Raw genomic sequence first — 56938 nt, forward strand, 5'->3', positions numbered from 1 at the left:
AGGTGAAGGTCGGCGGCCTCGTCGCCGTACGGCACGAGATGCAGACGATCATCAAGGAGGACCTGACCCGCGCCGAGATGATCGCCCTGCCGGTGACGCTCGTGCTGCTGGTGATGGTCTTCGGGTCGGCGATCGCCGCCCTGCTGCCTTTGGGTATCGGCATCGTCGCGATCCTCGGCACGAACGCGGTGCTGCGCGGGCTGACGGAGTTCACCGACGTCTCGGTCTTCGCGATGAACCTCACCACGGCCCTCGGCCTGGGCCTGGCCATCGACTACGCGCTGTTCATCGTCCGCCGCTTCCGTGAGGAACTGTCCACGGGCGCCGACCCGTTGACGGCGGTGGGCACCACCCTGCGCACGGCCGGCCGTACAGTCCTCTTCTCCTCCCTCACGGTCGCGGTCTCCCTTGCGGCGATGCTGCTGTTCCCGCAGTACTTCCTGCGGTCCTTCGCCTACGCCGGCATAGCCGTGGTCCTGCTGGCCGCCGCGGCCGCGCTGATCCTGCTCCCGGCCGCCCTGGTGCTGCTCGGCCACCGGGTCAACTCCCTGGATCTGCGCCGCCTGTTCCGGCGCGGACGGGCGCCGAAGGCCTCCGGCGAGGAGGGCACGGCATGGGCGCGGATGGCGACCCTCGTGATGCGCCGGGCCCCGCTCTTCGCCGTGGCGACCACCGCTGTCCTGATCGTCCTCGGACTGCCCTTCCTGGGCGTGAAGTTCGGCACCGCGGACGACCGTCAGCTTCCCTCGACCGCAGAGTCCCACGTGGTCCAGCAGCACATCCGCGACGGCTTCCCGGGCAGCCCCGGCGGCGGCCTGGAGGTACTCGCCGAGGGCAGCTCGACCCCCGCCCAGTACACCGCGTACAAGGACCGGATAGCTGATCTGCCCGGCGTGCTGAGGGTCGACGGCCCGCTGGTGAAGGGAGAGTCGGCGTACTTCACCGTGCTGCCGAAGGGGGAGGCCGTGGACGACGCGGCCCAACGCCTGGTGGGTGAACTGCGCGCCACCCACGCCCCCTTCGCCACGAAGGTGACCGGCACGGCGGCCGTCCTGGTCGACTCCAAGCACGCGATAGCCGAGCACCTGCCCTGGGCGGCCGCCTTCATCGCGATCGTGACCCTGCTCCTGGTCTTCCTGCTGACCGGCAGCGTGCTGATACCGATCCAGGCGGTGGTGCTCAACGCGCTCAGTCTGACCGCCATGTTCGGCGCGGTGGTCTGGGTCTTCCAGGACGGCCACCTGTCCGGCCTGCTCGGCTTCACCAGCCCCGGCTCCATAGAGACCACCCTGCCGGTCCTGATGTTCTGCGTGGCCTTCGGCCTCTCCATGGACTACGGCGTCTTCCTGCTCTCCCGCATCAAGGAGGAGTACGACAGAACGGGCGACCACAATGAGGCGGTCCGCCACGGCCTGCAGCGCACGGGCGGCCTGATCACGGCGGCGGCGGTGATCCTGGCGGTGGTGATGGTCGCCATCGGGACCTCCCGTGTCACCAACACCAAGATGCTGGGCCTGGGCATCGCCCTGGCGGTGCTGATGGACGCGATGATCGTCCGGAGCCTGCTGGTACCGGCGGTCATGCGGCTGACGGGGCGGGCGACGTGGTGGGCGCCGGGGCCGTTGCGGAGGTTCCACGAGCGGTTCGGATTGAGCGAAGGGGGCGGGGAGCGCCCCGAAGGGGGCGCGGGGAACGGCGCGACCAGCCACGATGTACCCGCAGACACAAACGGCGATGGGAGCGCAGATGCGGGCAGTGGTGATCGAGAAATACGGGAGCCGGCCCGACGTACGTGACGTACCCGACCCTCGTCCCGCCGACCACGGAGTGGTCGTACGGGTGGAGGCCACCGGCCTCTGCCGAAGCGACTGGCACGGCTGGCAGGGCCACGACCCGGACATCACCCTGCCGCACGTACCGGGTCATGAACTCGCGGGCGTCATCGAGACAGTGGGCGCCCGAGTGACCGCCTGGCACCCCGGTGACCGCGTCACCGTCCCCTTCGTCTGTGCCTGCGGCAGCTGTGCGGCCTGCGCCGCCGGCGACCAGCAGGTCTGCGAGCGCCAGACCCAGCCCGGCTTCACACACTGGGGCTCCTTCGCCCAGTACGTGGCGCTGGACCACGCGGACGTGAACCTGGTGGCCATCCCGGAGGGCCTGTCGTTCGCCACCGCGGCAGCGCTGGGCTGCCGGTTCGCCACGGCGTTCCGTGCGGTCGTGCAGCAGGGCCGGGTGGCGGCGGGGGAGTGGGTCGCGGTGCACGGCTGCGGGGGTGTGGGCCTGTCCGCGGTGATGATCGCGGCGGCATCGGGGGCGCGGGTGATCGCGGTGGACGTATCGCCTCAGGCCCTGGACCTGGCGCGGAAGTTCGGCGCGGCGGAGTGCGTGGACGCGACACGGACACCGGACACGGCAGCGGCGATCCGCGAGCTGACCGGCGGCGGCGCGCAGTTGTCCCTCGACGCCCTCGGCTCGCCGGCCACCTGCGCCGCCTCGGTGAACGGCCTGCGCCGCCGCGGACGCCACATCCAGGTGGGCCTGCTCCCGTCAGCCACCGGCACGACCCCCGTCCCGATGGCCCGAGTGATCGCCCTGGAGCTCGAACTCCTCGGCAGCCACGGCATGGCGGCGCACACCTACCCGCCGATGCTGGAGCTGGTCAGGGCGGGCGTGCTGCGCCCCGACCTGCTGGTCACCTCCACCATCAGCCTGGACGCGACCCCCGGCGCGCTGGCGGCGATGGGGACGGCTCCGGGAGCGGGGGTGACGGTCATCGAGCCGTGGCTCGTGGACGCCCAGGGCGCGTTGCGTCGCTCATGAGACGACCGCGCCCCACTGGTCAGGTGGGGCACAGGTCCCTTTGCAGGAGGTCAGAAAGCCGGCAGGCCGCGAGGCCAGGTGGTCAGACGGTCAGGAAGCCGGGTGGTCACGGGGTTCGTCGTCTCTGCGGCCGCGGTTTCCGGGCCGGGAGGCGACCCAGGCCCGGACCGTGTCCGCGTACCAGAAGGGCTTGCCGCCCTCGACATGGTCGGGCGGCGGCAGCAGCCCGTGCTTGCGGTAGGACCGCACGGTGTCCGGCTGCACCCGGATGTGCGCCGCGATCTCCTTGTACGACCAGAGCTTTCGGTCGGGCATGGGTAGCACCTCCCCGCGCGCACCGCGGAGGCGGCCGGGGGCGGCCGTCGGGGGAGCCGGGCGCTGCGCTGGCGATCACAGATCTGTACCTGGTCAACGACGGAGCGTGAGGTGAGGGCAGGGTCTGTGGGACGGGTGTGACGCAAGCCTCGCGCACATGGGACACCCGTGACAGGGAAGTGATGGTTGTGACACGAGCGCCGCAAACGCGCGGGCGGGCTCAGAAGCGTGGTGGGTTGACATCGCCGAGGTGGGCCGGACCCGCTGCGCCGGGCCCGGCCCACCGGGCTCCCCCGCTTCCCCGTGGAGGTGCCGTCGGAGACCTCCCCCCGGGATCTCCCGCCGGACGATCAGGGTGCATTCAGCGCACCCTGCCGGTCTTGGAAAAAAGCGAACTTCGCGTGGACGTGAGCAACAGACTCGTCGCCTCGCCGGTCATCCGGTCCGCCGCAGGCGCACCCGGCTGGGACACCGGCGGAACCGCCCGGGCCATGGTGAATTCCCGCGGGGTGCACCCCGTCATGGCCTTGAACTCGCCGCTCAGATGCGCCTGGTCGTAGAAGCCGCAGATCGCCGCCGTCTCCGCCTGCCCGCGCCCCTGAGCCAGCAACCGCCGCGCCCGCTGCAGCCGCAGTACCCGTGCCGCGACCTTCGGCCCGAGCCCGATCTGCTCCCGGAACCGGTTCTCCAGCTGCCGTACGCTCCAGCCGACCTCGTCGGCGAGCGACCGCACCGGCACCGCACCCCACGTCCGTACCAGCTCCGACCAGGCCCGCACGACCCGTGCCGAACTCGCCGTCCCGGCCTGCGACCAGCGCACCAGTACTTCGTCGAGCAGCCCGAACCGCTGATCCCACCTCGGCAACGCGGCCAGCGCGGCGGAGAGTTCGCCGATGGTGCCCCGACGGTCGCCCGCTCGCCGCGTGCCCAGGGCGTGCGGGAGGTCGTCGGGGGCGAGGGTGCGGTCGACGAGTTCGTACAGCGGGGTGCCGAAGAGGGTGAACGCCGTCCACGGCATCATCAGCACCTCGATGCCCGACAGCCGCCCGCCGTGCTCACCGAGGGCGGGCGTGGTCGTCGGCCCGGCGAACACGGACACCAGCTCCACCGGCGCCCGCCCCGCCCGCGTCACCCTGACCGCCTGCTCGAAGCCGAGCATCAGCGTCGCCGCCCCGATCGGAGCCTCCAGCCGTCGTCGCGGCCGGTCCAGGGCAAGCCTGATCCCGCGGTAACTGATGACAGCGGGCCGCAACCGAGGATCGGGCCGAGCAAGTACGGTTTCCCACGATCCCCAGGGCCCTTGCCCGGACCGGGCATGCACGGCACTTGTCATCCACCTATGCTGCAACCCCCTTGGGGGCGCGGGACAGTGTCAATGTGCGACTCCGCCGCGTGGGCGCGACAAGCCACAAACAAGCAGCAGTCGCACAACCACAGAACCCGGCAGATCAGTGGGCGCCCACCCCTCCCTGGAGGGCTACGCTCCGCACGACCTCAAAAACGCCCGCGTCCGCCGAGCGATCGGCAACGGCTTGTCCGGCTCACAGGGATACATGTCCTGCTCCACGATCGCGAACAGATCGACGTCCAGCCGCTGAGCCGCCTCCAGCACGGGTCCAAGCGCAGGCACCCCAGCCGGCGGTTCACACATCACACCCCGCGCCACCGCAGGCCCGAACGGCACCTGGTTGGCCCGGACGTCGGCAAGAATCTCCGGGTCCACCTGCTTGAGGTGCAGATACCCGATCCGCTCCCCATACGTCTCGATCAGCTTGACGCTGTCCCCACCGCAGTACGCGTAGTGCCCCGTGTCCAGGCACAGCGACACCAGAGACGAGTCCGTACCGTCCAGGAAGCGGACGACGTTCTCCTCGCTGTCGATATGCGTGTCGGCATGCGGGTGGACCACGATCTGCAGCCCGTACCGCTCCCGCACCTCGTGCCCGAGCCGTTCGGTCAGCGAGGTCAGATTCCGCCACTGTTCGGCCGTGAGCGTGTCCGGCTCCAGCACCTCACCGGTCTTGTCGTCCCGCCAGAAGGACGGGATGACCACCAGGTGGGACGCGCCCATGGCCTGCGCGAGCACCGCGTTGTCCGCGACGTGCGCCCAGGTCTTCTCCCAGACCGCCTCGCCGTGGTGCAGGCCCGTGAACACGGTCCCCGCCGACACCTTCAGGCCACGCCTTGAGGTCTCCTCGGTGAGAACGGCCGGGTCGGTCGGCAGGTACCCGTACGGGCCCAGTTCGATCCACTCGTAGCCGGACTGCGCGACCTCGTCGAGGAAGCGCTGCCAGGGGACCTGCTGCGGGTCGTCGGGGAACCACACACCCCAGGAGTCGGGAGCCGACCCGATCCGGATGCGGGACAGTGAGGAAGAGGAGGGCGACAACGACGTCATGCCGGTCAGCTTCCGTGGACGTAGTAAGCGCTGTCAAGGTCTCGTCCGAATGTCTGGACAAAACATTGACAGGGCTCCGTATGCGGGGCTAGAAACGCGGGGAGAGCCGTAACGAAGGGAAGCCGATGGCGTACGACCTGATCACCATGGGGCGGATCGGGGTGGACCTGTATCCGCTCCAGACCGGTGTCCCGCTGCCGCAGGTGACGAGCTTCGGCAAGTTCCTCGGCGGCTCGGCGACCAACGTCGCGGTCGCCGCGGCCCGCCTCGGACGCCGTACGGCGGTGATCACGCGCACCGGCGACGACCCCTTCGGCGCCTATCTGCACGAGGCCCTGCGGGACTTCGGCGTCGACGACCGCTGGGTCACCCCGGTCCCCGGCCTGCCCACCCCGGTCACCTTCTGCGAGATCTTCCCGCCGGACGACTTCGGGCTGTACTTCTACCGGCAGCCCAAGGCCCCCGACCTGGAGATGGACGCCCACGAGCTCGATCTCGACGCCATCCGCGAGGCCCGTGTCTTCTGGGTCACCGGCACCGGTCTGAGTGAGGAGCCCAGCCGTACGGCGACGCTGGCGGCCCTCGCGCATCGGGCCAAGGCCGGTACGACGGTCTTCGACCTCGACTGGCGCCCCATGTTCTGGCGTGACCCGGCCGCCGCCCGCCCCTTCTACCAGGAGGCCCTGCGGCACACCACCGTCGCGGTCGGCAACCTCGACGAGGTGGAGGTCGCCACCGGAGTGCGGGAACCGCAGGCCGCCGCGCAGGCGTTGCTGGACGCGGGTGTCGAACTCGCCGTCGTCAAGCAGGGCCCCAAGGGCGTCCTCGCCGTCAACAGCAAGGGCGAGTCCGCCGAGGTCCCGCCGCTCCCGGTGAACGTCCTCAACGGTCTCGGTGCCGGCGACGCCTTCGGCGGCTCCCTCTGCCACGGTCTGCTGGAGGGCCGGGACCTGGAGACGATCATGCGGCACGCCAACGCGGCCGGCGCGATCGTCGCCTCCCGACTGGAGTGCTCCTCCGCCATGCCGACGCCGGACGAGATCGAAGCCGCCCTCAAGGCCGGAGCCGTGCTGTGAGTACCCGCAAGCGCCGTCAGGGCGTGGACGAGACGGACGACACCGGCTGCCTGGGCATGACCGTGGTCCCGAGCAGGCAGACCCCAGCCGCGCCCCCGAGCGTCGACGTCGCCGAACTCGTCCGCATCCGTGCCCACCGCCCCGAGGCGATAGCCGAGGCCGCCGCCCGCCGCACCCGCAGGCCGCTCCTCGGCGACACCGGCCGTCTGATGATCGTCGCCGCCGACCACCCGGCCCGCGGCGCGCTCGGGGTCGGCGACCGCAGGTTCGCCATGGCCAACCGCGCCGACCTGCTGGAACGCCTCTGTCTCGCGCTCTCCCGGCCCGGCGTCGACGGCGTCCTCGCCACCGCCGACATCCTCGACGACCTGCTGCTCCTCGGCGCCCTCGACGGCAAGGTCGTCATGGGCTCGATGAACCGCGGCGGCCTCCAGGGCGCCAGCTTCGAGCTCGACGACCGCTTCACCGGCCACCGCGCCGAGGACATCGAGCGCCTCGGCTTCGACGCGGGCAAGCTGCTCCTGCGCATCGACTACGACGACCCGGGCTCCCTCACCACGCTGGAGTCCACGGCCCGCGCCATCGACGACATGGCCGCGCGCAGGCTGCCCGTCTTCGTCGAGCCGTTCATCAGCCGCCGTACGGACGAGGGCCGGCTCAAGAACGACCTTTCGGCGGAGGCGGTCACCAAGTCCATCGCCATCGCGTCCGGGCTGGGCGGCACCTCGGCCTACACCTGGCTGAAGCTGCCGGTCACCGAGAATCCCGACGACATGGCCGAGGTCATGGAGACCTCCACGCTGCCTGCCGTGCTGCTCGGCGGCGAGGTCGGCGACGACCAGGACGGGGCGTACGAGAAGTGGCGCGGCGCCCTCCAACTCCCCACCGTGCGCGGCCTGGTGGTCGGCCGTTCGCTGCTGTACCCGGCGGACGGCGATGTGACCGCCGCCGTGGACACCGCCGTAGGACTGCTGTGAGGACCGCATGACCGGCAACGACCTGTACGTCGCGCAGGGCACCACCGCGGATGCCGACTACACGCTCGACATCGACCCCAAGCGGGCCGGCTGGGCGTACTGCAGTCTGCGGATCGTCGAGCTGGAGCCGGGTGGCACGCACACCTTCACCACCGGCGACAGTGAGTGGATCGTGCTTCCGCTGCAGGGCGGATGTACCGTGCGCACAGCCGACGGCACAACGGACGAAGAGTTCCAACTCCTGGGCAGGGACAGCGTGTTCGCGTCGGTCTCCGACTTCGCGTACGCACCCCGTGACGCCCGGGTCCAGATCGCCTCCGGCGCGGGAGGCCGCTTCGCCCTGGCAGGAGCGAAGTGCGAGCGACGACTCCCCGCCCGCTACGGCCCCGCGCCGGAGGTCCCCGTCGAAGAACGAGGCAGCGGCAACCGGCTGCGGCACGTCCGCAACTTCGCCTCTGCCGACGCCTTCGACTGCGACAAGCTCATCGCCGTCGAAGTGATCACCCCCGGTGGCAACTGGTCCTCGTATCCGCCGCACAAGCACGACGAGCACCGGCCGGGCGTGGAGGCGGAGCTGGAGGAGATCTACTACTTCGAGATCGACGGCCCGAACGGTTTCGGCTATCAGCGCGTATCTCCCTCCCGTGAGGGCGGATCCGACGTCCTCACGGAGGTCCGATCCGGCGATGCCGTCCTCGTCCCCGACGGATGGCACGGCCCGTCCATCGCCCAGCCCGGCCACGACATGTACTACCTGAACGTCATGGCGGGCCCGGGCGAGACTCGGGAGTGGCGGATCTGCTTCCATCCGGAACATACGGAGGGTTACCGATGACGTCCTCAACGACGAGGCTCACGGTCGCGCAGGCACTCGTCCGCTTCCTGTCGGTCCAGTACACCGAGCGCGACGGCGTCCGGCAGCGGCTGATCGGCGCCACCTGGGGCATCTTCGGCCACGGCAACGTGGCGGGGATCGGCCAGGCACTCGTCGAGTACGCCGACGACATGCCGTACCACCAGGGCCGCAACGAACAGGCCATGGTGCACGCGGCGGTCGGTTACGCGAGGCAGTCGGGCCGCCTGTCCACCCACGCGGTGACGACCTCCATCGGTCCGGGCGCCACCAACCTCGTCACGGGCGCCGCCCTCGCGACCGTCAACCACCTCCCGGTCCTGCTCCTGCCGGGTGACGTCTTCGCCACCCGCCCCGCCGACCCGGTGCTCCAGCAGCTCGAAGTCCCCTACGCCGGCGATGTCTCGGTCAACGACAGCCTGCGGCCGGTCTCGAAGTACTTCGACCGCATCACCCGGCCGGAAGCCCTGATCCCGTCCGCCCTGAACGCCATGCGCGTGCTGACCGACCCCGTCGAGACCGGCGCCGTGACCCTGGCCCTCCCTCAGGACGTCCAGGCCGAGGCCCACGACTGGCCGGACGAGTTCTTCGCCGAGCGCACCTGGGTCGTACGGCGTCCGGGCGCCGACCCGGCCGAACTCGCCGAGGCGGTAGGGGTGATCAGGTCCGCCCGCAGGCCACTCGTCATAGCCGGCGGCGGCGTCCACCACAGCCGCGCCGAGGAGGCCCTCGCCGAGTTCGCCCAGGCCACCGGCATCCCGGTCGCCTCCACCCAGGCCGGCAAGGGCTCCCTGCGCCACGACCACCCGCAGGACGTCGGCGGCATCGGCCACACCGGCACGGCGACCGCGAACGAACTCGCCCGCACCGCCGACCTGGTCATCGGCGTGGGGACCAGGTACACCGACTTCACCACGGCCTCCGGCACCCTCTTCAGCGGCGAGGGCGTGCGCTTCCTCAACCTCAACATCGCGCCCTTCGACGGCCACAAGCTGGCCGGCCGGCCCCTGATCGCGGACGCCCGCAGCGGCCTCCAGGAGCTGACCGCGGCTCTGGACATGCATGCGTACGAGGTCCCGGCCTCCTACGTCACCGAGTACACCGAGGACAAGGAGCGCTGGGAACAGCGTGTCGACGCCTGCTACGAGGCCGACGAGCCGGACGTACGCCCGACGCAGCCGCAGGTCCTCGGCGCGCTGGACGCGCTCGTGGACGAGTCCGACGTGATCATCAACGCGGCCGGCTCCCTCCCCGGCGACCTGCACAAACTGTGGCGGGCGCGGTCGCGGGACCAGTACCACCTGGAGTACGGCTACTCCTGCATGGGCTACGAGATCCCCGCCGCGATCGGCGTGAAGCTGGCCGCACCGGACCGGCCCGTGTGGGCGCTGGTCGGCGACGGCACGTATCTGATGATGCCGACGGAGATCGTGACCGCCGTACAGGAGGGCATCGCGATCAAGATCCTCCTGATCCAGAACCACGGATACGCGTCCATCGGCGGTCTGTCCGAGTCGGTGGGCGGCGAGCGGTTCGGCACGGCGTACCGCTTCCGGTCCGACGACGGTACGTACACGGGGGCGCCGCTGCCCGTGGATCTCGCCGCCAACGCCGCCAGCCTCGGCATGCGCGTGCTGCGCGCGAAGACCGTGGCGGACCTGCGGACGGCGCTCGCGGAGGCGCGCGCCGCCGACACACCCACATGTGTCTACGTCGAGACCGAAACGGCCGACACTGTGTCGGGCCCGCCGCCCGCGCAGGCCTGGTGGGATGTACCTGTGGCCGAGACCGCGACCCGACCGTCGGCGGTGAAGGCCCGCGAGCTGTACGAACGGCACGTCTCGACCCGACGCCGCCATCTGTGAAGGAGTAACTGGGCATGACGAAGATCGTCAACCACTGGATCGGCGGCAAGTCCGTCGAAGGCGCGTCGGGCACGTACGGGCCGGTCACCGACCCTGCGACCGGCGCGGTCACCACGAAGGTCGCCTTCGCCTCGGTCGACGAGGTCGACGCGGCGGTCGCCGCCGCGAAGGACGCCTTCGCCACCTGGGGCACCTCCTCGCTCGCGAAGCGGACCTCGATCCTGTTCAAGTTCCGGGCGCTGCTGGAGGCCAACCGGGACGCGCTCGCCGAGCTGATCACCGCCGAGCACGGCAAGGTGCACAGTGACGCGCTGGGCGAGGTCGCGCGCGGCCTGGAGATCGTCGACCTGGCATGCGGGATCACCGTGCAGCTGAAGGGCGAGCTGTCGACCGAGGTGGCCAGCCGCGTGGACGTCTCGTCCATCCGCCAGCCGCTCGGCGTCGTCGCGGGCATCACGCCGTTCAACTTCCCGGCGATGGTCCCGATGTGGATGTTCCCGATCGCCATCGCGACCGGCAACACCTTCGTTCTCAAGCCCTCCGAGAAGGACCCGTCGGCGTCCATCAAGCTCGCCGAGCTGCTCGCGGAGGCCGGTCTGCCGGACGGCGTCTTCAACGTCGTGCACGGCGACAAGGTGGCCGTGGACCGCCTCCTGGAGCACCCCGACGTCAAGGCCGTCTCCTTCGTCGGCTCGACCCCCATCGCCCGCTACATCCACACCACCGCCTCCGCCAACCACAAGCGCGTGCAGGCGCTGGGCGGTGCCAAGAACCACATGCTGGTCCTGCCGGACGCCGACCTGGACGCGGCCGCCGACGCCGCCGTGTCGGCCGCCTACGGCTCCGCGGGCGAGCGCTGCATGGCCATCTCCGCGGTCGTCGCGGTCGGCTCCATCGGCGACGAGCTCGTCGACAAGATCCGCGAGCGCGCCGAGAAGATCAAGATCGGCCCCGGCAACGACCCGACGTCCGAGATGGGCCCGCTGATCACGAAGGTCCACCGCGACAAGGTGGCCTCCTACGTCACCGGCGCGGCGGCCGAGGGCGCCGAGGTGGTGCTGGACGGCACCGGGTACACCGTCGAGGGCTTCGAGGACGGCCACTGGATCGGCATCTCGCTCCTGGACAAGGTGCCCACATCCGCGAAGGCGTACCAGGACGAGATCTTCGGCCCGGTCCTCTGTGTCCTCCGCGTGGACACATACGAGGAGGGCGTGGCGCTGATCAACGCCTCGCCGTTCGGCAACGGCACCGCGATCTTCACCCGGGACGGCGGCGCCGCCCGCCGCTTCCAGCTGGAGATCGAGGCCGGCATGGTCGGCGTGAACGTCCCGATCCCGGTGCCCGTCGGCTACCACAGCTTCGGCGGCTGGAAGGACTCCCTCTTCGGGGACCACCACATCTACGGCAACGACGGCACGCACTTCTACACCCGCGGCAAGGTCGTCACCACCCGCTGGCCGGACCCGGCCGACGCCCCGGCGGGCGTGGACCTGGGCTTCCCGCGCAACCACTGACGCAGGAGTCAGGGGCCGTCCGTATAGCGGACGGCCCCATTTTTTTACGCCTCGGGACTACGGTTCCCGTACGAGCGAAAGGCTGCGAATTCCCGCATGGTGTGCCGTATCCGCGATCAAAGGCCGTTTTGATCTACGGATTTCGTAGGTAAACGGCTATTGACGCGCTGGTTTTCGTTGGGATTCCATCAGCGCAATCTGCTGCCCCTGGCGATCGGAACCGCGCATGACCGACACGCTCCGCCCCGTCGACACGGTCGTCGACGCGCCCCACGGCCCTCAGAAGCTCAAGCGCTCCATCGGTGTGGTGGGTGGAACACTGCTGACCCTCTCCTGCGTGACCCCGGCCTCCACGCTCTTCGTGGTCGTCCCGGACCTGTTCGGCTCGCTCGGCACCGCCACCGCCCTGACGATCGCCATCGGCTCCCTCCTCTGTATCGCCGTGGCGTTCTGCTACTCGGAGCTGGGCACCCTGATCCCCAGCGCGGGCGGCGAGTACGCGATGGTCTCGACGATGGCCGGACGGCTCGCGGGCTGGCTCGTCTTCGTGCTCTCCCTCCTGGTCGTCATGATCGTCCCGCCGGTGATCGCGATGGGCACGGCGGACTACCTGGCACCGGTCGTGCACCTCGACCCGGCGATCGCCGGCGCCGGCGTCATGCTGCTGGCGACGCTCGCCGGCCTGCTCGACCTGCGGGCCAACGCCTGGATCACCGGCATCTTCCTGGTCCTGGAGGTCATCGCGGCGGCCGTGGTGGCGGTCCTGGGCTTCGCACACAGCGAGCGGGGCGCCGGGAGCCTGGTCTCGATGAAGGTGGCGGGCTCCGGCGGCCACCCGGACACGGTGACGGCGATGCTGGTGGTCTCGGGCCTCGCGATCGCCCTGTTCGTCACCCAGGGCTTCTCGACCGCCGTCTACCTCTCCGAGGAACTGGAGCACCCGCGCCGCAACGTCGCCCGCACGGTCCTGGCCACCCTCGCCATCTCGACGGTGATCATCCTGGTCCCGGTGGTGGCGATCACCATGGGCGCCTCGGACCTCTCCACGCTGACCGGCGGTGACATCAGCTCCATGGTCACCGCCTGGTCCAACTCCGCGGTCGGCACCTTCGTCAGCCTCTGCGTGGCCCTCGCGATCATCAACGCGGGCATCGTCATGGTCATCCAGAACTCCCGTGTCCTGTTCGCCTCGGCCCGCGACAAGGCCTGGCCGGAGCCCGTCAACAACGTCTTCGCCAAGCTGGGCCGCTTCGGCTCCCCCTGGGTCGCCACCCTCGCCGTCGGAGTCCCGGGCGCCCTGCTCTGCTTCGTGAACCTGGACACCCTGTACGGCGTCACGGGCGTCTCGGTGACGGGCATGTACCTCCTGGTCGCGGTGGCCGCCCTCCTCTCCCGCCGCGGCTCCCACAAACACACCCCCGCCTGGCGGATGCCTCTGTGGCCCGCCATGCCGGTGCTGCTGATCGCGGTCCTGGCGTACATCCTGAGCCAGCAGGAGACGAGCTACCTGCTGTGGACGGGCGGCATCACGGCGGCAGCGACCCTGTACTGGGCCTTCTACCTCCGCCCGCGCAGGGACACGCGGTGGCTGGTCTCACTCCCCGAGGACGAGCGGCTTTAAGGGGCGCGGGGAACGGCGCGACAAGCCACGATGCACCCGCACTCGGCCCATTACAGAAGCGACCGGGCTCGTAGCCGTACAGCAAGCGCGGTACACGGCATTCCACCCGTACTCCCGCGGGAGGGCGCACCCTTCACCCCCGGGGCTGCCCCCACTGTCAGAGACGCCCCGTACCGTTGAGACATGGATCTTCGACTGCCCCGCCTGCGAGGGCTGCTTCGGGGGCCCCGGAGGCTGCTCGCCGCCGGGGCCGCCGTCGTCGTACTCGCAGGCGCGGGAACGTGGACGGCCGTCGCCTCGGACGACAAGGCCCCGGTGCAGCGGACCGACCGCGTCATGGCGATGGACGGGGTGCGGATCGACACCTCGTACTTCACCCCCGCCTCCACCGGCGGACGCCACCCCGCCGTCCTGCTCGCCCACGGCTTCGGCGGCAGCAAGCAGGACGTCCGGCAGCAGGCGGAGGACCTGGCGAGAGACGGTTACGCGGTGCTCACCTGGTCGGCCCGCGGCTTCGGGAAGTCCACCGGCAAGATCGGACTGAACGACCCGAAGGGCGAGGTCGCCGACGTCTCCAAGCTGATCGACTGGCTCGCTGAGCAGCCCGAGGTCCAGCTCGACAAGCCCGGCGACCCCCGCGTGGGCGTCGCGGGCGCCTCGTACGGCGGCGCGATCTCCCTGCTGGCAGCGGGGTACGACCACCGGGTGGACGCCACGGCCCCGGCGATCACGTACTGGAACCTGGCGGACGCCCTGTTCCCGAACGGCGTCTTCAAGAAGCTGTGGGCGGGCATCTTCATCAACTCCGGCGGCGGCTGCGGCAGGTTCCAGCCCGAGCTGTGCCGGATGTACGAGCGGGTCGCGGAGTCCGGCAAGCCGGACGCCCAGGCGCGGGAGCTGCTGGCCGCCCGTTCCCCCTCCGCCGTCGCCGACCGCATCAAGGTGCCCACGCTCCTGGTGCAGGGCCAGACGGACTCCCTCTTCCCGCTCGGCCAGGCGGACGCGGCGGCGAAGGCCATCCGTGCCAATGGCGCCCCGGTCGACGTCGACTGGATCGCCGGCGGACACGACGGCGGCGACATGGAGACGAGCCGCGTCCAGACACGCGTGCGTGCATGGTTCGACCAGTACCTCAAGGACGAGAAGGGCACGGACACGGGCCCGGCCTTCCGCATCACCCGCACCGGAGGCGTCGACTCCACGGACGGCGCGGCCGTGCTGCGGGGAGCGACCGACGACACGTACCCGGGCCTGGAGAGCGGACAGCGCTCCGTGCCGCTCAGGGGCTCGCGGCAGAGCTTCGCCAACCCTGCGGGTGCCAGTCCGCCCGCCGTCTCCGCCCTGCCCGGCCTCGGCGGTTCCGGCGGCCTCGCCCAGCTGTCCTCGCTCGGCGTCGGGGTGTCGCTGGACTTCCCCGGCCAGTACGCGCGATTCGAGTCGGCACCGGTGAGCAGCGGCCTGCGGATCACGGGATCGCCCACGGTCACCGTGCATGTGAAGTCGACGAGCGACGACGCCGTCCTGTTCGGGAAGGTGTACGACGTCGGTCCCGGCGGCGGCACCCCCGTGCTGCCCTCGCAACTGGTGGCGCCCGTCCGCGTCGAGGGCGCCAAGTCCGGCAAGGACGTCACAATCACGCTCCCGGCCGTCGACCACGAGGTCGAGCAGGGCCACCGGCTGCGCCTGGTCCTCGCCTCCACCGACCTCGGCTACGCCTCCCCGGCCGCCCCGGCGACGTACACCGTCTCCCTCAAGGGCGACCTGAAGGTGCCGACGGCACCCGGCGTGACGACCGCGGCCGCGCCGCTGCCGTCCTGGGTGTGGTGGCTCCCGCTGGCCGGCGCGGTGCTCGCCCTGGCCCTGCTGCTGACCGGCCGCCGCCGCACGATCGCGCCGTCCCCGGCTCCCGAACTGGCCGAAGTGCCGCTCCAGATCACGGACCTGAGCAAGCGGTACGCCAAGTCGGCGGACCGCTACGCGGTACGGGACCTGTCCTTCCGTGTGGACAAGGGCCAGGTCCTCGGTCTCCTCGGTCCCAACGGCGCGGGCAAGACGACGACCCTGCGCATGCTGATGGGCCTGATCAGGCCGGACGGCGGCGAGATCCGCGTCTTCGGCCAGGCGATCCGTCCCGGCGCCCCGGTCCTGTCCCGGGTCGGCGCGTTCGTGGAGGGCGCGGGTTTCCTCCCGCACCTGTCCGGCCGCGAGAACCTGGAGCTGTACTGGCAGGCGACGGGCCGCCCGCCCGAGGACGCCCACCTGGACGAGGCCCTGGAGATCGCGGGCCTCGGCGACGCGCTGGCCCGCGCGGTCCGCACCTACTCCCAGGGCATGCGCCAGCGCCTGGCCATCGCCCAGGCCATGCTCGGCCTCCCGGACCTGCTCATCCTCGACGAACCGACCAACGGCCTCGACCCGCCCCAGATCCGCGAGATGCGCGAGGTGCTGATCCGCTACGCGGCGGCCGGCCGCACGGTGATCGTCTCCAGCCACCTCCTGGCAGAGGTCGAACAGTCCTGCACCCACCTGGTCGTCATGGACCGCGGCCGCCTGGTCCAGGCAGGCCCGGTCGCCGACATCATCGGCTCAGGCGACACCCTCCTGGTCGGCCTGGCCTCCGACATCCCGGACCCGCTGCTGGAGAAGGTAGCGGCCCTGCCGGGCGTCGAGTCGGCGGTACGGACGGACGGGGGCCTCCTGATCCGGCTCGCTCCCGGCGAGGGGGCCGTCTCGGGCGGGGGCGGCGAAGTCACCTCCGGTGCGGCAGCGGATTTCAGGGGCGCGGAGCTGCTTCCATCAGCGGCTCCGCCGCGGGGCGCGACCAGCCACGACGGCGCCGCAGACGAACAACCCCACACAGCGACCCTCACCGAACCGACCCCAGCCGCCCGCACGGGCACGGGCACCGCCGCCGGCCTCCTGGTCGAGCTGGTGCGCCTAGAAGTACCGGTCACCTCACTCGGCCCCCACCGCCGCCTGGAGGACGCCTTCCTCACCCTGATCGGAGGTTCCGCATGAGCACGCTGGCCGAGCACACCGAGCCCCATCACGCCGCCTCCGGTTACCGGGCCGCCCGCACGCTGCCCCTACGGGTCGAGCTGGTCCGGCAGCTGAAGCGGCGCCGGACGCTGATCATGGCGGGGATCCTCGCCGCGCTGCCGTTCGTGCTGCTGATCGCGTTCGCGATCGGCGGCGACCCGGGCGGCCGCAACGGCCAGGTGACGCTGATGGACACGGCCACCGCGTCGGGAGCCAACTTCGCCGCCGTCAACCTCTTCGTCTCCGCGGGCTTCCTGCTCGTCATCCCGGTCGCCCTGTTCTGCGGGGACACCGTGGCATCCGAGGCGAGCTGGTCCTCCCTGCGCTATCTGCTGGCCGCACCCGTCCCACGGGCCCGCCTCCTGTGGTCCAAGCTGGTCGTAGGACTCGGCCTCAGCCTGGCCGCGATGATCCTGCTCCCGGTGGTGGCCCTGGCCGTGGGCACGGCCGCCTACGGCTGGGGCCCGCTCCGGATCCCCACCGGCGGTGCGCTGGACTCGGGGACGGCGGCCCAGCGCCTGCTGGTGGTCGTGGCGTTCATCTTCGTGTCCCAACTGGTCACCGCGGGGCTGGCGTTCTGGCTCTCGACGAAGACCGACGCGCCCCTCGGGGCGGTCGGCGGCGCGGTCGGACTCACCATCGTCGGCAATGTCCTGGACGCCGTGACGGCCCTCGGCCACTGGCGTGACTTCCTGCCCGCGCACTGGCAGTTCGCCTGGGCGGACGCCGTCCAGCCGCACCCCGAGTGGTCCGGCATGATCCAGGGCACGGCGATTTCCATAACGTACGCGCTCGTGCTGTTCGCCCTGGCCTTCCGGGGTTTCGCCCGCAAGGACGTGGTCTCCTAGGTCAACGGAGGATCACCCACCGGTCTCGGCCGGCCATGATCGTGGCCGTCTTGAGACTCATCCGCAACGCCCCGTGCCGCACATTCCGACCCCCTGCGCCGTCACAGTCACAGACGTCGGCGTCAACACACCAAGGGGGCACGGAAGATGGAGCGGTACCGAACACCACGCCCGGGTACGCCACACCGCCGCACCCGACGGCTGCGCGCCGCCCTCCTCGCCCTCACGGCGACGAGCGGCCTGCTGCTCACGGCCTGCGGTGCGGGCGGCGGCTCCGAGAGCAGCAGCAACAACGCTTCGGACGGCTCGCACGGGACGGGCTTCCCGGCCCCTGCCGCCCCGACGGCCGGCGAGCAGCAGGGCGAGGACCGGTTCGCCGGCCCGTCCCCGACTCCGGACGATCACCTCTCCACCTTCGCCCTGGACGTCGACACGGCCTCCTACGGCTATGCCCGCCGCACCCTCGCCGCAGGACAGCGCCCCGACCCGGCGACCATCCGCCCCGAGGAGTTCGTCAACAGCTTCCGCCAGGACTACGAACGCCCCGACGGCAACGGCTTCACGGTCACCGTCGACGGCGCCCGCACCGACGAGAAGAACTGGTCCCTGGTCCGCGTCGGCCTCGCGACCCGCCCGGCCACGGAGACCGGCCGGCGCCCGCCCGCAGCCCTCACCTTCGTCATCGACATCTCGGGCTCCATGTCCGAGCCCGGCCGCCTCGATCTCGCGCAGAAGTCCCTGGACACGATGACGGACCGGCTGCGCGACGACGACTCGGTCGCCCTCGTCACCTTCAGCGAGAAGGCCGAGCAGGTCCTGCCGATGACCCGCCTCGGCGGCCACCGCGGCGAGATCCACGACGCGATCGACGGACTGGAGCCGACCTACTCCACCAACCTCGGCGCGGGCGTCGAGACCGGCTACGCCACCGCCGTCGAGGGCCGCCGCAAGAACGCCACCAACCGCGTCGTCCTCATCTCCGACGCCCTCGCCAACGACGGCGACACCGACCCGGACTCGATCCTGGACCGCATCTCCTCGGCCCGCCGCGAGTACGGCATCACCCTCTTCGGCGTCGGCGTCGGCAGCGACTACGGAGACGCCCTCATGGAACGCCTCGCCGACAAGGGCGACGGCCACACCGTGTACGTCTCGAAGGAGGACGAGGCCCGCAAGGTCTTCTGCGAGCAGCTCCCGCAGAACATCGACCTGACCGCCCGCGACGCCAAGGCCCAGGTCGCCTTCGACCCCGCCACGGTCGCCGAGTTCCGCCTCGTCGGCTACGACGACCGCCGGGTCGCCGACGACGACTTCCGCAACGACCGCGTCGACGGCGGCGAGGTCGGCCCCGGCCATACGGTCACCGCCCTCTACGCCGTCCGCACCAGGCCCGGCGCCGACGGCCACCTCGCCACGGCCACCGTCCGCTGGCTCGACCCCGACACCCGCGACCCGCACGAGAAGTCCGGTGAACTGGAGACCGGCGCCCTGAGCGACTCCCTCCGGGAGGCGAGCCCCCGCTTCCAGGTCACCGCCGTGGCCGCCTATTTCGCCGACGCCCTCCGCCAGGGCGACGAACACTGGCGCTCCCTCCCCGGCGACCCCGGGCTGAGCGAACTCCGCGCCCGTGCCGAGCAGTTGTCGAAGAAGACCGAGGACAAGGACGTACAGCAGCTCGCCGACGCGATAGGACAGGCGGACCGAGGCCAGGGCTAGAACATCAGTCCCGCCGGTGTCGCCCCATTGACCTTTCCTTACTTGTGAGTAAGTTGACCTCCCAGTCAGAGCCGACCGGGAGCCGTCATGGGCGTACGCAAGGACCTGAAAAGGGCAAAACGGCGCACCGACCTCGCGTCCCGCACCAGGGTCGAGGTCGTCAGGGACGAGGACGGAGTCGTGCGCGAGGCCCGCACCCCCGCCCTCGCCCCGCGCCCGGCCACCGGCAGCACCGCCGACCTCCCCTTCACCAACGCGGCCGAGGCCCCCGACGCCGTGGTGCTGCGCCGCCGGCACGACGACGGCACCTGGCGGCCGGTGACCGCGGCCGCCTTCGCCCGCGAAGTCACCGCCGTGGCCAAGGGGTTGATTGCCGCGGGCCTCGAACCGGGCGGCCGGGTCGCCGTCATGTCCCGTACCCGCTACGAGTGGACGGTCCTGGACTTCGCCATCTGGGCGGCGGGCGGCCAGACCGTCCCGATCTACGCCACGTCCTCCGCCGAGCAGGTGGAGTGGATCGTCCGCGACTCGGACGCCCGCTTCGTCATCACCGAGACCGCCGAGAACGCCGCCACGGTGACGACGGGGACCGCCCGGCACGAACGGCAGCCGCGCATCTGGCAGCTGACGCCGACATCGGCGACCGCCGCGGAGGGAGGCGCCATGACCGACCTCGTCACTCTCGGCCGCCACCTCCCCGACGAGGAGGTCACCAAGCGCCGTACCGCCCTCACCCCCGGCGCGATCGCGACGATCTGCTACACCTCCGGCACCACCGGCAAACCGAAGGGCTGCGTCCTCACCCACGCCAACCTGCACGCCGAGGCCGCCAACACGGTCGAGCTGCTCCATCCGATCTTCAAGGAGGTCACCCGCCAGGTCGCCTCCACCCTTCTCTTCCTGCCGCTCGCCCACATCCTCGGCCGCACCCTCCAGATCGCCTGTCTGATGGCCCGCATCGAGATCGGCCACTGCCCCGGCATCAAGCCCGAGGAACTGCGGCCCGCCCTCAAGGAGTTCCGCCCGACCTTCCTGGTCGGCGTCCCGTATCTCTTCGAGAAGATCCACGACACGGGCCGTGCGACCGCCGAGAAGATCGGCCGCGGTGCCTCCTTCGACCGCGCGGACCGCATCGGCGTCCGCTTCGGCCAGGCGTACCTGGACAAGTTCCTGGAGACCGGCAAGGGCCCGAGCCCCGCCCTCTACGCCGCCTGGGCCCTGTACGACCTGCTGGTCTACCGCCGCATCCGCAAGGAACTCGGCGGCCGTATGCGGTACGCCATCAGCGGCGGCTCCCCGCTCGACCGCAAGCTCAACCTGTTCTTCTACGCCGCCGGAATCATCGTCTACGAGGGCTACGGCCTGACGGAGACGAGCGCCGCCGCCACGATCGTCCCGCCCCTGGGGCCCCGCCCGGGCACGGTCGGCGTCCCGGTCCCCGGCACCGCGGTGCGGATCGCCGACGACGGGGAGGTGCTCATCAAGGGCGGCGTCGTCTTCGGCGCGTACTGGAACAACCCGGCCGCCACCGACGCCGTCCTGCGGGACGAGTGGTTCGCGACCGGTGATCTCGGCTCCCTCGACGAGGACGGCTATCTCACCATCACCGGCCGCAAGAAGGACATCCTCGTCACCTCCGGCGGCAAGAACGTCTCCCCGGCCGTACTGGAGGACCGGCTGCGCAGCCGCCCGCCGATCGGCCAGTGCATCGTCGTCGGCGACAAGCGTCCCTTCGTCGCCGCCCTCATCACCCTCGACCCCGAGGCCGTCGCCCACTGGCTGACGGTCCGCAAGCTGCCCGCGGACACCCCGATGTCCGAGGTCGTACGCGATCCGCGGATGCGCGCCGACGTTCAGAGGGCCGTGGACTACGCCAACGAGGCCGTCTCCCGCGCCGAGTCGGTCCGTGCGTTCGCCCTCGTCGAGGGTGAGTTCACGGAGGACAACGGATTGCTCACCCCGTCGTTGAAAATCAAGCGGCACGCCGTGACGGCGGCGTACGCGGAGGAGATCGAGGCGCTGTACGGCGGCTGAGGGCCGGCCCCGGTCACTCGTGCGGGTGATCCGCGGCCAGCTGTCTGACTCAAGTGACGCAATTAAGTGATATATGACTATGTGTCATTAATGTGCGGAATTGCGGCAAAGGAGGATGAATGAGCCCTCATCGCCGCCGGTCCGCCCACAGGCGACTGGCGATTCTCACCGTCGCAGCGCTCGCGTCAGCCGCGCTCGCCTGGGGCCCGGCCTCCCCGGCCGACGCCGCACGGCATCCCGGCCGGCCCGGCCCGCCCCCGAACGACGCGCGCGCCTACTCGGTGGCGGACGTGCGGCGGGCCGCGTTCGGCGCGTTCCTCGACTCCGAGCCCGAAGGGCTGGTCCGCCTGAGGGAGTTCAGCGGCTGGCTGGGCGGCACCGAACTGCGCGTGGGGCACACCTATCTGCCGGGCGACGTGTGGGAGAACATCGAGGGCGGCTACGGCTTCCTCGACAGCTGGGCCAAGTGGCGGCTGGCCAAGCCCGACCGGCTGCTCGTGCTCAACGTCCCGCTGATGGAGCACAACGAGGCGCAGGTCTCCGACATCGCCGTCGCACGGCTGCTGCGGCGTGCCGCGGCCGGCGAGTTCGACGGGCACTTCCGGCTGCTGGCACAGCGCCTGGTCGACCTGGGGGCGACGGACACGGTCCTGGTGCTCGGCTGGGAGATGAACGGCGTCACGTACACCCACCGCTGCGGCCCCGACCCGGAGGACTGGATCCGGTACTGGCGGCGCATCGTCACCGTCATGCGCTCCATTCCCGGCCAGAGGTTCAGGTTCGACTTCGCCCCGAACCGGGGGCAGGACGCGATTCCGTGGTCGAAGTGCTATCCCGGCGACGACTTCGTCGACATCGTCGGCATGGACTCGTACGACCAGCCGCGTGGCGCGTCGTTCGACGAGCAGGTGTCGGAGCCCTACGGTCTGCAGTTCCACGTGGACTTCGCGCGGCAGCACCACAAGCCGATCTCGTATCCGGAGTGGGGTCTGTACCGCAACGGCGACAACGTCACGTACATGCTGCGCATGCTCGCCTGGATGGACGAGCACAAGCCGCTGTACAACACGATCACCGACTACTGCCCGCACGGCGTGTGGCTGTGCACCGAGAATCCCCGGGCCGCCGCCACCTACCGTGCGGTGCTGGCCAGTTCCCTGCTGCCGGAGCCGACGCCGTTGCCCGTCGTGCCCGTCCCGCCCGTTCCCGTGATCCCCGCGCCACCGGAGCCGACCCCGGTGCCGTTGCCGACGCCGGTGCCCACGCCCCCGGCACCGGCAGTTCCCGAGCCTGCGGCGCCGACCCCGCCGGTGCCCGCCGTGCCCACGCCGCCCGTCACCCCGCAGATCCCGCCCGCCCCCTCGCCCTGAGGCGGTGCTACCAGTGGTCCTTGGAGTCGGGGACCATGCGCCGGACCGACTTGGCCCCGCACCGGGCGGCGGCCGCGCAGAGGGTGGCCGCCAGCAGCGGCGCCGTGCGCCGTCCGGCCAGCAGGAAGCGCTGGTTGTAGACCGTGTCGGGGCACCAGCGGTACTTGTGCGGCTCGTCGCCGCGCATCAGGCTCAGCACCCGGCCCTCCTCGGCGGACGCGACATGCTCGGTGGAGGCGCGCAGCAGCATCGTCGCCACATCCACCTTGCGCTCCCGCAGCCCCGGGTGGAAGCCGTACATGTAGTCGCCCAGCAGCTGCCCCGACAGCAGATGCAGGTTGACGGCCACCACCGCGCCCTCGAGGAGGAACTCCGTCACCGAGGCCTGCCCCGAGCGGGCCATCGGGACCACCGACCGCACGAGGTGCTCCAGGAACTGCGGCCGGGTGTGCTCCGGTGTCATCTTCTTGCCCTGCCACTGCAGACGGTGCAGCTCCAGCAGCCGCCGCAGCGCGGTCTCCGTCTCGTCGTGGCCGACGACCCGCCACTCGACGCCGAGCCGGCCCAGCTTGTTCACCTTGTTGCGCACCCGCTGGGCGCGCGTCGGCGGCAGCCGCTTGACCAGCTCGGTCATCGGCAGGGCGGGCAGTTCCAGGCAGGTCGAGTCGCGCAGCCTGCGGCGTGGACCGCGCCAGCGGCCGTAGACCTGCTCCACCGCGCTGCCCGGCCGGACCTCCCGGAAGTCGATCAGCGCGGTGCGGGCCGCGTCGGCCAGCGCGTCGGCCAGGGCCCGGCTGCCGTGCTCGGCCTCCTTCTCGTCGAGCAGTACGTCGCAGAAGTCGGAGATGGCGCCGCCGATGGGCACCAGCTTCGGCAGTGGCCGCCGTACCCGCATCAGCGGTGCGGCGGCCACCAGTTCACCGCCCCGGCGCACCAGGAACAGCCGCAGCCCGTCGGGTGTGCCGTACGAGAGCCACCAGGAGTGCAGCCAGGCGTGGCTCTGGAACGGTGTCGCCGAGGGGCAGGCGTCGTGCAGCCGTCCCCATTCCCCGGCCAGCGCGGCGAACGTGCGCTCGTCGGTGCACAGTTCCACCGAGAGCGTATGGCCGGACGCGGTCATCCGAGGGTCCCGCGGGCGTCCACGGCATGGGTCGGGGCGGGCACCGTCGGCTGGCCGGGGCCGTCGTCGTCCGCCCTGCGCCGCGGCCGTGCCAGCAGGGCGAGTCCGCCCAGCAGACCTCCGGCGCACGCGCCCACGAGCGAGGTCAGCTTCCAGGACGCGGACGACGGCTGGGCGGGCCGCATCGCGCGGGCGAGCGGTTCGAGCCGGATGCCGGTGCCGGCCTTGGTGTGGGCCGCCTGCGTGACCAGCACACCGGACACGGCGTTGGCGATGTCCGCGGCCTGGGCGGGGTTCGACGAGGTCGCCGAGACCGAGACCATCGGGGCGTCCGGCGAGGTCGCGACCTGCACGCTCTTGCGCAGGAACGCGGCCGGTACGCCCGCCTCGACCTGCGCGTCCCCGAGCACCGCGAGCTGCGGGGCGACCCGGCCGTACGCCTGCGCGAAGCCGAGCGCGTCGGCGCAGTCGACGTCGGAGCGGCCGCCGGCCGCCACGGCGACGACGGAGCTCGTCGCCGTGTACTGCGGCGGTTTCACCAGTCCGTACGTGCCGCCGGCCACGGCACCGAGCAGCGCGCCGGCCGGCAGCAGCCACCACGAGGGCAGCCGCCTCACACGGGCACGCTCACGGCGCGGCAGGCGGGCACGCTGAACGGGGTTGTCGGTCATGGAGCACTCACTTCCAGGGTCGAGCCGGCCACAGCGGCCGTGTAGACATCCATCAACTGCCGGGCGCTGCACGCGATGTCGTAGTGGTGCACGGCGTCCGGGACGCATCGCTCGCCCGGCCCCGCCGCCCGCAGCCGCAGCAGCTCCCGTACGTACGCCCCGGTGGAGCCGGTGACGCGCCGGGCGCCGGGTGCCGCCCGAGGCGGCAGGTCCTCGACGGCGGGGCAGCTCGCGTACAGCACGGGCAGCCCGGCCGCCAGCGCCTCCACCACGGCCAGTCCGAAGGCCTCCTGCGGCGACGGCGAGACGAGCACATCCATCGCCGACAGCAGGTCGGCCAGCCCGGGCGTGTCGTCGCGGGGACCCGGCAGATACGGCCGCTCGCCCGTCAGCACCACCCGGTCCGCGACCCCCAGCGCCCGCGCGGTGCGCCGCAGCGCCGTCTCCTCGGGCCCGCCGCCCACCAGCAGCAGCCGTACGTCAGCGGGCAGCCGGGACAGGGCGCGCAGCAGCAGGTCGAAGCGTTTGCCCGGGGTGAGGCGCCCCACCCCGCCGACGACGTACGCGTCCTCGGGCAGCCCGTAGTGCAGCCGTGCCTCCTTGCGGGCCACCTCGTCGAAGCGGAACCGGGGCGCGTCGATGCCGTTCGGGATGACGCGGATGCGTGTTCCGGGCACGCCCCAGCGGCGCAGCCGCTCGGCCACCGTCGGCGAGACGGCGACCGTGGCGCGGCCCAGGCGCTCGCCGGCCAGGTACAGGCCGCGGACGCCCGCGGTCAGCGGCCGGCCCTCCAGCGCTGTCTCGCCGATCGAGTGCTCGGTGGCCACCACCGCCCGGACTCCCGCGAGCCGCGCGGCGATCCGGCCGTAGAGACAGGCCCGGTACAGATGGGTGTGGACGAGGTCGTAGCCGCCGGTGCGGATCAGCCGGGTCAGCCGGGGCAGCGCACCGAGGTCGCGGTTGCCGCCCATGCCGAGGTGGATGACCCGGACCCCGTCGGCGGCCAGGCCCGCGGCGACCGGTCCGGGGTTGGTCAGGGTCACCACGTCGCACTGCGCGGGAAGGTGCCGCAGCAACAGGCGCAGCTGCTGTTCCGCTCCGCCGACGCCGAGGCCGGTGATGATGTGCAGGGCCCTCACACGGCCTCCACGGAGCGGCCGAAGAACCGGGCCAGGCGTCGCTTCAGCTCCAGCCGTACGACGGTGTCGATCTCCCCGACGTGGATGCGGGGCAGCGCGAAGTCCCCGCAGCCGTCCGGACCGGGGGTGATCGCGCAGGCGTAGCGGTAGCCGGCCAGGCGCACGGCGGCGGCGACGCGCTCGTCGAGATACCCGTACGGGTAGCAGAAGCCCTCCACGTCGGTACCGGTGATCCCGGCGAGCAGATGGCGGCTGTCGTGGACCTCGGAGCGCAGCACCTCGTCGGTGGCCTTGGTCAGGTCCAGGTGGGTCAGGCCGTGCGAGGCGACCTCCATGCCCGCGGCCACCGCGCGGCGGATGCCGTCCGCGTCCAGCAGCGGCTTGCGCGGTCCGAGCGGCTCCCATGCGTTCTCGCCGCCGAGCCGCCCGGGCAGCACGAACACGGTCGCCGTGAAACCCCAGCGGCACAGCACGGGCAGCGCGTCGCCGGTGAAGTCGGCGTATCCGTCGTCGAAGGTGAGCCCCACCAGGCCGCGCTCGGTGCCACGGGCGCGCGCCGAGAGGAGTTCGCGCATGCTCACCCCGCGCAGGCCGCGGCTCGACATCCAGGCGAACTGGCGGTCGAGGCGGGCGGGGGAGACGGTGACGTTGTAGGGGTCGTCCGGGCAGTCCGAGACGGAGTGGTACATGGCCACCCAGACGGCGGGACCCCGCTTGGACCGTCTTCTCGCGGACGATCTGGGATCGGGTTCGGCCTTGCGCGGGGCAGCGGAGACGTCAGCGACCATGACCCAGCTTTCGTGTGACGGAATGACGGAGTGACTGAGCGACGGGAAGCAGAAGAGACCGGGCGTCCGCCGCGTCGAGGGCCCAGGCCAGCAGCAGGAAGACGACGGTCACGCAGATGCAGCAGGCGGCGACGGCCGCCGCGGGTGAGGTGAACAGCCCGGCCACCACAAGTCCGGCCCCGGTGGCGCACACGGCCGCGCACACCGGCCTGACCAGTTCGGCGACGACCCGGCGCACGCGCACCGGCACATTGCGCGGGCCCAGGCCGTGCAGCATGAGCAGCGCGGTGAGGGTGATGCCGGTCGCGTTGGCCGCGGCGATGCCGCAGGCACCCCAGGGCCGTACGGCCCAGGCGCCGATGACGACGGTGGCGAGCGCCCCCACGCCCATCGCGCCGAGCGGGAACCAGGTGGTGCGGCCGGCCGCGAAGTACGACCGCACGAGCGCCCCGACGAGCGTCTGCCCGAGCAGCCCGGCCGCGTACACCCGCATCACGGCGGCGGTCGCGGCGGTGTCCTGCGCCGTGAACGCCCCGCGCTGGAAGAGGAGTCGGACGATCTGCGGAGCGCAGGCCACCACCATCGCGGCGCCGAGCAGAACGAGGCAGGCCATCAGCAGCACGTCCCGCTCGACCCGGTCCCGGGCCCGCCGCGTGTCGCCCTCGGCGATGGCCTGCGCCACCACCGGGAAGGTGACGATGCACACCATCATGGACAGCGACATCGGCAACTGCGCGACCTTCTGGGCGTAGTTGAGGTGCGAGATGGCCCCGGCGGGCAGCGCGGACGCGAAGTGCCGCTCGATGAGCACCTGCGACTGCCGGCACAGCGCGAACAGCAGGACCGCGCAGACGAGGCCCGGCGCGAGCGGCCGCCCGCCGTCGTCCTGGTACCCGCGGTCGTTCCGGCCGGGCCGCCCCGCGAGCCGGCGCACCAGCGACGGAGTCTGTACGGCGACCATGAGGCACCCGCCGAGCGCCACCCCGAGGGCGGCGGACCGCACGCCCCAGTGCACACCGAGGACGAACATCGTCGAGATGATCGCCACGTTGTACGCGATGTAGATCGCGCCGGGCGCGAGATACGAACGGTGGGCGCGCAGCGCGGCACTGCAGTACCCGGCAAGACCGAAGCTCAGTACGCAGGTCGCGGTCAGCCGGGTGCAGGCGATCGCGAGCGACGGGTCGGGCAGACCGGGCGCGAGGGCCGCCACCAGCAGCGGCGCCCCGGCCATCAGCGCGGCGGCCGTGGCGGCGAAGGCGAGGCACAGCCGCGGCAGCGAGGCGGCGACCAGGGCGCGCACCGGGTCGGGGGTGCCGTTCCCGAGCGCCCGCCGGGCCAGCGCCACGCTGAACGCGGGCACCAGCACGAACGCCATGCCCTCCTCGATCAGCAGCGTCGCCGCCAGTTCGGGCACGGTCCAGGCCACCAGGAACGCGTCGGTGTCCGCGCCGGCACCGAAGAGATGCGCGAGCGCCTGGTCCCGCGCCAGCCCGAGCACCGCCCCGGCCATGGACAGCGCCGCGGACAGCAGCGTCGCCCGGGCCAGGAAGCGGGCCGAGGGGGTGTCCGCGTGCCGGGCGGTAACCGTGCCGGGACGGCCGTCGACGTCGGCAGCGTCGGGGGCGCCCGCGGTCTTCGCGGTTCCGGGATTCACCGAGGGTCCGATTCCGTTGCGGGACGGGTAGCGCCCCAAAGGGGCGCGGGGCTGTGTCGATCTGCGGCTCCGCCGCGGGGCGCGACCAGCCACGACGTCGCAGCAGACGGCCGACGACACTCCGCCCCGCGGCAGGGCCGCGATTCCGCGCAACCGGCGGAGCCGACCCCCAGCGACCACCAAGCGACGACCCCGAAGCAGACCCCCATCAGGGTGGTGGAGGGACCACCGATGTCGGAGTACAGAAAGTTCACCAGCTGCCACAGCAGCAGCCCGCACGCGGCGAGCGCGCAGTCCCGCGCGTCCGCCGCCCGCCGCAGCCGGCGCAGCGCGCACACCAGCAGGGCCAGCCAGCTGCCCGCGACCGTGACCAGGCCCAGCAGGCCCTGCTCGCTCAGGAGCAGCATGTACATGTTGTGCGGGGAGAGCAGAGGCTGGCGCCGGAAGGCCTGGCCGTCGCCCTCCGTGTCGCTGCCCGACGACAGCGCGAGCGAGGCGTGCGAGTCCCGGTAGGCGGGAAAGGCCTTCAGGCCGACGCCCTGCACCGGGTGCTCGTCCCACATGTCGATGGAGGCCGCCCACATGGTGTAGCGGTCGATGACCGACTGGTCCGGTGCCCCGGCGACCTGGGTGATGCTGGTCAGCCGCTCCTGCAGCGCCGAGCCGCCCACGCCGAACCCGCCCACCAGCACCACCGAGGCCGCGGCCACCGCCGCGAACACCTTCACCGCCCGCCGCACCCCGGCCAGCAGGAGCTGCGCACCGCAGGTCACGGCCGTGGCGATCCAGGAACCCCGGCTGAAGGACAGCGCGAGCGGCACGAGCAGCGCCAGCGCACAGACGGCGGCCGCGACCCGCTGCCGCCGCGCACCCGTCCCGAGCGCCAGACCGGTCAGCGACACCACTCCGGCCGCGACGACGGTCGCCATCCCCATCACGTCGTGCGGCCCGAACGTGCCCACCGCCCGGATGTAGGCCCCCTGGTACGAGGCCCCGGTTCCGGTCAGGTACTGGTGCACCCCGACCGCCCCCTGCCACAGCGCGAGACCGGCCAGCCCCCAGAGCACCAGCCGGGCATCGCGCAGGCCGCGCACCAGCAGCACCATCGCGAGCGGGACGAGCACGAACACCTGGAGATAGCGCGCGAGTCCGGTGACCGCGTCGCCGGGCGTCACCGCCCCGGTCGCGGAGACCGCGATCCCCACCACGGGCAGCCCGAGCACGACCGCCGCCGTCCGCGTCAGCGGGCGCCGCGCCCGCCGCAGGGTCCGTACCGCGGCCCACAGCAGGACCAGCCCGCAGGTCAGGTCGGCGGGCGTGGCACCGCTGTCCGTCTCGGCCGGCAGCCCCAGGAGGGCGATCACCGCCAGGAGGGGCAGCACGGGCGCGGCCCGCCGCAGCGCCGGCAGTGGCCACGCGAGCGGTACGGAGGCCGAGGGAGTGCTCACCCGCGCTCAGCTCCCCGTCGGCCGTACGAACAGGGCCGCCGTACGCGCCAGGATGCAGATGTCCTGCCACAGCGACCAGTTGTCGATGTAGGCGTTGTCGAAGCGGCACCGGTCCTCGATGGAGGTGTCGCCGCGCAGCCCGTGGATCTGGGCGAGCCCGGTGATCCCGGTCGGCATCCGGTGACGCTCCCGGTAACCCGGATAGGTCTGGCTGAACTTGGCGACGAAATAAGGCCGTTCGGGCCGCGGGCCGACCAGGCTCATATCTCCGCGGCAGACGTTCCACAGCTGCGGCAGCTCGTCCAGCGAGGTGCGGCGCAGGAACTGGCAGAAGCGGCTCATCTCCTGCTCGTTCGCCACGCTCCAGCGGGTCGCCGCCTCGTGCGCGCTGGCGGGCCGGTGGGTGCGGAACTTCAGCAGGGTGAACGGCCGCCCGTCCTTGCCGATGCGCTCCTGCCGGAACAGCACGCCCGGCCCGTCCATGACCCGCAGCACCGCCGCGCACACCAGCAGCACCGGGCAGGCGAGCAGCAGCAGTGAGCCCGACAGCACCGCGTCGAGCACCCGCTTGCCCACGCCGACCCGTCGCCGTCCGCGCCCCGGGCACAGCAGCCTGCGAGGGAAACCCGCCAGATGCCCGCCCGCTTCGCGGCGCCCGCCGAGGCCGTACGAGGGTGCGTCCGCCTCCAGCTCCCACACCACGCAGCCGTACGCGGCGAGATCCCGCAGCAGCGCGGTCTTCTCCACCCGGGTGGCGGCGCCCACGACGAGCACCGTCTCCACACCGTTCTGGATGACCGCCCGGCGCGCCGCCTGATCCGTGGTCAGCAGCGGCAGCTCGGGGCCTTCACCGGGCCGGGCGAGGACGTCGAGACCGTCGCCGACCACGCCCACCGGCCGCACTCCGCAGCCCGGCTGACGCAGCAGCGCGGCCGCGACCTTCCGGGCCACCGCGACCGGACCGACCACCAGCGCGGGATCGGGCAGCCGCCGCCGCGCCCGCCGTCCGTGCACCGCCGCGCGGCCCGCACAGGCCGCCGCGCACTGCACGGCGAACGCGCCGGCCAGTACGCCCGGCGGGAGCGGCCGCAGCGGCGAGAGCGCCCCGACGGCCGCCCAGCCGACGGCGATCCGCCCGCAGACGGCGGGGAGTTCGTCGAGCGCACCGCGCACCAGGGAGCCGTCGTACAGGCGGGCCCGCCGGTTCAGCCCGATCACCCCCAGCACCAGCAGGGCGACGACCAGCGGATACCTCTCAGCCCCGGGCACGACCAGGACCCCCAGCAGGGCGGCGCCGCCGTCGACGAGCGGCAGGGTCCCCCTGAAGGCCCGCCGCGGCCGGCCCTCTCTCCGTCCGGCGGGCAGTCGCCGTCCGGCTGCGGGGCCGCGCGGGGCGAGAACGGAGACAGCACGCTCTGCCGTCCGCGGCTGCTGCCCCGTACGAGGGGGAACGGTACTTTCCGCAGTCATCTGGTGATGCACTTCCTGCTCTAGTTGGGTACGGCGACCGGCGCGACAACGACGCCGAGCAGTTCGCCGAGCAATTCGCGGTACACCTCGGTCACGGCGTCCGCCGCCTGCCGCAGGTCGTGAGCGGCGAGCACATGCCGGCGGCCCTGCGCGCCCAGCGCCGCGCGCAGCGGCTCGTCCCGCAACAACGCCGTCAGCGCCCGCGCCAGCGCACCGGGATCCTCCGGCGGCACCAGGCAGTACGGCAGCTGCTCGGGCGGCAGGCTCTCGCGCGCCCCGTCCACGTCCGTCACCACGACCGGCCGGGCGCACGCCATCGCCTCCAGCGGCGCGAGCGCCATGCCCTCCCAGCGGGACGGCAGGACCACGACGTCGGCGGCCCGGTACCAGGGCGCGGCGTCGGGCGCGGCACCGGCGAACACCACCGAGGCGGGCGCACAGGAGCGCAGCCGGTCCGCGTCCGGGCCCTCGCCGACCAGCACCAACCGGGCCCCGGGCAGCTGCCGTTCCACCTCGGGCCAGGCCCGCAGAAGCACGTCCTGCCCCTTCTGGCGGCACAGCCGGCCCACGCACACGACGAGCGGCCCCGGCCCGGACCGGGAGACGTCCCCCTCCGGCCGGAACCTGAGCGTGTCGACACCGTTGGGGACCACCCGCCAAGGAGCCTTGATCCCGTACCTCTCCCCGGTCCGCCGTTCCGCCTCACTGACGCACACGACGCGCGTCGCCCACCGCGCCCCCGACCGCTCCCAGCCCAGCGCCAGACGCGCGACGACTCCTCCGGCGGCCTCGAACGACCAGGCGTGCGGCTGGAAGACGGTCGGGAGACCGCCGCGCACGGCCAGCCGGGCCGCGAGTCCCGCCTTCGCGCTGTGCGCGTGCACCAGGTGCGGCCGCACCTCGCGAAGGATCCGCGTCAACCGCCGTACCTCGCCCGCAAGTCGGTGCCCCGGCGAGCGGGTCGCGTCCCAGCGCAGCACCGTGCAGCCCGGCGCGCGCAGCGCGTCCGTCAGCGTGCCACCCTCCGGACAGGCCACGGTCACCCGCAGCCCGGCGGCGACCTGAGCCGCCACCAGGTCCGCCACGACCCGTGCGACACCGCCCTCGACGGGCTGGGTGACATGCAGGATGTGCGGCACGGGTGGGGAAAAACGCATGGGAGAGGATGCCCTTCCGAACAAAAGAGTCCGAGCCGGGGCCAGGACGTGCGGCTCGTGCTTCTTGATATAAAAACCCGCACCCGTTCGAGAGCGTGAGGTTCGTTGTTCAACCGGCATCGCTGAAATCACGAGGTGAGCCACTCTAGCCGCTCACCCGTATTTATCTGCGAACCGGTCATCTGTGTCGGAATGGTGGCGTTTCCATGAGCTATTTGTCGCCCCGGATCACCCATTTGGAGTTACGGCACCGGCAACAGGGTTTCCCGGAAGCCGCACTCTCGTTAGGCCGCTCGAAGACGACTTACGAAAGAAAGGCACACGATGAAGACTCTGAAGGCTGCCGCCGTCGTAGCCGGTTCCCTTGCCATCGCCGCTGTCGCCGTGCCGGCCGGCGCGGCGGACATGCCGGCCGCGGGCCTCGTGGACAGCGGGAAGACGGTCGCCAGTGGCGTCCCCACGGCAGCCAAGGTGTCGACGGGCTTCGTGGGCGACAACGTCGGTCAGGTGGCGCAGAGCGTGAAGGAAAGCGTGAAGGGCAGCATGAAGCAGGCGGGCATGAAGGGCCCCGTCGTCGGCGGCACCCTGCCGAACCCCGCGCTGCCGGCCGGCGCCGACGGCAAGCTGCTGGGCGGGCTTCCGGTCGGCAAGTAGCCGGCCCCGGAAGGCACGGCGACAACCTCGCCGCCCAACGGGATCCACGATTCGGGTCGGCTCCGCATTCCTCGGAGTCGGCCCTTCGGCATATGCGTCCGCACTTCGCGCGCTGGGCCGAACGATGGATTCGGGGTGACCTCGGGCGACAGGGCGCCGTTGTGCTCATTGGAATGACCCGCTGGAGTGCCTTTCCCTCCTTGTTGGCGCGCTCCTGGTCGGCCACCTCCTGATCGCGGGGCCTGTCTGCTGCAGAAGCAGACAGGCCCCGCGGGCATGTGCGGCTCCCGGAAAACAAGCTGAAAAAGACGCACGGGGAGAGAAGGGCACGGAAAAGCCGATGGCGGCCCACCGGAGTTCCGGCGGACCGCCATCGAGTGAAGTGCGGCTCAGAAGATGATGCCGCCCGTGTACGGGGCGTTCTGCGACTGGTCGACGGCCGCCGTGTTGCACGCGGCGTAGTGCGAGTTCGGGGCCACGATGCCACCGAGGACGGCACCGTTGGACCACGGAGCGATGCAGCGCCCGTCGATCAGCGAACCGTTGACGACGGCGATGCCCTGCTGGGGCTGGTTCACGACGATCGGGGACTCCGAGAAGCCGCTTCCGCCGGTGACGGTGGTGTTCGAGTCGTTGGCCGCGGCGGCGCCACCGGCCGCGAGCACGAGGCCCGCGGCGAGGGCGGTAATGACCGTAACCTTGTTACGCATGGGATGCGCCTTTCGGTGGGGCGGTTGGGATTTCCGTGCTCCGAATTGCTCGGAGCAGGTCAGAAGAGCAGCCCACCCGTGTACGGGGCGTTCTGCGACTGGTCGATCTTCGCCGTGTTGCATGCGGCGTAGTGCGAGTTCGGGGCCGCGACGCCGCCGAGCACGGAACCGTTGGACCACGGCGCGACGCAACGGAGGTCGGCGACCGAGCCGTTGACGACGGCAACTCCCTGCTGGGGAGCGTTGACGACGACCGGGGACGACGAGAAGCCGCTGCCGCCCTTGACGTCGGTGCAGTCCTCGGCCGCGGCGGTACCCGCCGCCGCGAGGACGAGGCCCGCGGCGAGGGCGGAAATGGCCGAAACCTTGTTACGCATGAGTTGCGCCTTTCCGGGCTGTTTTGGGTGTTGCACCTGCTCCGAGTTACTCGGGGCAGGGTCAGAAGAGAATGCCGCCCGAGTACGGGGCGTTCTGCGACTGGTCGATGGCCGCCGTGTTGCACGCGGCGTAGTGGGAATTCGGCGCGACGACGCCACCGAGCACGGATCCGTTGGACCACGGGGCGATGCAACGACCGTCAACGAGCGTCCCGTTGACAACCAGAACGCCCTGCTGAGGGGCGTTCACGACGACCGGCGACTCCGCGAAGCCGCTGCCGCCCTTGACGGTGGTGTTGGTGTCGTTGGCCGAGGCGAAACCGACGCTGCTGACCATAGCGCCGAGGGTGAGGGCAGTGATGACCGCGAACTTCCTGGGCAACTTAGTTCCTTCCTCAATTCACGGTTGCGCACGCTTGCATACCAGGAAACCTTGATATGCGCGTATAAGTCACGGGACGGGCGCCTAAACAAGGTTTATTCCGTCGGATGGCGCAATGTCGCAGGTTCCTGGGGGTCGGACCGGAATGGATCCGGAATCCGTATGGCGTAAATGAACGACAATCCCAATGGGGGACGCGCGTTGACATGGGTCCGGCCCACCGGAAGGGAGGGGGCCGGTGGGCCGGACAAATGCTTCGTATGAGGGCTTTCGCCGGTACGGCCGGCTCCTACGGCTTCCGTCTGGTCACTTGCTCAGCAGAGTTCCCAGCCCGGCCGAGGTCGGGGCCTGCAGCGGGTGGACCTGAACGACGCCGTTTCCGGCCGGGTTCTTCACCGGAATCGTGGGCTTCTTGGAAGCGTTCGGGTCCATGCCGTCGAGGTAGACGCCCGAGACACCCGGGGTCTTCTGCTTGTCGAAGGCGCTGCCGTTGGCGAGTTTGCCGTTGCGGGCAAGCCGCGACACGACGTCGGCCGCGGGCACCACCGCCGGAGTCACCTTGGTCGGGGACATGAGACCGAGCAGGCCGCCCGACGCGGCCGGTGCGGCCGGTGGGGTGGCGGCCGACGCCGCGACGGCGGACCCACCCACGAGGCCCGCGCCGATGGCCAACGCCGCAGTGGTGAAAATTGCCTTCTTCATGATTCACCTCGGTTGAAAGTTACCTCTGATCCGACGGCTGGAGAACATAGCAGTCCATGCCCTGCGTAAAAGCGATGCGTTACTCCATACGCATGAAAGTCGGAGGGGTGAACAATGCTTTGCTTACGGTGTCGTCAAAGGGATTCACATGGTCGGTGAATCAATTGATCGTATGGTGGGTGCGGTTTCGACCGGATGGGTAGTGTGAAAGAGGAATTCCAGCGGGGCAGCCGGTGCTTCGGCCGGGGTGGCCGCTTCGCGGCCCTACCCTCACCGCCATGACCGCCGACAGCGCCCAGCCCACGCCGACCGCGTCCCCTGCCATCGCCACCGGCAGGTCGCTCATCTGGTCGGAGGAGTTCGACGCCCCCCTCGCCTGGGGGACCACATGGGTCGGCGACAGAACCAGCGCCTACCGCTACGGCAACCACAATCCGGACGACAACAAGCTCGACTGGCTCAGCCCCGGCTGTGTGACCGTCTCCGAAGGAGTGGCCACCTTCACCGCCACCCCGGCCGGGCACACCCTCGAGAACGGCCTCCAGGCCTGGCACACCGGGCTGCTCACCACCGAGTACTCCGCCGAGGGCTTCCAGGTGCGGACCGGCGACTACGCCGAGACCCGGGTCAGGCTGCCCTCCGGGACCGGTGCCTGGCCCGCGCTGTGGACCTGGAAGGACGGCGGGAACGAGATCGACACCTTCGAGTACCACCCCGACAACCCGAACCTGCTGGAGCTGTCCAACCACGTCAACCACGCCGGCGCCTGCCACACGGATGCCTCGGCGATCGCCCCGGACGAGTGGGTGACCATCGGCAGCCGTTACGGCAAGCACTCCGTCGACTGGTACGTCAACGGCGAACGCGTCTTCCGCGACGGCACCGGAGTGGGTGCCGGCTGGTCGGCGTACCTGATCCTCAATCTCTCGCTGAGCGCCGGGCAGTACCACCCGGCTCCCTCCGGTCCCGGCCCCCTGACCTTCGCCGTGGACCACCTTCGCGTCTACCGCTGAGTGTTTCTCGAAAGGAGCCTCCATGCGTGCACTGCCCGGACGGCGTATCGCGTCCGTCGCTCTCTGCGCCGCCCTCCTGGTCGGCATCGCCGCCCCGGCCGCCGTCGCGGCCGGCTCCGCACGGGAAAGCGCCCGCGCCGCCCTCCTCGGGCCCGTCCCCGGGGCGGACGAACTGATCCCGCAGATCAAGAAGCTCGGCGATATCGGCGGTGTGCTGACTCCGGTCGCCAGACTGCTCAACGCCGTACTGAAGGCCGACGGCGGCCAGTTGTCCGTCGTCGACGCGCAGAAGCTCGGCGACGCCGTGAAGGACGCCATCGCCAAGGCCACCCCGCTGAGGACCAAGGAGGCCAAGGGAGACGCGCTCACCGCTCTGAAGAAGGCGGTGGACGCCCTGATCGTGGCCGCCACCTCCGGCGACGCCGACAAGGTCCCCCCGGCTGTCAGCAGCATGGTGACCGCCCTGGGCAAGGTCCTCACCGCGGCGGCAACGGTCGGGTGAACCTCGCCCGGGCCGTCGGCCATTCGGGTGAGAGGGCGGCGGGCCGTTCGGCAGCCCGTCGATAAGGTCGCGCGATGACCTCAACCCCCACCGAGACGCGCCCCTTCCGCATGACCGACCTCGGCACCCTCGTCCTGCTGCCCTGGAGCGGCGCCGCCGCCGACGGAGGCGACCTGCCGTATCTGCTGGCCTACTCCCTCGGGGACGCCGAGGGCGGCCCGAGGGTGACGTCGGCCGCGGTCGAGGGGCTGCTGGCCGGCAACGGGCTGCGGGTCGGCGGGGGCCTCGTCGACGGCACCACCGAGGACCGGCTCGCCGTCAGCCTGTTCCTCGAGGCCGGGCAGGCCTTCGTCACCATGCCGCAGCTGGGCGCCCGGTGCGCCGCTCCGCCTCAGTGGCTCGCGGCGGTCGCCGAACGCGGCTACGCCTACCTCGTCTTCACCACCCGCCCCTGGCCCGAGGGCAGACCGGGCCGGCCGATCGAGCCCGCGGCGCTGGCCGCCTTCGCCGGCGCCGAGCAGACGCTGAGGGCCGCCGCGCATGTGCTCCTGCCGGCCCTCACCTCGAGCTGAGTGCGTCGTCGGCATGCCGAGCCTGACCCGTTTGTGGGATTTCTGGACGAGCTGACGTACCGGCTCCGCCGACGTTCCGGGTGAGCACAGCATCGTATGAACGTACTGGTGTTGACCCTACGAGGGAGCGAGCCATGGTCGTCACTGCCGGTGGAGTACCGAGCGGCGCCGAGCCGCCGGGGTGGCGGGCGACGAGGCGCCGGGTGCTCGCCTGCCTCGCCGCGCTCGCGCTCGCCCCCGTCCTCGCGGCCTCGCGTGCCCCGCGGTCCGCCCAAGGGTCCGGGCAGGCAGCCGAGTCGGCCTTCGACGAGATCTACCGGGGCCGCCGCATCCGGGGCGCCCTGCTGCCCGCCCCGGGATGCGGCGCCGACGGCCGTGCGTGGCAGGTGACCGTGGACGGCCGCCCGCTGCATCTGATGCGCCGCTCCGACGGCAGCTGGCTGAGCATGGTCAACCACTACTGCTCGTACCGGACCTTGCTGGAGGCCACCCGGGCGGCCGTGGACGAGCTCGGCCCCGGGCAGCGGCTGCGCGACCTGGCGCCTGGCCTGCTCGACGGACGGCATCTGCACATGGGGGAGCGCCATGGTGTACGTGCGTAAGGACGTGAGCGCACTGACGCGCGACGAGCGGCGGCGGCTCGTCAACGCACTCCTCCAGATCAAATGGAGGGGGGAGTACGACGAGTTCGTGCGGGTGCACATCGCGTACTACCAGGCCGACGGCGAGACCGGTCTGCGTCCGGCCCACATGGGGCCCTCCTTCCTGCCCTGGCACCGGCGCTTCCTGCTGGACCTGGAGCGGGCGCTGCAACGGGTCGACCCGTCGGTGACGGTGCCGTACTGGGACTGGACGCGGGACCGTTCGACGACGTCCGTGCCCTGGAGCGACGACCTCCTCGGCGGCAACGGGCGCAGCTCCGACCACCAGGTCGTCACCGGGCCGTTCGCCCGTGCGCAGGGCTACTGGCGCATCCGGGAGGGCATCATCGACGTCGACTTCCTCACCCGGGATTTGGGCCGGGCCGACGACCCCATCGAGCTGCCGACCGAGGAGGAACTCCAGGAGGCGCTCGCCGACCCGGTCTACGACACCTCGCCCTGGGACTCCACCTGCGACGAGGGGTTCCGCAACAAGCTGGAGGGCTGGGGGACCGGACAGGACGGCGTCGCCTGGCGCAATCACAACCGCGTCCACCGCTGGGTCGGCGGTGCCATGCTCGGCGGCGCCTCCGTCAACGACCCCGTGTTCTGGCTGCACCACGCCTTCGTCGACCTGCAGTGGACGCGCTGGCAGCGACTGCACAGGAACGGCTCCCCGCGCTATCTGCCGGCCCAGCCGCCCGGCCCCCGCAGCGGACAGCGCGGGCGCATCGTCGCACGGCACGAGCCGATGCCGCCCTGGGGGGTGACACCGGACGAGATGGAGGACGTGAGCCGGATCTACCGGTACGCCTGACCGCTCCCGGGAGCCGGCTCAGCCCAGCCGGCGTACCGGGGCGCCGTCCAGGAACGCCCGGATGTCCTCCACCGCCTCCCGGTAGTACGTCTCGTAGTTCGCCCGCGACACATAGCCGAGGTGGGGGGTGGCGAGCAGGCGGGGAGCCGTGCGCATCGGGTGGTCGGCGGGGAGGGGCTCGATGTCGAAGACGTCGATGCCCGCACCCGCGATCCGGCCCTCGTGCAGGGCGGCGAGCAGGGCGTCCTGGTCGACGATCGCGGCGCGGGAGGTGTTGATCAGGTAGGCGGTGGGCTTGAGGAGGGCGAGTTCGGCGGGGCCGAGCAGGCCGCGGGTGCGCTCGCTCAGGGCCAGGTGGACGGAGACGTAGTCGCTGCTCGACAGCAACTCCTCCTTGGAGGCGGCGAGTTCGACGCCCACCTCGTCGGCGTACTCCTTGGTGAGGTTCTGGCTCCAGGCGCTGACGTGCATGCCGAAGGCGGTGCCGACGCGGGCGACCCGGCTGCCGACCCTGCCGAGGCCGAGCAGTCCGAGGCGGCGGCCGTGCAGGTCGGCGCCCACGGTCTGCTGCCAGGGACCGCCGGAGCGCAGGGAGCTGCTCTCCTCGACGACGGAGCGGGCGAGGCCGAGGAGCAGGGCCCAGGTCAGTTCGACGGGCGGGGTCGAGGTGCTCGCCGTGCCGCAGACGGTGACGCCGTGCGCCTCGGCGGCGGCGTGGTCGATGACGCTGTTGCGCATGCCGGAGGCGACGAGCAGCTTCAGCCGGGGCAGGCGGGCGAGCAGCGAGGCCGGGAAGGGAACGCGCTCGCGCAGGGTGACGACGATGTCGAAGTCGGTCAGGGCGGAGGCGAGTGCGTCCTCGGTGTCGAAGTGTTCGGCGAAGCTGACGACCTCCACCCGGTCGGCCACGGGTGACCAGTCGGCGAGCTCCGTCGCCACCTGCTGGAAGTCGTCGAGCACAGCGCAGCGCAGCCGCACGGCGGGTCCCTTTCGTCGGCGGGGTCGGGTGGCAGGGCGTGATCAGCAATGGTCGCGCATGAGCGGATCCGCGAGCCAGTCGAGCACGCGTAGATCAAATAAGCCTTTAAAGATTGCGCAAGCCGTGAACCATTACACTCGCCACTCCATGCCGCGGGCGTCCATCCATCGGGGGAGAAACATGCGGTTCGTGTGCGTGCGGGCGATGCTCGTCACCGGGGTGCCGGCCGCTGCCGCGGCCTTGTTCCTGTTCCTCGGCTTCGGCGTGGACGCCTTCGCCGGGCGGCCCTACGTCGGCCAGGGGCTGATCACGGCGGGGCTGGTCGCCGGGGCCGTGGCCGCCGGGACGGCGGTCGGCGACGTCGCCTGGTTCCTGATGGCGGCCCGCGGCCGGTCCGAGCCGGACGACTGTGCGGCGACCGGCGGTGAGACGGAGGGCCGGGCACAGCCGGACACCTAGACTGGACCGAGCGTGACGACCAGGGCGGGACGGGAGAGGACTGTGGCGGCAGACACCGGGGGCTTCGAGGATCCTTCCGCCGAGGTACTGGCCGAGGCGGCCGCCGCCTTCGGACTGCTGGCCTCCTCGGCCCGGCTGCACCTCGTGTGGGCGCTGGCGCAGGGCGAGAGCGATGTCACCCACCTCGCCGACCGGGTGGGCGGGGCCCTGCCCGCGGTCAGCCAGCACCTGGCGAAGCTGAAGCTGGCGGGACTCGTGCGGTCCCGGCGGGAGGGGCGGCGGCAGATCTACTTCGTCGACGATCCCGACGTGGTGACCGTGGTCCGAGTGATGGTGGGACAGCTGGCCGCGCGTGCCGACGGGGCGTCCGCTTCCGTGCACGCGCTGCGCGGGGCCGGTGGCTGACACCACCGCGGCCCCGGAACCGGACCCCGGGGCGCTCGACTCCGCGGGAGGACCGGGACCGGTCGCCGACGCGGGGCCGGGGCCGGGCCCCGCGACGCTGCTGCAGACCCTGCGGCGCCTGGGCAGCGGGCCGCGCGGTCTGACGGAGGCGCAGGCCGAGGAGCGGCAGGCCCGCTTCGGGCCCAACACGCTGCCGACGCACCGGGAGGCCTCCTGGCCGCGGGCGTTGCTGCGCAGTCTGCGCGATCCGTTCACCGCCGTGCTGCTGTGCCTCGGGTTGGTGTCGGCGGCCGTGGCCTCCTGGGGCACTGCCTGCGTGATCCTCCTGCTGGTGGCCGTGAGCTGTGTGCTGCGGGCGTCCGGGGAGCACCGGGCCGGCCGGTCCATGGCCGCACTGCGCGGTCTGGTCGCCACCACCGCCACCGTCCTGCGCCGCGCCGGGGAGGATCTGCCGCCGGACGCCCGCGAGATCCCGGTGGACGAGCTGGTGCCGGGCGACGTGATCCGGCTCGGTCCCGGCGACCTGGTCCCCGCCGACGTACGACTGCTGCGCGCGCAGGGCCTGACCATGCATCAGGCCGTGCTCACGGGCGAGTCGGCCCCCGTGGCGAAGGACGCCGCCGACGGGGCGGGCGGTGGTCTGTTCGACCGGCCCGAGCTCTGCTTCCAGGGCAGCAGCGTCGCGTCCGGCAGCGCCACCGCGGTCGTCGTGGCGACCGGTGCGCGGACCCGGTTCGCCGCGGCGCACGGCCGCGGCGACGCCCGGCCCGAGGCGAGCGCCTTCGACCGGTCCGTGCACGGCATCTCCTGGATCCTCATCCGGTTCATGCTGCTGACCCCGCCGCTGGTCCTGATGGCCAATGCCGCGCTGCGCGACCGCGGTCTGGAGACGCTGCCGTTCGCGGTGGCGGTGGCGGTCGGGCTGACGCCGGAGATGCTGCCGGTCATCGTCACCATGTGCCTGGCCCGTGGCGCCTCGCTGCTGGCCCGCAGCCACGGGGTGATCGTCAAACGGCTGCCCGCGCTGCACGACCTCGGCGCCGTCGACGTGCTGTGCCTCGACAAGACCGGCACGCTCACCCAGGACCGGCCGGTCCTCCACCAGGCCCTCGGCCCGGACGGCCGGGAGGACCCCGAGGTGCTGCGCTGGGCCGCGCTGAACGCCTGGTGGACCCTCCAGCTCGCCGACCTGCCCGCCCCGGACGCCCTCGACGACGCCGTCCTGGACGCGGCCGACGAGGACGACGTCATGGTGTACGACGGGGTGGCCGCCCTTCCGTTCGATCCGCTGCGGCGCCTTGCGACCGCCGTCGTCCGCACGCCGGGGCGGCTGGGCACGCACACCCTGGTCGTCAAGGGGGCCGCCGAGGCCGTCCTGGAGCGTTGCGTAGGGGAGGACGACGAGCGCGGGGAACTGCTCGCGCGCGCGGCACGGCACGCGGACGACGGGCTGCGGGTGCTGGCCGTCGCCACCGCCGACCGCCCCGCCCGCACCCGCGCGTACACGGCCGCCGACGAACGCGGCCTGGACTTCCGGGGCTTCGTCACCTTCAAGGACGCGCTCGCCCCTACCGCCGGCGAAGCGCTGAAGGTCCTCGCCGACCGGGGCGTCACCGTACGGATCCTCACCGGCGACCACCCGGGCACCGCTGTCCGCGCCTGCCGCGACCTGGGCATCGCCGTACCGCAGGACGGAGTGCTGACCGCCGACGGCATCGACTCGCTCACCGATGCCGAGCTCGTCGCGGCCGCCGCCCGCACCGTCGTCCTCGCCCGCTGCACTCCCGAGCACAAGGCCCGCTTCGCCGCCGCCCTGCGAGCCGGCGGACACACCGTCGGCTACCTCGGCGACGGGGTCAACGACCTGCCCGCCCTGCGCGCGGCCGACGTCGGCATCGCACCGCGCGACGCGGTGGCCGTGGTCCGGGAGAGCGCCGACGTGGTACTGGCCGACAAGGACCTCACCGCGATCGACCACAGCATCGCGGCCGGACGGTACTCGGGCGGCAACATCGCCACCTATCTGCGCATCACCCTCTCCTCCAACCTCGGCAACGTCATCGCCATGCTCGCGGCGGGCCTCCTGATGCCCTTCCTGCCGATGCTGCCGGCCCAGGTGCTGGCGCAGAACCTGTGCTTCGACGCCGCCCAGCTGGCCTTCGCGCACGACCGTCCGCATCCCTCCGTGCTGCGCCGTCCGACGCTGCTGCGCCCGCGCGACCTGCTGCGCTTCATCATCGGCTTCGGCGTCCTCAACGCGGTCGCCGACCTGGCCACCTTCGGCGTGCTGGAGCTCGCCCTGCACGGGCCCGAGGGGCTGGACGACCAGGCCGTGTTCCACTCCGGCTGGTTCACCGAGAACCTGCTCACCCAGGCCCTGGTGATGGTGCTGCTGCGCGCAGGGCGCCTCGCGGCGGGGCGGGGGCCCGGGCCGATCGGCTGGGCGGCGGGTGCGCTGGCCGCCGTAGGGCTGCTGCTGCCGGTCTCCCCGCTCGGCTCGCTGCTCGGGCTGACCCCGCTGCCGCTCCTCTACTACCTGCTGCTGGCCGCCGTTCTCGCGCTGTACACCGTCGGACTGATGGCTGTCAGAAGGGCACCTTGGTTGTACAGTTGCGCAACGTAGCAACCATGAGAGAAGTGAGAAGGGGTGGGCGGGATGCTCCGCAACGGACTGGAACCCTGGCACCTGCTGGTCCTGGCGATCGTCATCATCGTGCTGTTCGGTTCCAAGAAGCTGCCCGAGGCCGCCCGCGGGCTCGGCAAGTCCATGCGCATCCTCAAGAGCGAGGCGAAGGCGATGAAGGAGGACGGCGCCGCCCCGGCAGCCGCCGCTCAGTCCGAGTCCGCGTCCCCGTCCGACGCGACGACCGCCCGCGTCATCCCGTCCTCCCCGGGCGATGCGGCATCGGCCCGTCCGGTCTCCGAGGACAGCACGGTTCGCTGAGCCGCAGGGGCGTGCCGGTAGGGCGTACCGGCCCGGTGCAGGTGGGAGGTGTGACGCAGCCCACCTGCGAACGGGATAACGCTTGCTATATTGCGCAATCAACCAACCCGAGGGATGCGCCGTGGCGCCGTCGGTTGGCGTCGGCCACAGCGTAGGGAGTGGGAGTTGAGCGACCCCTGGGGCGGAAACCGTGGCCATGCGGCCACCCGAGATCGTTCAGCAAGCGTTCCCCGTCAGCGCGGGTCCGATGACGGCATGTCCCGCCCGCCGCAGGGCGGCCGGGCAGCCGCCCGGCAGGCACAACGCTCCCGGGGACGCGGCGCGGGCCGCCGTGCCAAACCCGTCGCCCGGCGCAAACGGATCGCCCGCATAGCCCTGTTCACGGTGGCGGCGCTGATCCTGGTCACCGCCGGAGCCGGTGCCTGGCTGTACGAGCACCTGAACGGCAACATCAAGAGCGTCGCGATCGACGACGGCGCCGGCGGGAAAGAGAAGGCCGACGCCTTCGGGCGGACCCCGATCAACATCCTGGTGATCGGCTCCGACGGCCGCAACAACGCGGCCGACTGCAAACTGGGCGGCGGCTGCGGCAAGGCGAGTGCGACCGTCGGGCACAACGCGGACGTGGAGATGGTGGTGCATGTCTCCGCCGACCGCTCCAACGCCACCGTGATGAGCGTCCCGCGCGACACCATGACCAATGTCCCCGCGTGCAAGGACCCGGACAGCGGCCAGGCGACGTCCGGCTACTACGGGCAGATCAACAGCGCGCTGCAGTACGGCGCGGCCTGCCAGGTCAAAACCATTCACCAGCTCACCGGCATCACCATCGACCACTTCGTGATGCTCGACTTCGCCGGCGTGGTGAAGATGTCCGACGCGGTCGGCGGTGTGTCGGTGTGCGTCAGCGACAACGTCTACGACACCTACTCCCATCTGAAGCTGGCCAAGGGCACCCACACCCTCCAGGGCGATGCGGCGCTCGAGTTCGTCCGCTCCCGGCACGGCTTCGGCGACGGCAGCGACCTGGGCCGTACCGTCTCCCAGCACCTCTTCCTCAGCGCCATGATCCGCAAGTTCAAGAGCGCGGGGACCCTGACGGACCCGGCCAAGGTGTACTCGCTGGCGGACGCCGCCACCAAGGCGCTGACCGTGGACACCGGCCTGGGCAGCGTGACCAGGCTGGTGGACCTGGCGACCGATCTGAACAAGGTCCCGTCCAAGCGGATGACGTTCACCACGATGCAGACCGCGGCCGACCCGACCAACGCCAACCGGGTCGTCCCCGCGGCCACCGCCAAGTCACTGTTCGCGACCATCGCGAACGACCAGTCCCTGACCTCGGACAGCGGCAGGAAGAAGACGTCCTCGGCGTCCCCGTCCGCGTCGGCGGCGGCCACCGTGCCGGCCTCCGAGGTCGCCGTACAGGTCGAGAACGGCACCACCACCGTCGGACGCGCCTCCGCCGTCGCTCAGGCCCTCCTCGCCAAGGGCTTCAGCTCGAACACCACCACGGGCAACGCCCCCGCGCAGTCGGCGAGGACGACGATCACCTACGGCCCCGGGCAGAAGGCCGAGGCCGGGACGGCGGCCTCCGCCCTCGGACTGCCCGCCTCGCACCTCACCCAGGGCAGCGGCAGCGGCGTGGTCCTCGTCATCGGCAGCGACTGGCCGAGCGGCACGGCGTACGGCTCCTCGGGCGGCTCGTCGGCCGCCCCCGCCGACACGCACGCCGCGGTCGCCGACGCCCACGCCCAGACCGCCGACAAGGCCAAGACCTGCGCGAAGGTCAGCCCCTACAAGACGGTGCAGATCAACGGCGTGCCGATGACACCGTCCCAGGCGTACGCGGCGGCGAGCGGCAGGAAGGACTCGGCTCCGTGATCGAGCCACTCGCCGCATGAGCAGTTCGCCGCATGGGCAGTTCGTCTGAGCTGTTCGTCGCCGTGCGGCCGTTCAGTCGGTGTCGGGCCTCTGCTCGGCAGCTGTGTCATAGGCGGCGCGGGCCTCGGCGATGGCGGACCGGTGCCGCTCGGCCCAGCCCACCAGCCCGGTCAACGAGGCGTGGAGCTCCTGGGCCATGGGAGTGAGGCTGTACTCGACTTTGGGCGGCACGGTCGGATACACGGTGCGCACGAGTAGTCCGTCCCGCTCCAGCCGGCGCAGGTTGAGGGTGAGCATCCGCCGGCTGATGCCCTTGATGGCCCGTTCGAGTTCGGTGAAGCGAACCGGGCCGTGGGCGGCGGCGATCAGGATCCCGATGCTCCACTTGCCCGCCACGCGGTCGAGCACCTCGGTGACCGGGCAGGCTTCGTCCCTCAGCGCTTCGGTAACACGGGTGTGACTGCGTGACATGAAAGTGCCTCCTTCCGATGACCGGCAAGGTTATCGATGATGACTGCTGTTACAAGTCGTGAACCAAGGGGGAAGACATGCCTGTTCGTGCTCTCGTCGTCGATCCGTCCGCATCCGCGGCCGTCCGCCTCGCCGAGGTGCCCGACCCCGTGCCCGGACCGGGCCAGGTCCTGGTGGACGTCTCCCACGCCTCGTTGAACTACGGCGACCTCAACGACGCCCGCTCCGGGCGCGTTCCCGTGGGCGCGGTGCTCGGTTCGGACGCCGCCGGAGTGGTTGTCCAGGCCGCGGCCGACGGAACGGGCCCGGCGGTGGGCACCCAGGTGGTGGCGCTGACCGCGGGGGCGTTCGCCGAGCGCGTTGCCATCGACGTGGGCGCACTCGCCGAAGTGCCGAAGGGCCTGGAGCCGGCGCGGGCGGCGGCTCTGCCGGTGGCCGGAGTGGCGGCGCTGCGCTCGCTGCGGGCGGCGGGGCTCGGACCGGACAAAAGGGTGCTGGTCACCGGGGCCTCCGGCGGGGTCGGCCGGTTCGCGGTCCAGTTGGCGGCGCGGGCGGGCGCCCATGTGATCGCGTCGGTGGGCTCGGCAGCCCGCGGAGAGGGACTGACCGAGGCCGGCGCCGACGAGGTGCTGATCGGGCTGGAGGGGCTCGATCGACCGGTCGACGTGGTCATCGACAGCGTCGGCGGCTCTCAACTGGTCGCGGCATGGAACCTGCTCGCTCCCGGGGGCAGCATGCAGAGCGTCGGCTGGACCTCCGGGGAGCCGGCGGTCTTTCCGCCGTATGCGACCGTCGGCCCGGCCAAGTCGCTGAACTCCTTCGTCATCGAGGGCGATGCCGGCGCGGACCTGGCCGTTCTCGCCGAGCTGGCCGCTGAGGGGTTCCTCAGGGTCGAGATCGGCTGGCAGGGCTCCTGGGACCGCTTCGACGAGGCCGCCGAGGCCCTCCGCGGGCGCCGTGTCCCCGGAAAAGCGGTCATGGCGCTGGGAAGCCCGCGCTGACCAGCGGAGACCGGACGCCTGGCCCACCGATTGGTCGCGCACCCAGGTAAAACTCGGCCTGGAGGTCCCCGCTGTTCCCCGTTGGTGTCGGCCGGTTCCGGCACGTGGGGGACACGCCCATGGTGAGCCGTGTCTGGTGATTGGGATGGTCGTTGGAGCGAACATGCGAAAGATCATCATGACCGCCACGCTGGCCGTGGCCGCTGTCGCCATGGCGGTTCCCGCTCATGCGGACAACAAGTCGACCCCCCACTGGACCTTCGCGCCGGGATCCGTCTGCGGGCTGGAAGGGGCAGAGGTGTCGGTGCTGCCGATTCTGACCAACTTCGTTCCCGTCCACGCCAACAACTGCCCCAACGGCAACGTGCTCGACTACCCGACGATCTAGGCCGAACGGTCCCCTCAACCCGCCACTTTGCCCGACGCTGGTTGATCTTCGGCCAAAAACTTCGACACGCATTCGACACGGCGACCGGCAAGAACCCGGTGACAGCCGGACAGCCCCGGAGCCTTCCCTTGAACTTGGGGGGAGTGCCCGGGGCTTTGTCGTGCCCGAGGAAGCTGCTCTGAACAGCAAAAACGCCCTCCCGAGAGGGAGGGCGGAGACGGGGCGCCCCCGGCAGGACTCGAACCTGCGGCCAAGCGCTTAGAAGGCGCCTGCTCTATCCACTGAGCTACGGGGGCCGGTGTGTGGCCTCTGTCGTGGGTGCCCGGGTGTGGGCCGTTCCGTGACGTTGCCGGGGACAAGGATAGGGCTCCCGCGTCCTTGTCCCTGTTGCTTCGCCTCCGTGGCTCGATGTGGAGGTTCAGTGAAGCGGTCCTGATAATCGCAGGCAGGTACGAATCGTGCATCGCTTTTGGGCCCTCGCGCACCGGGTGTTGTGCACTCGTTATGCCTGGAGTGTGCTTGCGTCCCAGTCGCCCCTTCCGTCCCTTGTGTCCTATCGGCGCGCAGACATGCTCATATGCTTCAGAATTCCCCTAAAATCGGGCATTCTCCGCATGTGGTGACCTTGGACGTACGGCCTCAGCTGCTCGACGCACTCTCCGCCCTGCGCGACAGTGTCGCCGCCGCACGCTTCCCGCTGCCCCTGGCCGGGGCTCCACGCGCGCGTGCCAACCGCGACGAACTGCTCGCACAGCTCGACGACTACTTGGTGCCCCGCCTGCGGGAGCCCGAAGCGCCCTTGCTGGCCGTCGTGGGCGGATCGACAGGAGCCGGCAAGTCGACTCTCGTCAACTCCCTCGTGGGGCGGCGGGTCAGCGAGGCGGGCGTGCTGCGGCCGACCACGCGGACCCCGGTACTGGTGTGCCACCCGGATGACCATCACTGGTTCAGCGGGATGAGGGTGCTGCCCGACCTCACCCGCGTGTGGGTGCCCCATCAGGACGCCGGGGAAGACCTGTTGCTCCCCGGAGAGGACCCCGCGCGCGTGCTGCGCGTAGAGACCGCCGACACGATGCCGCGCGGGCTCGCCCTCCTCGACGCCCCCGACATCGACTCCCTGATCGCCGACAACCGCGTCCTGGCCGCCGAACTCGTCTGCGCGGCCGACATCTGGGTGATGGTCACCACGGCCGCCCGCTACGCCGACGCCGTGCCCTGGCATCTGCTGCGTACGGCGAAGGAGTACGACGCCACCCTCGTGACGGTGCTCGACCGCGTGCCGCACCAGGTCGTCTCCGAGGTGTCCCGCCAGTACGGCGCCCTGCTCACCAAGGCCGGACTCGGCGACGTACCGCGCTTCACCGTGCCCGAACTGCCCGAGTCCGCCTGGGGAAGCGGCCTGCTGCCGGCCACCGCCGTGGCCTCGCTGCGGACCTGGCTCGTACACCTGGCGCAGGACCCGGCCGCCCGGCAGCAGGCCATGGCACGCACCGTGAACGGGATGCTCGACTCCCTCAGGACCCGGCTGCCCGAACTGGCCAGTGCCTCCGCCGCCCAGTACGCGGCGGCCCTGCGGCTCACCAACGCCGTCGAAGGCGCGTACGACAGCGAGCACGCGCGCGTGCGGGCGCGGCTGCAGGCAGGCGCCGTACTCGCCGGAGACGCCCTCAAGCGGTGGCGCGCGTTCCCCCTGGACTGCTCCGCCGGAGAGCTCCTGGACGCGCTCGTGGAGAGCCTGGCCACGCTCCTGCTGTGCGCCGTCACCGCCGCCGACGAGCGCATCCGGGAGGCCTGGCGGCGCGAACCCGCGGCGAGTGCCCCGGAGCTGACGGAACAGGAGCCGTCCTCGGAGAGCGCCGAGGACCGCATCGGGATGGCCGTACGGCGATGGCGGCGCGAGCTCGAGGAGTACGCCGAGGAAGAGGTCCGCGACCTCGACCGCAATGTCGCGCCGGACCCCGAGGCCGTCGCCGCACTGGTCACCACCGCGCTGCTCGGCGGCCGCCGGGCGCGTCCGGCCGGTGAGGGGCTCGCCGAGCGGATCGGCGCGCACGGGGCGCTGCGGCTTCGCGACCGGGGCGGGCGGCTGCTCACCGAGCACCTCGACCGGGTCATGCACACCGAACGCGAGCGCCGCCTCGCCCCCCTCGACGCCCTCGAGATCCACCCCGAACCCCAGGCCGAACTCATCGCCGCGCTGTCCGTACTGCAGAAGGAGAGGTGACCGGTGACTGCCGTCACAGACGAGGACCACACGGGCCGGGCCGAGCACCCCGAAGAGAGCGCCAAGGGCCTGCCGGGAGGCGACGGAGCGCCGAAGCAGGGCCCCGGGGGGCGGGAGTCCGGCGTACGTGACAAAGGCGGCCACGCGCGCGTGGTGGACGTCGGCGCCTCCCGTCGGGCCGACTCCGCGAGCGCCTGGGACGACGGGCTGATCGCACGGCGCGCCACCGAGGAGAACACCGGGTCCGAGCATGCCCCGGTGGCGGAGACACGGGCGCTCAGCGTCCAGCCGGCGGTCCCGCTCACCTACGACCGCCCCCTGCGGTCGCGGCTCGACGCACTGCGGGAACTCGTGGGGCTCTCCCGCACCCGGCTGGACGGCCAGACGCTCGCCGAGGCCGGACGGGTGCTCGACGAGGCGGCGGCGCGGCGCAGGCTCTCCGGGCAGCACACCGTCGTCGCCATCGCGGGCGCGACGGGCAGCGGCAAGTCGCAGCTGTTCAACGCCCTGGCCGGGGTGCCCATTTCGGAGACCGGCGTACGGCGGCCCACCACCGCGACTCCCATCGCGTGCAGCTGGAGCGACGGCGCGGCGAGCCTGATCGAGCGGCTCGGCATCCCGCCCCGGCTGCGACGGCGCCCGCTGCAGAACCCCGAGACCGAGGCGCAACTGCGCGGGCTGGTCCTGGTCGACCTGCCCGACCACGACTCGGCGGCCGTACAGCACCGCGAGCAGGTGGACCGGGTCCTGGCCCTCGTCGACGCCGTCATCTGGGTCGTCGACCCCGAGAAGTACGCCGACGCCATCCTCCACGAACGCTATCTGCGGCCCATGGCGGGGCATGCGGAGGTCATGTTCGTCGTCCTCAACCAGACCGACCGGCTGCCCGGCGAGGCCACCCACCAGGTCCTCGACGACCTGCGGCGGCTGCTCGACGAGGACGGGATCGCACTGGGCGAGTACGGCGATCCCGGTGCCACCGTGCTCGCGCTGTCCGCTCTCACCGGGGACGGCGTCGGTGAACTGCGTGAGGCACTTGGGCAGTTCGTGGCGGAACGCGGCGCTCCGGCACGGCGAATTTCGGCCGATCTCGACGCGGCCGCGGCGGAGCTGCGGCCCCTCTACGCGGCACGGCGGCGGACCGGCCTGAGCGAGGAGGCGCGGGACGAGTTCTCCGCCCGGCTCGCGGACGCGGTGGGAGCCTCCGCCGCGGGCGAGGCGGCCGAGCGCGCCTGGCTGCGCAACGCCAACCGCGCCTGTGGAACGCCCTGGCTGCGGCTGTGGCGGTGGTACCGCGACCGGTCCGAGGCGACCACCGGGCGGGTGCCGTTGCCGACCCAGACGGACGAGGAGGTCACGGCACGCCAGCGCGTCGAGCAGGCGGTGCGGACGCTCGCTGACCGGGCCTCTACCGGGCTGCCCGCGCCCTGGGCCCAGGCGGTGCGCGAGGCGGCCGTACGCGGCTCCCACGGGCTGCCCGAGGCGCTCGACGACCTGGCGGTACGGGCGGGGCTGCCGCCGGGCCGGCCACCGCGGCCGGGCTGGTGGCCGTTGGCCGTCATGGCCCAGGTCTCCATGACGCTCCTTCAAGTCGTGGGCGGACTGTGGCTGCTGGGGCAGATCATCGGGTTCATGGCGCCGAACCTCGGGGTGCCGGTGCTGCTGATGGCGGCCGGCATCATCGGCGGCCCGATCGTCGAGTGGAGCTGCCGGATGGCGGCGCGCGGACCGGCTCGGCGCTACGGCACCGACGCGGAACGGCGATTGCGGGAGGCGGCCGCCGGGTGCGGCCGGGCCAGGGTGCTGGACCCGGTGGCGGCGGAGCTGCTGCGCTACCGCGAGGTGCGGGAGCAGTTCGGGCGGGTGACGGGGGTGGGGACCGGGCCCCGGTGACATCGGGGCGGGGAGTGACACCCGGACGGGGCGGTGACACCCGGACGGGGCGGTGGCTCCCGGAGGATGCGGCGGCTCCCGGAGGGTGACGGTGGACCTTTCTGTAGATGATCACTCTTCGGGGTCCATCTGGACTCACTCGTCCGGGTGACGGAGTTTTCCACAGGCGGGGGACGGTCCACAGGGCCCGGCGGGCTCGGCCCGGCACAGGCAGTCTGGCGGTGCGGCGATCGCGAGGGACGCGGTCGCCGTGGCAGAGGCAGCCGTACGGGACGGGCCCGTAGGCATGTCCGCCCGGCCCCGGCGGCCGGGCGAGGGAGGGGGTCGTGATGAACGAGACGATCATCTGCGCCGTGGGGAACGTGGCGACGAAGCCGGTGTTCCGGGATCTGGCGTCGGGGCCGTCGGCGCGCTTCCGGCTCGCGGTGACCACGCGCTATCTGGACCGCGAGAAGAACGAGTGGACCGACGGCCACACCAACTTCTTCACGGTGTGGGCCAGGCGGCAGTTGGCCACGAACGTGACGGCCTCACTCGACGTGGGCGATCCCGTCATCGTGCAGGGCAGGCTCAAGGTGCGTCAGGAAGTGCGTGAGGGGCAGAAATGGGCCTCGGCGGATCTGGAGGCCGTGGCGATCGGCCACGACCTCACGCGGGGAACCTCGGCCTTCCGGCGGCCGGGCAGGCCGGAACCCGAGCCGGCCGCTGCTGCGCCCCAGCAGCCCGAGCCCAACTGGGAGACCCCGCCCGGCGGTTCGGCGACCGACTCGCCCCAACGGGAGCCGGAGCCGGCTGCGGTGACGTGATGTCAGGCACTGCCCCGAGCTGGCCGTACTGCGGCTTATCGGCGAATGCGTTCCGAACGGTCCGGTGGATTTGTCGATAAGCCCTGCTCATGGGCCGTCTTGGCGATAACGATTCCGAGTCGGATCGCTTGTCCGACGGTATGACCGGCAAGCGTGGTGCGCCGCGTCCATAGGATGCCCGGCATAGCTCTCGGGGCTTCTGATTCTGCTGGTGGGACCACACCCCCCACGTCAATGGTCCTGCTCGAAGGGGAATTTGGTGTTTTCTTCTTTCTCTGCGCCGTCCGCGCGCAGGCGAGGGGCCGTCCGTCTCGCCGCCGCGACGCTGGTGTCCGGTCTTGTGGCTGTCGGGGTGCTCACCGGAGCCGGCACGGCCACCGCGAAGGAGACGGCACACAGCCAGGGCGGGGCGACCGCCACCATAGGCGGCCTCAAGACGTACGGCACCGCCGTGATCCACGAGAAGACCGGCGACCAGCAGGTCTGGGCGGGCCTGTTCGAGATGTCCGTCGACGGCGGCGGCACCCTGCAGACGTACTGCGTCGACATCCACAACCCCACCCAGCGGGACGCCAAATACCACGAGACCGCCTGGAGCGGCACCTCGCTGGGCGCCAACAAGAACGCCGGCCGGATCCGCTGGATCCTGCAGAACTCCTACCCGCAGGTCAACGACCTCGCGGCGCTCGCGGCGAAGGCGGGCGTCCAGGGCGGCCTGACCGAGCAGGACGCGGCAGCCGGCACCCAGGTGGCCATCTGGCGCTACTCGGACCACGCCGACGTCGACGCCGTCGACCCGCAGGCCGAGAAGCTGGCGGACTACCTGCAGAAAAGCGCGGTCGACATGGCGGAGCCCCAGGCGTCGCTGACGCTGGACCCGCCCGCCGTCTCCGGCCACCCCGGCGAGCTGCTCGGCCCGGTGACCGTGCACACCAACGCGGCGGGTGTGACCGTGACGCCGCCGGCGAACGCGGCGACCACCGGGGTGAGGATCGTCGGCAAGGACGGCAAGCCCCTCACCTCCGCGGTCGACGGCAGCCAGCTCTTCTTCGACGTGCCCGAGCACGCGGCCGACGGCTCGGCCGAGCTCACCGTGCAGGCCTCGACCACCGTGCCCGTGGGTCGCGCCTTCGCCTCCGACACCCGCAGCCAGACCCAGATCCTGGCCGGCTCCAGCGAGTCGACGGTCTCCGCGGCGGCGGGTGCGACCTGGGCGAAGAAGGGCGCCATACCGGCCCTCTCCGCCGCGCGGAACTGCGCCAAGGAGGGCGTGGACATCACCGCTGCCAACCAGGGCGACGAGGCGTACACCTTCGAGCTGATGGGCATCGAGCACAGCATCCCGGCAGGCGAGTCCCGCACGGTGACGATCCCCCTGCAGGAAGACCAGCCCTACGACTTCACGATCACGGGCCCAGCCGGCCTCCAGAAGCGCTTCACCGGCATCCTCGACTGCAGGACCCAGACCTCCGAGACCGGCAACGCGACCCAGATCCTCAGCGAACCGAGCCCCGCCACGGTGGGCGGCACAGCGGACGACACCAACCTCGCCGCCACCGGCGGCTCCACCATGACCCCGCTGATCGCGGGCATCGCCATCGCCCTCGTGGTGATCGGCGGCGCGGCCCTGGTCCTCGTAGGAAAGAAGAACGCGCCGACGCAGGACTGAGACTCGGAGGAAGCGCGGGCGCCGAGGGCAAGGACGCCTGCCCAACTCACGCTCTTCCCACGCCGGTTGGGCCACATGCGTGGAGCCAGGCCCGATCGATGGGCAGGATGGCCTCATGACGAAGTCATCCGTATCGCTTGTGCCGTCCACCCCCTCGGGGTCGGTGCTGTCCCTGTGGTCGCAGGACTCGGTGCTGTCGATCGGCTCGGTGGGGTCGGTGCTGTCCATCGGGTCCGTCGGCTCGGCCCTGTCCGTCGGGTCGATCGGGAGCGCGCTCTCCGTCGGGTCGATCGGCTCTGCGCTGTCGCTGATCTCGGCGGGGTCCTGGCTGAGCACGGGATCGCTGCTGTCCGCGCAGTCCCGGTGGTCGGTGCTGTCCTGGCGTTCCTCCCGTGCCTTCCGGTCGGCGGGAGCGGTCGGGGTGACGGCCGCGGCTGCCCTGCTGTTGGCCCAGCGGCTGCCCAGGGCGAACGGCGACCGCTGACAGTCACCATGGCGCCGAGGGGGTGAATCTGCGAGAAGATCTCGGTCAGCGCCTTCCACCCGGCGGCGGACAACGACCCGAGAAGGGCCGATCTCGTGATCATCTTTGGCACCAGGGGATACCTGTACCAGCTCGCGATACTCACGCTGGTGTGCGGAGGCTGCGGCAACCCTGCCGCGCACACGCTCAGGAAGCGTGTCACGAAGTTCACGCTGTTCTTCGTGCCGCTGTTCCCCATCTCCACGAGGTACGCCACGCAGTGCACCTTCTGCGGCACGGAACAGAAGGTGACCAAGGAACAGGCCGAACAGCTCCAGGCCCAGGCCACAGGCGCTCCTGGCGGCCACCCCCACGCCCAGCCGCACCAGCCCCACCAACACCCCGGAGCGTGATCACCCCCGACGCCCGAGGGGTGTTACTTGCACCGCAGGGCATGAAACAGCCCCTCACCAGCGGTTTTCCTGCCGATGAGGGGCCGTGTCAGGCGGCTTGGGCCGTCTCTGGGCCGGGCACAGGCCCGTGCAGCAGAACGCCAGCCTGAACCGGATCAGTCCCAGCGATAGGGGCCGGTCAGCCTGGCTGCGGGCAAGCACCCCTGTTCCACGTCTGCTCGGGCGATGCGGATACCCAGGATGTCGCCGACGGCCTGCCACACTACGCCGCGCAGACCACCCTCCTGCGTGTCGAGAAGGTCATGCCATTGTGGGACGGTGCAGCCCTCCGGGCAGGTCGCCCCGGCGGCTCTCAGGCCCTCGCCCAGGGCAGCCAGCTTGCTGCCTTCTACCGCATGAGGGCGACCCGTCAGATCGTCGCCGAAGTTGTTCAGGTATGCGTTCCCGTCGCCGGGCGCGTATACGAAATAGCTCGGGTTGACCGCTACGTTCGCGTTCAGGCAGATCAGCTCCTCCCCGGCCGTGGGAGTCACCTTGTCCTCGTCCTCGAAGAACCATGCGCACCAGGTGCACGATCCTCGGTCTTCCAGAACGAATGCCCACTCACCGGACGTGCCGTACATGCAGGGTGCGTCCCGGGTCGGGGGGAAGTCCCGGTACGGCGTAGCGCTCGATATCTCCTCCTCGTCCGCGCCCAGCCTGAGCAGCAGATCCCGGACCGGGACACCGCGCACCGCGGTCATGGAGATCCCGCCGAGCATCCCGTCAGCCGCCGGCTTGTCGAATGTGTGCTGCCCAATCCACTTCAAGCCCTCCGCCACTGCGCTGCGCCTCCTCGGTGTCGTTGGGTTGCAACGTAAGGTGTTGGCGGATGTGGCGGTCCGCAACAGCGAGCGAGACCGCGCCCGAGCAAGCCCGCACGAGGCCAGCCGACGTCAACCAACGACGACAGAAGCCCACGGCATCTGAACTGGTCAGAGCCGTAGGCTTCTTCTGCCCCGCTGGTCAGCGGGACCGGTGGTCAGCAGACGGGCTACTGAAGGCGCTCGATGGCGGGCTGAGTGTCGAGCAGCGTGTCCACCGTCAGCGTTCCTGCCGACGTGCCGATCAGCCACTCCGCGAGGGTGATCCCTTGGGCCCAGAGCTCTCCCTCGTGGTTGCACCACATCTGGCCCGCAGGATCGCGGAAGTCGACCAGTGACCAGATGGTGCAACCCCAGTCGTAGATCAGCACCAAACCCGCGGGAATGCGGCCGGAAGGATCCGGGCCGTCCTGGTACAGCTCGGCGATGTCGCAGAAGTTGCCCTGGGCGTGGCCCCCGCTCACGCCCAGGATGCCGTCGTCCGGTCCGAATCCTCCGTTGGCCACTTCGCTGTACAGACGCCCCAGGAGCGGAGGCGTGCGAAACCCGATGATTTGTTCTGCCTGTGCGATGGCGTCCGGTCCTGCGGGCGGGGGCAGGGTTCGCGTCCGGGCTGCGGCGCGCACTGTCTCCACGACCTCGTCATCAGTCACGATCTCACCCTCTCAGCCCGGAGAGGCGGAGGCCAGTGCCCCAGGGGCCGCGAGTGTCCGAGCGCTTCCTGGGCCGTCTCTGGGCGGTGCGAGGGTGCCCGAGGACGACCGGCGGCGACCGGCACTGACAGACGAGCCATCGCTGCCGGCAGAGAACCCCCAGGTCACCGCCCCCCGGGCATACGCGTTTCCCCCCAGGGGTGGCGGTCAGGCAAGATGGGGTGTATCTGCCCACTGCCTGATTTCAAGCTGCCGGACGGTTTCTCTTGGCTGAGTACATCTACACCATGCGCAAGACGCGCAAGGCAATCGGCGACAAGGTCATCCTTGACGATGTTTCGCTGAACTTCCTGCCCGGCGCGAAGATCGGTGTGGTCGGTCCGAACGGTGCCGGTAAGTCGACCATCCTGAAGATCATGGCGGGGCTGGAGCAGCCGTCGAACGGTGACGCGTTCCTGTCGCCGGGCTACACCGTGGGCATCCTGCTCCAGGAGCCGCCGCTCAGCGAGGACAAGACCGTCCTGGAGAACGTCCAGGAGGGCGTCGCCGAGGTCAAGGGCAAGCTGGACCGGTTCAACGAGATCGCCGAGCTGATGGCCACCGACTACTCGGACGCGCTGCTCGACGAGATGGGCAAGCTGCAGGAAGAGCTCGACCATGCGAACGCGTGGGACCTCGACGCCCAGCTCGAGCAGGCCATGGACGCCCTCGGGTGCCCCCCGGGCGACTGGCCCGTCACCAACCTCTCCGGTGGTGAGAGGCGCCGCGTCGCGCTCTGCAAGCTGCTGCTGGAGGCCCCCGACCTGCTGCTGCTCGACGAGCCCACCAACCACCTCGACGCCGAGTCGGTGAACTGGCTGGAGCAGCACCTCGCCAAGTACGACGGCACCATCGTGGCCGTCACCCACGACCGGTACTTCCTCGACAACGTCGCCGGCTGGATCTGCGAGGTCGACCGCGGCCGCCTCCACGGCTACGAGGGCAACTACTCCAAGTACCTCGAGACCAAGCAGACCCGTCTCAAGGTCGAGGGGCAGAAGGACGCCAAGCGGGCGAAGAGGCTCAAGGAAGAGCTCGAGTGGGTGCGGTCCAACGCCAAGGGGCGTCAGGCCAAGTCCAAGGCCCGTCTCGCGCGCTACGAGGAGATGGCCGCC

General features: G+C 71.4%; 52 protein-coding genes and 1 tRNA gene (2 of these 53 running past the window's edge). 33 read left to right on the plus strand and 20 right to left on the minus strand.

All coding sequences use genetic code 11. The features are described 5' to 3' along the window. Both ACWC1K_RS15500 and ACWC1K_RS15505 read left to right on the plus strand, forming a co-directional pair. Positions 1-1796 carry the 3' portion of an MMPL family transporter gene (locus ACWC1K_RS15500; RefSeq protein WP_450831629.1) on the plus strand. 487 nt of this gene lie to the left of the window's left edge, so only the last 1796 of its 2283 coding nucleotides appear in the window; its start codon lies beyond the left edge, outside the window; its stop codon occupies positions 1794-1796. Further along, the gene (locus ACWC1K_RS15505; protein ID WP_450831630.1) at positions 1747-2820 is read left to right on the plus strand and encodes a zinc-dependent alcohol dehydrogenase family protein; all 1074 of its coding nucleotides are present in this window, start codon (positions 1747-1749) and stop codon (positions 2818-2820) included. Before ACWC1K_RS15500 ends, ACWC1K_RS15505 begins: the two co-directional genes overlap by 50 nt. A gap of 90 nt (positions 2821-2910) precedes the next feature. On the opposite strand, the gene ACWC1K_RS15510 is transcribed toward ACWC1K_RS15505, so the two are convergent. The 3 genes from ACWC1K_RS15510 to ACWC1K_RS15520 form a co-directional block, all read right to left on the minus strand. Next, entirely contained in the window at positions 2911-3135 is a 225-nt protein-coding gene (locus ACWC1K_RS15510; protein ID WP_450831632.1) for a helix-turn-helix transcriptional regulator, read from the minus strand. A gap of 361 nt (positions 3136-3496) precedes the next feature. Then, positions 3497-4345 carry a helix-turn-helix domain-containing protein gene (locus ACWC1K_RS15515; RefSeq protein WP_450831823.1) on the minus strand — a complete coding sequence of 283 codons (849 nt, stop codon included), beginning with the start codon at positions 4343-4345 and terminating at the stop codon, positions 3497-3499. A 267-nt stretch (positions 4346-4612) separates the two neighbouring features. After that, positions 4613-5533, minus strand: a complete 921-nt coding sequence (locus ACWC1K_RS15520) for a sugar phosphate isomerase/epimerase family protein (protein ID WP_450831633.1) — start codon at positions 5531-5533, stop codon at positions 4613-4615. Positions 5534-5658: 125 nt separating this feature from the next. Between ACWC1K_RS15520 and iolC the strand changes: the two genes are divergently transcribed. From iolC to ACWC1K_RS15575, 11 genes are all read left to right on the plus strand, one after another. Further along, complete coding sequence (gene iolC / locus ACWC1K_RS15525; protein ID WP_450831635.1) at positions 5659-6609, plus strand: 5-dehydro-2-deoxygluconokinase; 951 nt, start codon at positions 5659-5661, stop codon at positions 6607-6609. Between the two features lie 56 nt (positions 6610-6665). Beyond that, positions 6666-7586: a Cgl0159 family (beta/alpha)8-fold protein gene (locus ACWC1K_RS15530; RefSeq protein WP_450831824.1), complete on the plus strand. Its 921-nt coding sequence runs from the start codon at positions 6666-6668 to the stop codon at positions 7584-7586. 7 nt (positions 7587-7593) lie between these two features. Then, positions 7594-8421, plus strand: a complete 828-nt coding sequence (iolB, locus tag ACWC1K_RS15535) for a 5-deoxy-glucuronate isomerase (RefSeq protein WP_450831637.1) — start codon at positions 7594-7596, stop codon at positions 8419-8421. Then, positions 8418-10304 carry a 3D-(3,5/4)-trihydroxycyclohexane-1,2-dione acylhydrolase (decyclizing) gene (gene iolD / locus ACWC1K_RS15540; protein ID WP_450831638.1) on the plus strand — a complete coding sequence of 629 codons (1887 nt, stop codon included), beginning with the start codon at positions 8418-8420 and terminating at the stop codon, positions 10302-10304. The genes iolB and iolD overlap by 4 nt, the downstream gene beginning before the upstream one ends. A 14-nt stretch (positions 10305-10318) precedes the next feature. Beyond that, on the plus strand, positions 10319-11821 hold the full coding sequence (mmsA, locus tag ACWC1K_RS15545) for a CoA-acylating methylmalonate-semialdehyde dehydrogenase (RefSeq protein WP_450831640.1): 1503 nt from the start codon (positions 10319-10321) through the stop codon (positions 11819-11821). Positions 11822-12047: 226 nt separating this feature from the next. Further along, positions 12048-13442, plus strand: a complete 1395-nt coding sequence (locus ACWC1K_RS15550) for an APC family permease (protein ID WP_450831642.1) — start codon at positions 12048-12050, stop codon at positions 13440-13442. Positions 13443-13625: 183 nt separating this feature from the next. After that, positions 13626-16460, plus strand: coding sequence for a CocE/NonD family hydrolase (locus tag ACWC1K_RS15555; protein ID WP_450831643.1), 2835 nt, complete (start codon positions 13626-13628; stop codon positions 16458-16460). Next, complete coding sequence (locus ACWC1K_RS15560) at positions 16457-17329, plus strand: ABC transporter permease (RefSeq protein WP_450831645.1); 873 nt, start codon at positions 16457-16459, stop codon at positions 17327-17329. The genes ACWC1K_RS15555 and ACWC1K_RS15560 overlap by 4 nt, the downstream gene beginning before the upstream one ends. A 147-nt stretch (positions 17330-17476) precedes the next feature. Further along, a complete protein-coding gene (locus ACWC1K_RS15565; protein WP_450831647.1) occupies positions 17477-19045 on the plus strand; it encodes a YfbK domain-containing protein in 1569 nt (522 codons plus the stop codon). A gap of 87 nt (positions 19046-19132) precedes the next feature. Beyond that, complete coding sequence (locus ACWC1K_RS15570) at positions 19133-21079, plus strand: AMP-dependent synthetase/ligase (protein ID WP_450831649.1); 1947 nt, start codon at positions 19133-19135, stop codon at positions 21077-21079. A gap of 119 nt (positions 21080-21198) precedes the next feature. Next, positions 21199-22449: a glycoside hydrolase family 26 protein gene (locus ACWC1K_RS15575; protein ID WP_450831651.1), complete on the plus strand. Its 1251-nt coding sequence runs from the start codon at positions 21199-21201 to the stop codon at positions 22447-22449. A gap of 7 nt (positions 22450-22456) precedes the next feature. Here the strand turns inward: ACWC1K_RS15575 and ACWC1K_RS15580 are convergent, their stop codons facing one another. The 8 genes from ACWC1K_RS15580 to ACWC1K_RS15615 are packed head-to-tail and all read right to left on the minus strand — an operon-like array spanning position 22457 to position 31899. Then, positions 22457-23569 carry a GNAT family N-acetyltransferase gene (locus tag ACWC1K_RS15580; protein WP_450831652.1) on the minus strand — a complete coding sequence of 371 codons (1113 nt, stop codon included), beginning with the start codon at positions 23567-23569 and terminating at the stop codon, positions 22457-22459. Next, on the minus strand, positions 23566-24240 hold the full coding sequence (locus ACWC1K_RS15585) for a lipopolysaccharide biosynthesis protein (protein WP_450831654.1): 675 nt from the start codon (positions 24238-24240) through the stop codon (positions 23566-23568). Before ACWC1K_RS15585 ends, ACWC1K_RS15580 begins: the two co-directional genes overlap by 4 nt. Continuing rightward, the gene (locus ACWC1K_RS15590; protein WP_450831656.1) at positions 24237-25379 is read right to left on the minus strand and encodes a glycosyltransferase; all 1143 of its coding nucleotides are present in this window, start codon (positions 25377-25379) and stop codon (positions 24237-24239) included. Before ACWC1K_RS15590 ends, ACWC1K_RS15585 begins: the two co-directional genes overlap by 4 nt. Next, positions 25376-26167, minus strand: a complete 792-nt coding sequence (locus ACWC1K_RS15595; RefSeq protein WP_450831658.1) for a polysaccharide deacetylase family protein — start codon at positions 26165-26167, stop codon at positions 25376-25378. Before ACWC1K_RS15595 ends, ACWC1K_RS15590 begins: the two co-directional genes overlap by 4 nt. Beyond that, on the minus strand, positions 26157-27824 hold the full coding sequence (gene murJ, locus ACWC1K_RS15600) for a murein biosynthesis integral membrane protein MurJ (RefSeq protein ID WP_450831660.1): 1668 nt from the start codon (positions 27822-27824) through the stop codon (positions 26157-26159). Before murJ ends, ACWC1K_RS15595 begins: the two co-directional genes overlap by 11 nt. Continuing rightward, on the minus strand, positions 27821-29272 hold the full coding sequence (locus ACWC1K_RS15605; RefSeq protein WP_450831662.1) for an O-antigen ligase family protein: 1452 nt from the start codon (positions 29270-29272) through the stop codon (positions 27821-27823). Before ACWC1K_RS15605 ends, murJ begins: the two co-directional genes overlap by 4 nt. 6 nt (positions 29273-29278) lie before the next feature. Next, positions 29279-30742, minus strand: a complete 1464-nt coding sequence (locus tag ACWC1K_RS15610; RefSeq protein ID WP_450831664.1) for an exopolysaccharide biosynthesis polyprenyl glycosylphosphotransferase — start codon at positions 30740-30742, stop codon at positions 29279-29281. A 20-nt stretch (positions 30743-30762) separates the two neighbouring features. Further along, positions 30763-31899, minus strand: a complete 1137-nt coding sequence (locus ACWC1K_RS15615) for a glycosyltransferase (RefSeq protein ID WP_450831665.1) — start codon at positions 31897-31899, stop codon at positions 30763-30765. A gap of 324 nt (positions 31900-32223) precedes the next feature. Between ACWC1K_RS15615 and ACWC1K_RS15620 the strand changes: the two genes are divergently transcribed. Then, a complete protein-coding gene (locus ACWC1K_RS15620; RefSeq protein WP_450831666.1) occupies positions 32224-32553 on the plus strand; it encodes a hypothetical protein in 330 nt (109 codons plus the stop codon). Between the two features lie 389 nt (positions 32554-32942). Here the strand turns inward: ACWC1K_RS15620 and ACWC1K_RS15625 are convergent, their stop codons facing one another. From ACWC1K_RS15625 to ACWC1K_RS15640, 4 genes are all read right to left on the minus strand, one after another. Then, a complete protein-coding gene (locus tag ACWC1K_RS15625) occupies positions 32943-33263 on the minus strand; it encodes a hypothetical protein (protein WP_450831667.1) in 321 nt (106 codons plus the stop codon). 59 nt (positions 33264-33322) lie between these two features. Next, entirely contained in the window at positions 33323-33640 is a 318-nt protein-coding gene (locus tag ACWC1K_RS15630; protein ID WP_450831669.1) for a hypothetical protein, read from the minus strand. 61 nt (positions 33641-33701) lie between these two features. Beyond that, the gene (locus ACWC1K_RS15635) at positions 33702-34022 is read right to left on the minus strand and encodes a hypothetical protein (protein WP_450831671.1); all 321 of its coding nucleotides are present in this window, start codon (positions 34020-34022) and stop codon (positions 33702-33704) included. A 306-nt stretch (positions 34023-34328) separates the two neighbouring features. After that, a complete protein-coding gene (locus tag ACWC1K_RS15640) occupies positions 34329-34724 on the minus strand; it encodes a hypothetical protein (protein ID WP_450831673.1) in 396 nt (131 codons plus the stop codon). A 278-nt stretch (positions 34725-35002) separates the two neighbouring features. Between ACWC1K_RS15640 and ACWC1K_RS15645 the strand changes: the two genes are divergently transcribed. From ACWC1K_RS15645 to ACWC1K_RS15665, 5 genes are all read left to right on the plus strand, one after another. Further along, entirely contained in the window at positions 35003-35737 is a 735-nt protein-coding gene (locus ACWC1K_RS15645) for a glycoside hydrolase family 16 protein (protein WP_450831675.1), read from the plus strand. A gap of 22 nt (positions 35738-35759) precedes the next feature. Continuing rightward, the gene (locus ACWC1K_RS15650; protein WP_450831677.1) at positions 35760-36239 is read left to right on the plus strand and encodes a hypothetical protein; all 480 of its coding nucleotides are present in this window, start codon (positions 35760-35762) and stop codon (positions 36237-36239) included. A 74-nt stretch (positions 36240-36313) separates the two neighbouring features. Further along, the gene (locus ACWC1K_RS15655) at positions 36314-36811 is read left to right on the plus strand and encodes a DUF5949 family protein (RefSeq protein ID WP_450831679.1); all 498 of its coding nucleotides are present in this window, start codon (positions 36314-36316) and stop codon (positions 36809-36811) included. Positions 36812-36945: 134 nt separating this feature from the next. Then, positions 36946-37413 (plus strand): tyrosinase family oxidase copper chaperone, encoded by a 468-nt coding sequence (locus tag ACWC1K_RS15660; protein ID WP_450831681.1) that lies wholly within the window; start codon positions 36946-36948, stop codon positions 37411-37413. Next, positions 37397-38269, plus strand: a complete 873-nt coding sequence (locus tag ACWC1K_RS15665) for a tyrosinase family protein (protein WP_450831683.1) — start codon at positions 37397-37399, stop codon at positions 38267-38269. The genes ACWC1K_RS15660 and ACWC1K_RS15665 overlap by 17 nt, the downstream gene beginning before the upstream one ends. An 18-nt stretch (positions 38270-38287) precedes the next feature. On the opposite strand, the gene ACWC1K_RS15670 is transcribed toward ACWC1K_RS15665, so the two are convergent. Further along, the gene (locus ACWC1K_RS15670) at positions 38288-39247 is read right to left on the minus strand and encodes a D-2-hydroxyacid dehydrogenase family protein (RefSeq protein ID WP_450831685.1); all 960 of its coding nucleotides are present in this window, start codon (positions 39245-39247) and stop codon (positions 38288-38290) included. 181 nt (positions 39248-39428) lie between these two features. Between ACWC1K_RS15670 and ACWC1K_RS15675 the strand changes: the two genes are divergently transcribed. The 5 genes from ACWC1K_RS15675 to ACWC1K_RS15695 all read left to right on the plus strand — a co-directional run bounded on the left by ACWC1K_RS15675 (position 39429) and on the right by ACWC1K_RS15695 (position 44940). Then, positions 39429-39707: a hypothetical protein gene (locus tag ACWC1K_RS15675; RefSeq protein WP_450831687.1), complete on the plus strand. Its 279-nt coding sequence runs from the start codon at positions 39429-39431 to the stop codon at positions 39705-39707. A 42-nt stretch (positions 39708-39749) separates the two neighbouring features. Further along, positions 39750-40112, plus strand: a complete 363-nt coding sequence (locus ACWC1K_RS15680) for an ArsR/SmtB family transcription factor (protein WP_450831689.1) — start codon at positions 39750-39752, stop codon at positions 40110-40112. Continuing rightward, positions 40105-42735, plus strand: coding sequence for a magnesium-translocating P-type ATPase (mgtA, locus tag ACWC1K_RS15685; RefSeq protein WP_450831691.1), 2631 nt, complete (start codon positions 40105-40107; stop codon positions 42733-42735). The genes ACWC1K_RS15680 and mgtA overlap by 8 nt, the downstream gene beginning before the upstream one ends. A 33-nt stretch (positions 42736-42768) precedes the next feature. Then, the gene (gene tatA / locus ACWC1K_RS15690) at positions 42769-43056 is read left to right on the plus strand and encodes a Sec-independent protein translocase subunit TatA (protein WP_450831693.1); all 288 of its coding nucleotides are present in this window, start codon (positions 42769-42771) and stop codon (positions 43054-43056) included. A 255-nt stretch (positions 43057-43311) separates the two neighbouring features. Then, positions 43312-44940, plus strand: coding sequence for an LCP family protein (locus ACWC1K_RS15695; protein WP_450831694.1), 1629 nt, complete (start codon positions 43312-43314; stop codon positions 44938-44940). A 72-nt stretch (positions 44941-45012) separates the two neighbouring features. On the opposite strand, the gene ACWC1K_RS15700 is transcribed toward ACWC1K_RS15695, so the two are convergent. Next, positions 45013-45411: a winged helix-turn-helix transcriptional regulator gene (locus ACWC1K_RS15700; protein WP_450831696.1), complete on the minus strand. Its 399-nt coding sequence runs from the start codon at positions 45409-45411 to the stop codon at positions 45013-45015. Positions 45412-45488: 77 nt separating this feature from the next. On the opposite strand from ACWC1K_RS15700, the gene ACWC1K_RS15705 reads away from it, so the two are divergent. Then, positions 45489-46412 (plus strand): zinc-binding dehydrogenase, encoded by a 924-nt coding sequence (locus ACWC1K_RS15705; RefSeq protein WP_450831697.1) that lies wholly within the window; start codon positions 45489-45491, stop codon positions 46410-46412. Between the two features lie 163 nt (positions 46413-46575). Next, complete coding sequence (locus ACWC1K_RS15710) at positions 46576-46800, plus strand: hypothetical protein (RefSeq protein ID WP_450831699.1); 225 nt, start codon at positions 46576-46578, stop codon at positions 46798-46800. 223 nt (positions 46801-47023) lie between these two features. Here the strand turns inward: ACWC1K_RS15710 and ACWC1K_RS15715 are convergent. Continuing rightward, a tRNA-Arg gene (locus ACWC1K_RS15715) sits at positions 47024-47096 on the minus strand. Positions 47097-47416: 320 nt separating this feature from the next. On the opposite strand from ACWC1K_RS15715, the gene ACWC1K_RS15720 reads away from it, so the two are divergent. The 6 genes from ACWC1K_RS15720 (at position 47417) to ACWC1K_RS15745 (ending at position 54268) form a co-directional block, all read left to right on the plus strand. Continuing rightward, the gene (locus tag ACWC1K_RS15720) at positions 47417-49024 is read left to right on the plus strand and encodes a dynamin family protein (RefSeq protein WP_450831700.1); all 1608 of its coding nucleotides are present in this window, start codon (positions 47417-47419) and stop codon (positions 49022-49024) included. Positions 49025-49027: 3 nt separating this feature from the next. After that, positions 49028-50917, plus strand: a complete 1890-nt coding sequence (locus ACWC1K_RS15725; RefSeq protein ID WP_450831701.1) for a YfjP family GTPase — start codon at positions 49028-49030, stop codon at positions 50915-50917. Positions 50918-51246: 329 nt separating this feature from the next. After that, the gene (locus tag ACWC1K_RS15730) at positions 51247-51723 is read left to right on the plus strand and encodes a single-stranded DNA-binding protein (RefSeq protein WP_450831703.1); all 477 of its coding nucleotides are present in this window, start codon (positions 51247-51249) and stop codon (positions 51721-51723) included. Between the two features lie 259 nt (positions 51724-51982). Continuing rightward, on the plus strand, positions 51983-53392 hold the full coding sequence (locus ACWC1K_RS15735; RefSeq protein WP_450831705.1) for a Cys-Gln thioester bond-forming surface protein: 1410 nt from the start codon (positions 51983-51985) through the stop codon (positions 53390-53392). Positions 53393-53507: 115 nt separating this feature from the next. After that, positions 53508-53876, plus strand: coding sequence for a hypothetical protein (locus ACWC1K_RS15740; RefSeq protein ID WP_450831707.1), 369 nt, complete (start codon positions 53508-53510; stop codon positions 53874-53876). A gap of 95 nt (positions 53877-53971) precedes the next feature. Further along, on the plus strand, positions 53972-54268 hold the full coding sequence (locus ACWC1K_RS15745) for a zinc-ribbon domain-containing protein (protein WP_450831709.1): 297 nt from the start codon (positions 53972-53974) through the stop codon (positions 54266-54268). Between the two features lie 155 nt (positions 54269-54423). Here ACWC1K_RS15745 and ACWC1K_RS15750 read toward each other — a convergent pair whose 3' ends face one another. Both ACWC1K_RS15750 and ACWC1K_RS15755 read right to left on the minus strand, forming a co-directional pair. Further along, positions 54424-55089: a hypothetical protein gene (locus tag ACWC1K_RS15750; RefSeq protein ID WP_450831711.1), complete on the minus strand. Its 666-nt coding sequence runs from the start codon at positions 55087-55089 to the stop codon at positions 54424-54426. A 212-nt stretch (positions 55090-55301) separates the two neighbouring features. After that, positions 55302-55784, minus strand: a complete 483-nt coding sequence (locus ACWC1K_RS15755) for a hypothetical protein (RefSeq protein WP_450831713.1) — start codon at positions 55782-55784, stop codon at positions 55302-55304. A 266-nt stretch (positions 55785-56050) separates the two neighbouring features. On the opposite strand from ACWC1K_RS15755, the gene ettA reads away from it, so the two are divergent. Continuing rightward, on the plus strand, positions 56051-56938 hold the 5' portion of the coding sequence (ettA, locus tag ACWC1K_RS15760) for an energy-dependent translational throttle protein EttA (protein WP_097264247.1). The gene runs 777 nt beyond the window's last position; 888 of the gene's 1665 nt are visible here — the first part of the coding sequence; it begins with the start codon at positions 56051-56053; the stop codon falls past the right edge of the window.

It is taken from the genome of Streptomyces sp. NPDC001492 (genome assembly GCF_053597275.1).

Excerpts from the sequence above, each read along its gene's own strand:
- iolC (WP_450831635.1), top strand. The coding sequence starts at position 5,659 with ATGGCGTACGACCTGATCACCATGGGGCGGATCGGGGTGGACCTGTAT.
- ACWC1K_RS15510 (WP_450831632.1), bottom strand. The coding sequence starts at position 3,135 with ATGCCCGACCGAAAGCTCTGGTCGTACAAGGAGATCGCGGCGCACATC.
- ACWC1K_RS15555 (WP_450831643.1), top strand. The coding sequence starts at position 13,626 with ATGGATCTTCGACTGCCCCGCCTGCGAGGGCTGCTTCGGGGGCCCCGG.
- ACWC1K_RS15665 (WP_450831683.1), top strand. The coding sequence starts at position 37,397 with ATGGTGTACGTGCGTAAGGACGTGAGCGCACTGACGCGCGACGAGCGG.
- ACWC1K_RS15650 (WP_450831677.1), top strand. The coding sequence starts at position 35,760 with ATGCGTGCACTGCCCGGACGGCGTATCGCGTCCGTCGCTCTCTGCGCC.
- ACWC1K_RS15675 (WP_450831687.1), top strand. The coding sequence starts at position 39,429 with ATGCGGTTCGTGTGCGTGCGGGCGATGCTCGTCACCGGGGTGCCGGCC.
- ACWC1K_RS15575 (WP_450831651.1), top strand. The coding sequence starts at position 21,199 with ATGAGCCCTCATCGCCGCCGGTCCGCCCACAGGCGACTGGCGATTCTC.
- ACWC1K_RS15570 (WP_450831649.1), top strand. The coding sequence starts at position 19,133 with ATGGGCGTACGCAAGGACCTGAAAAGGGCAAAACGGCGCACCGACCTC.
- ACWC1K_RS15625 (WP_450831667.1), bottom strand. The coding sequence starts at position 33,263 with ATGCGTAACAAGGTTACGGTCATTACCGCCCTCGCCGCGGGCCTCGTG.
- mmsA (WP_450831640.1), top strand. The coding sequence starts at position 10,319 with ATGACGAAGATCGTCAACCACTGGATCGGCGGCAAGTCCGTCGAAGGC.
- ACWC1K_RS15550 (WP_450831642.1), top strand. The coding sequence starts at position 12,048 with ATGACCGACACGCTCCGCCCCGTCGACACGGTCGTCGACGCGCCCCAC.
- ACWC1K_RS15505 (WP_450831630.1), top strand. The coding sequence starts at position 1,747 with ATGCGGGCAGTGGTGATCGAGAAATACGGGAGCCGGCCCGACGTACGT.
- ACWC1K_RS15585 (WP_450831654.1), bottom strand. The coding sequence starts at position 24,240 with ATGACCGACAACCCCGTTCAGCGTGCCCGCCTGCCGCGCCGTGAGCGT.
- ACWC1K_RS15700 (WP_450831696.1), bottom strand. The coding sequence starts at position 45,411 with ATGTCACGCAGTCACACCCGTGTTACCGAAGCGCTGAGGGACGAAGCC.
- ACWC1K_RS15630 (WP_450831669.1), bottom strand. The coding sequence starts at position 33,640 with ATGCGTAACAAGGTTTCGGCCATTTCCGCCCTCGCCGCGGGCCTCGTC.
- tatA (WP_450831693.1), top strand. The coding sequence starts at position 42,769 with ATGCTCCGCAACGGACTGGAACCCTGGCACCTGCTGGTCCTGGCGATC.
- ACWC1K_RS15705 (WP_450831697.1), top strand. The coding sequence starts at position 45,489 with ATGCCTGTTCGTGCTCTCGTCGTCGATCCGTCCGCATCCGCGGCCGTC.
- ACWC1K_RS15695 (WP_450831694.1), top strand. The coding sequence starts at position 43,312 with ATGTCCCGCCCGCCGCAGGGCGGCCGGGCAGCCGCCCGGCAGGCACAA.
- ACWC1K_RS15660 (WP_450831681.1), top strand. The coding sequence starts at position 36,946 with ATGGTCGTCACTGCCGGTGGAGTACCGAGCGGCGCCGAGCCGCCGGGG.
- ACWC1K_RS15615 (WP_450831665.1), bottom strand. The coding sequence starts at position 31,899 with ATGCGTTTTTCCCCACCCGTGCCGCACATCCTGCATGTCACCCAGCCC.
- ACWC1K_RS15620 (WP_450831666.1), top strand. The coding sequence starts at position 32,224 with ATGAAGACTCTGAAGGCTGCCGCCGTCGTAGCCGGTTCCCTTGCCATC.
- ACWC1K_RS15565 (WP_450831647.1), top strand. The coding sequence starts at position 17,477 with ATGGAGCGGTACCGAACACCACGCCCGGGTACGCCACACCGCCGCACC.
- ACWC1K_RS15640 (WP_450831673.1), bottom strand. The coding sequence starts at position 34,724 with ATGAAGAAGGCAATTTTCACCACTGCGGCGTTGGCCATCGGCGCGGGC.
- ACWC1K_RS15710 (WP_450831699.1), top strand. The coding sequence starts at position 46,576 with ATGCGAAAGATCATCATGACCGCCACGCTGGCCGTGGCCGCTGTCGCC.
- ACWC1K_RS15610 (WP_450831664.1), bottom strand. The coding sequence starts at position 30,742 with ATGACTGCGGAAAGTACCGTTCCCCCTCGTACGGGGCAGCAGCCGCGG.
- ACWC1K_RS15530 (WP_450831824.1), top strand. The coding sequence starts at position 6,666 with ATGACCGTGGTCCCGAGCAGGCAGACCCCAGCCGCGCCCCCGAGCGTC.
- iolD (WP_450831638.1), top strand. The coding sequence starts at position 8,418 with ATGACGTCCTCAACGACGAGGCTCACGGTCGCGCAGGCACTCGTCCGC.
- ACWC1K_RS15655 (WP_450831679.1), top strand. The coding sequence starts at position 36,314 with ATGACCTCAACCCCCACCGAGACGCGCCCCTTCCGCATGACCGACCTC.
- ACWC1K_RS15645 (WP_450831675.1), top strand. The coding sequence starts at position 35,003 with ATGACCGCCGACAGCGCCCAGCCCACGCCGACCGCGTCCCCTGCCATC.
- ACWC1K_RS15560 (WP_450831645.1), top strand. The coding sequence starts at position 16,457 with ATGAGCACGCTGGCCGAGCACACCGAGCCCCATCACGCCGCCTCCGGT.
- ACWC1K_RS15595 (WP_450831658.1), bottom strand. The coding sequence starts at position 26,167 with ATGGTCGCTGACGTCTCCGCTGCCCCGCGCAAGGCCGAACCCGATCCC.
- ACWC1K_RS15520 (WP_450831633.1), bottom strand. The coding sequence starts at position 5,533 with ATGACGTCGTTGTCGCCCTCCTCTTCCTCACTGTCCCGCATCCGGATC.
- ACWC1K_RS15580 (WP_450831652.1), bottom strand. The coding sequence starts at position 23,569 with ATGACCGCGTCCGGCCATACGCTCTCGGTGGAACTGTGCACCGACGAG.
- ACWC1K_RS15730 (WP_450831703.1), top strand. The coding sequence starts at position 51,247 with ATGAACGAGACGATCATCTGCGCCGTGGGGAACGTGGCGACGAAGCCG.
- ACWC1K_RS15740 (WP_450831707.1), top strand. The coding sequence starts at position 53,508 with ATGACGAAGTCATCCGTATCGCTTGTGCCGTCCACCCCCTCGGGGTCG.
- iolB (WP_450831637.1), top strand. The coding sequence starts at position 7,594 with ATGACCGGCAACGACCTGTACGTCGCGCAGGGCACCACCGCGGATGCC.